General features: G+C 55.1%; 53 protein-coding genes and 1 other RNA gene (1 of these 54 only partly in view). 18 read left to right on the forward strand and 36 right to left on the reverse strand.

Translation table 11 applies throughout. From position 1 onward, the window contains the following. The 3 genes from lgt to rppH form a co-directional block, all read right to left on the reverse strand. Positions 1-517 carry the 5' portion of a prolipoprotein diacylglyceryl transferase gene (gene lgt / locus K6958_RS16615; RefSeq protein ID WP_249892142.1) on the reverse strand. Its footprint begins 359 nt before the window's first position, so 517 of the gene's 876 nt are visible here — the first part of the coding sequence; its start codon is at positions 515-517; the stop codon falls past the left edge of the window. Between the two features lie 162 nt (positions 518-679). After that, on the reverse strand, positions 680-2,926 hold the full coding sequence (ptsP, locus tag K6958_RS16620) for a phosphoenolpyruvate--protein phosphotransferase (RefSeq protein ID WP_249894718.1): 2,247 nt from the start codon (positions 2,924-2,926) through the stop codon (positions 680-682). Between the two features lie 12 nt (positions 2,927-2,938). Continuing rightward, positions 2,939-3,466, reverse strand: a complete 528-nt coding sequence (gene rppH / locus K6958_RS16625) for an RNA pyrophosphohydrolase (RefSeq protein WP_085070316.1) — start codon at positions 3,464-3,466, stop codon at positions 2,939-2,941. A 685-nt stretch (positions 3,467-4,151) separates the two neighbouring features. On the opposite strand from rppH, the gene mutH reads away from it, so the two are divergent. The 4 genes from mutH to K6958_RS16645 all read left to right on the forward strand — a co-directional run bounded on the left by mutH (position 4,152) and on the right by K6958_RS16645 (position 7,171). Further along, on the forward strand, positions 4,152-4,835 hold the full coding sequence (gene mutH / locus K6958_RS16630) for a DNA mismatch repair endonuclease MutH (RefSeq protein ID WP_249892143.1): 684 nt from the start codon (positions 4,152-4,154) through the stop codon (positions 4,833-4,835). Positions 4,836-4,902: 67 nt separating this feature from the next. Next, a complete protein-coding gene (locus tag K6958_RS16635; protein WP_249892144.1) occupies positions 4,903-5,613 on the forward strand; it encodes a TerC family protein in 711 nt (236 codons plus the stop codon). A 139-nt stretch (positions 5,614-5,752) separates the two neighbouring features. Then, complete coding sequence (locus K6958_RS16640) at positions 5,753-5,968, forward strand: YgdI/YgdR family lipoprotein (RefSeq protein WP_249892145.1); 216 nt, start codon at positions 5,753-5,755, stop codon at positions 5,966-5,968. A gap of 162 nt (positions 5,969-6,130) precedes the next feature. Then, entirely contained in the window at positions 6,131-7,171 is a 1,041-nt protein-coding gene (locus K6958_RS16645) for an NADP(H)-dependent aldo-keto reductase (RefSeq protein ID WP_249892146.1), read from the forward strand. A 75-nt stretch (positions 7,172-7,246) separates the two neighbouring features. Here K6958_RS16645 and lplT read toward each other — a convergent pair whose 3' ends face one another. The 4 genes from lplT to K6958_RS16665 form a co-directional block, all read right to left on the reverse strand. After that, complete coding sequence (gene lplT / locus K6958_RS16650) at positions 7,247-8,449, reverse strand: lysophospholipid transporter LplT (RefSeq protein WP_249892147.1); 1,203 nt, start codon at positions 8,447-8,449, stop codon at positions 7,247-7,249. Continuing rightward, on the reverse strand, positions 8,446-10,587 hold the full coding sequence (aas, locus tag K6958_RS16655) for a bifunctional acyl-ACP--phospholipid O-acyltransferase/long-chain-fatty-acid--ACP ligase (RefSeq protein ID WP_249892148.1): 2,142 nt from the start codon (positions 10,585-10,587) through the stop codon (positions 8,446-8,448). Before aas ends, lplT begins: the two co-directional genes overlap by 4 nt. A 123-nt stretch (positions 10,588-10,710) precedes the next feature. Then, the gene (locus K6958_RS16660) at positions 10,711-12,432 is read right to left on the reverse strand and encodes a penicillin-binding transpeptidase domain-containing protein (RefSeq protein WP_249892149.1); all 1,722 of its coding nucleotides are present in this window, start codon (positions 12,430-12,432) and stop codon (positions 10,711-10,713) included. Between the two features lie 183 nt (positions 12,433-12,615). Beyond that, on the reverse strand, positions 12,616-14,892 hold the full coding sequence (locus K6958_RS16665; RefSeq protein WP_249892150.1) for a molybdopterin guanine dinucleotide-containing S/N-oxide reductase: 2,277 nt from the start codon (positions 14,890-14,892) through the stop codon (positions 12,616-12,618). A gap of 184 nt (positions 14,893-15,076) precedes the next feature. Here K6958_RS16665 and galR point away from each other — a divergent pair, with 184 nt between their 5' ends. Then, positions 15,077-16,078: an HTH-type transcriptional regulator GalR gene (gene galR, locus K6958_RS16670; protein ID WP_249892151.1), complete on the forward strand. Its 1,002-nt coding sequence runs from the start codon at positions 15,077-15,079 to the stop codon at positions 16,076-16,078. A gap of 376 nt (positions 16,079-16,454) precedes the next feature. Here galR and K6958_RS16675 read toward each other — a convergent pair whose 3' ends face one another. From K6958_RS16675 to K6958_RS16705, 7 genes are all read right to left on the reverse strand, one after another. Then, a complete protein-coding gene (locus K6958_RS16675) occupies positions 16,455-16,712 on the reverse strand; it encodes a hypothetical protein (RefSeq protein ID WP_249892152.1) in 258 nt (85 codons plus the stop codon). Next, entirely contained in the window at positions 16,706-17,821 is a 1,116-nt protein-coding gene (locus K6958_RS16680) for a DUF8093 domain-containing protein (RefSeq protein ID WP_249892153.1), read from the reverse strand. Before K6958_RS16680 ends, K6958_RS16675 begins: the two co-directional genes overlap by 7 nt. A 397-nt stretch (positions 17,822-18,218) precedes the next feature. Further along, a complete protein-coding gene (locus tag K6958_RS16685; RefSeq protein WP_249892154.1) occupies positions 18,219-18,680 on the reverse strand; it encodes a GNAT family N-acetyltransferase in 462 nt (153 codons plus the stop codon). Beyond that, a complete protein-coding gene (locus K6958_RS16690; RefSeq protein WP_249892155.1) occupies positions 18,677-19,450 on the reverse strand; it encodes an FCD domain-containing protein in 774 nt (257 codons plus the stop codon). Before K6958_RS16690 ends, K6958_RS16685 begins: the two co-directional genes overlap by 4 nt. A 76-nt stretch (positions 19,451-19,526) precedes the next feature. Further along, a complete protein-coding gene (locus tag K6958_RS16695) occupies positions 19,527-19,844 on the reverse strand; it encodes a PTS sugar transporter subunit IIB (RefSeq protein ID WP_249892156.1) in 318 nt (105 codons plus the stop codon). Positions 19,845-19,854: 10 nt separating this feature from the next. Further along, positions 19,855-21,282, reverse strand: coding sequence for a glycoside hydrolase family 1 protein (locus tag K6958_RS16700; RefSeq protein WP_249892157.1), 1,428 nt, complete (start codon positions 21,280-21,282; stop codon positions 19,855-19,857). Between the two features lie 9 nt (positions 21,283-21,291). After that, positions 21,292-22,629, reverse strand: a complete 1,338-nt coding sequence (locus K6958_RS16705; protein WP_249892158.1) for a PTS sugar transporter subunit IIC — start codon at positions 22,627-22,629, stop codon at positions 21,292-21,294. A gap of 181 nt (positions 22,630-22,810) precedes the next feature. Between K6958_RS16705 and K6958_RS16710 the strand changes: the two genes are divergently transcribed. After that, positions 22,811-23,119, forward strand: coding sequence for a PTS lactose/cellobiose transporter subunit IIA (locus K6958_RS16710; protein ID WP_249892159.1), 309 nt, complete (start codon positions 22,811-22,813; stop codon positions 23,117-23,119). Between the two features lie 43 nt (positions 23,120-23,162). Here the strand turns inward: K6958_RS16710 and lysA are convergent, their stop codons facing one another. Further along, positions 23,163-24,413, reverse strand: a complete 1,251-nt coding sequence (gene lysA / locus K6958_RS16715) for a diaminopimelate decarboxylase (protein WP_249892160.1) — start codon at positions 24,411-24,413, stop codon at positions 23,163-23,165. Between the two features lie 112 nt (positions 24,414-24,525). Between lysA and K6958_RS16720 the strand changes: the two genes are divergently transcribed. Beyond that, entirely contained in the window at positions 24,526-25,446 is a 921-nt protein-coding gene (locus K6958_RS16720) for a LysR family transcriptional regulator (protein WP_249892161.1), read from the forward strand. A gap of 12 nt (positions 25,447-25,458) precedes the next feature. Here the strand turns inward: K6958_RS16720 and fliB are convergent, their stop codons facing one another. Both fliB and K6958_RS16730 read right to left on the reverse strand, forming a co-directional pair. Next, entirely contained in the window at positions 25,459-26,673 is a 1,215-nt protein-coding gene (fliB, locus tag K6958_RS16725) for a flagellin lysine-N-methylase (RefSeq protein WP_249892162.1), read from the reverse strand. Between the two features lie 167 nt (positions 26,674-26,840). Then, entirely contained in the window at positions 26,841-28,004 is a 1,164-nt protein-coding gene (locus K6958_RS16730) for an MFS transporter (protein WP_249892163.1), read from the reverse strand. Positions 28,005-28,410: 406 nt separating this feature from the next. On the opposite strand from K6958_RS16730, the gene K6958_RS16735 reads away from it, so the two are divergent. Beyond that, complete coding sequence (locus tag K6958_RS16735) at positions 28,411-29,037, forward strand: serine protease (RefSeq protein WP_249892164.1); 627 nt, start codon at positions 28,411-28,413, stop codon at positions 29,035-29,037. A gap of 36 nt (positions 29,038-29,073) precedes the next feature. Here K6958_RS16735 and K6958_RS16740 read toward each other — a convergent pair whose 3' ends face one another. The 4 genes from K6958_RS16740 to mchS3 form a co-directional block, all read right to left on the reverse strand. Beyond that, positions 29,074-29,577 carry a cupin domain-containing protein gene (locus K6958_RS16740; RefSeq protein WP_249892165.1) on the reverse strand — a complete coding sequence of 168 codons (504 nt, stop codon included), beginning with the start codon at positions 29,575-29,577 and terminating at the stop codon, positions 29,074-29,076. 58 nt (positions 29,578-29,635) lie between these two features. Next, on the reverse strand, positions 29,636-31,156 hold the full coding sequence (lysS, locus tag K6958_RS16745; protein ID WP_249892166.1) for a lysine--tRNA ligase: 1,521 nt from the start codon (positions 31,154-31,156) through the stop codon (positions 29,636-29,638). A gap of 2 nt (positions 31,157-31,158) precedes the next feature. Next, positions 31,159-32,257, reverse strand: a protein-coding gene (gene prfB / locus K6958_RS16750; protein ID WP_249892167.1) for a peptide chain release factor 2 whose coding sequence is annotated in 2 segments (ribosomal slippage) — positions 31,159-32,181 and positions 32,183-32,257 — 1,098 coding nt in all. Because the reading frame shifts where the segments join, the coding sequence is not laid out codon by codon here. Positions 32,258-32,607: 350 nt separating this feature from the next. Beyond that, the gene (gene mchS3, locus K6958_RS16755; RefSeq protein WP_249892168.1) at positions 32,608-32,991 is read right to left on the reverse strand and encodes an MchS3 family protein; all 384 of its coding nucleotides are present in this window, start codon (positions 32,989-32,991) and stop codon (positions 32,608-32,610) included. 147 nt (positions 32,992-33,138) lie between these two features. Here mchS3 and K6958_RS16760 point away from each other — a divergent pair, with 147 nt between their 5' ends. After that, complete coding sequence (locus tag K6958_RS16760; RefSeq protein WP_249892169.1) at positions 33,139-33,786, forward strand: hypothetical protein; 648 nt, start codon at positions 33,139-33,141, stop codon at positions 33,784-33,786. Beyond that, the gene (locus K6958_RS16765) at positions 33,767-33,976 is read left to right on the forward strand and encodes a hypothetical protein (RefSeq protein ID WP_249892170.1); all 210 of its coding nucleotides are present in this window, start codon (positions 33,767-33,769) and stop codon (positions 33,974-33,976) included. The genes K6958_RS16760 and K6958_RS16765 overlap by 20 nt, the downstream gene beginning before the upstream one ends. A gap of 129 nt (positions 33,977-34,105) precedes the next feature. On the opposite strand, the gene recJ is transcribed toward K6958_RS16765, so the two are convergent. The 3 genes from recJ to xerD are packed head-to-tail and all read right to left on the reverse strand — an operon-like array spanning position 34,106 to position 37,466. Continuing rightward, positions 34,106-35,836, reverse strand: a complete 1,731-nt coding sequence (gene recJ, locus K6958_RS16770) for a single-stranded-DNA-specific exonuclease RecJ (protein ID WP_249892171.1) — start codon at positions 35,834-35,836, stop codon at positions 34,106-34,108. A gap of 6 nt (positions 35,837-35,842) precedes the next feature. Continuing rightward, positions 35,843-36,547, reverse strand: coding sequence for a bifunctional protein-disulfide isomerase/oxidoreductase DsbC (gene dsbC, locus K6958_RS16775; protein ID WP_249892172.1), 705 nt, complete (start codon positions 36,545-36,547; stop codon positions 35,843-35,845). 25 nt (positions 36,548-36,572) lie between these two features. After that, positions 36,573-37,466, reverse strand: a complete 894-nt coding sequence (gene xerD / locus K6958_RS16780; protein ID WP_249894719.1) for a site-specific tyrosine recombinase XerD — start codon at positions 37,464-37,466, stop codon at positions 36,573-36,575. Positions 37,467-37,572: 106 nt separating this feature from the next. Between xerD and fldB the strand changes: the two genes are divergently transcribed. Continuing rightward, complete coding sequence (gene fldB / locus K6958_RS16785) at positions 37,573-38,091, forward strand: flavodoxin FldB (RefSeq protein ID WP_249892173.1); 519 nt, start codon at positions 37,573-37,575, stop codon at positions 38,089-38,091. A gap of 71 nt (positions 38,092-38,162) precedes the next feature. Here the strand turns inward: fldB and K6958_RS16790 are convergent, their stop codons facing one another. Then, positions 38,163-38,561 carry a protein YgfX gene (locus K6958_RS16790; RefSeq protein WP_249892174.1) on the reverse strand — a complete coding sequence of 133 codons (399 nt, stop codon included), beginning with the start codon at positions 38,559-38,561 and terminating at the stop codon, positions 38,163-38,165. Further along, entirely contained in the window at positions 38,542-38,820 is a 279-nt protein-coding gene (sdhE, locus tag K6958_RS16795) for an FAD assembly factor SdhE (protein ID WP_249892175.1), read from the reverse strand. Before sdhE ends, K6958_RS16790 begins: the two co-directional genes overlap by 20 nt. Before the next feature lie 225 nt (positions 38,821-39,045). Between sdhE and ygfZ the strand changes: the two genes are divergently transcribed. Then, positions 39,046-40,032: a tRNA-modifying protein YgfZ gene (gene ygfZ, locus K6958_RS16800; protein ID WP_249892176.1), complete on the forward strand. Its 987-nt coding sequence runs from the start codon at positions 39,046-39,048 to the stop codon at positions 40,030-40,032. Between the two features lie 54 nt (positions 40,033-40,086). Here the strand turns inward: ygfZ and trhA are convergent, their stop codons facing one another. After that, a complete protein-coding gene (trhA, locus tag K6958_RS16805; RefSeq protein ID WP_249892177.1) occupies positions 40,087-40,740 on the reverse strand; it encodes a PAQR family membrane homeostasis protein TrhA in 654 nt (217 codons plus the stop codon). A gap of 217 nt (positions 40,741-40,957) precedes the next feature. Here trhA and K6958_RS16810 point away from each other — a divergent pair, with 217 nt between their 5' ends. Both K6958_RS16810 and K6958_RS16815 read left to right on the forward strand, forming a co-directional pair. After that, a complete protein-coding gene (locus tag K6958_RS16810; protein WP_249892178.1) occupies positions 40,958-41,689 on the forward strand; it encodes a MurR/RpiR family transcriptional regulator in 732 nt (243 codons plus the stop codon). Between the two features lie 220 nt (positions 41,690-41,909). After that, positions 41,910-43,346: a 6-phospho-beta-glucosidase gene (locus K6958_RS16815; protein ID WP_249892179.1), complete on the forward strand. Its 1,437-nt coding sequence runs from the start codon at positions 41,910-41,912 to the stop codon at positions 43,344-43,346. Positions 43,347-43,419: 73 nt separating this feature from the next. Here K6958_RS16815 and gcvP read toward each other — a convergent pair whose 3' ends face one another. The 7 genes from gcvP to K6958_RS16850 all read right to left on the reverse strand — a co-directional run bounded on the left by gcvP (position 43,420) and on the right by K6958_RS16850 (position 52,760). Next, positions 43,420-46,293 carry an aminomethyl-transferring glycine dehydrogenase gene (gene gcvP, locus K6958_RS16820; RefSeq protein ID WP_249892180.1) on the reverse strand — a complete coding sequence of 958 codons (2,874 nt, stop codon included), beginning with the start codon at positions 46,291-46,293 and terminating at the stop codon, positions 43,420-43,422. A gap of 113 nt (positions 46,294-46,406) precedes the next feature. Further along, entirely contained in the window at positions 46,407-46,793 is a 387-nt protein-coding gene (gene gcvH / locus K6958_RS16825) for a glycine cleavage system protein GcvH (RefSeq protein WP_249892181.1), read from the reverse strand. Positions 46,794-46,814: 21 nt separating this feature from the next. Next, positions 46,815-47,909 (reverse strand): glycine cleavage system aminomethyltransferase GcvT, encoded by a 1,095-nt coding sequence (gene gcvT / locus K6958_RS16830; RefSeq protein ID WP_249892182.1) that lies wholly within the window; start codon positions 47,907-47,909, stop codon positions 46,815-46,817. A gap of 511 nt (positions 47,910-48,420) precedes the next feature. Continuing rightward, positions 48,421-49,620 carry an FAD-dependent 2-octaprenylphenol hydroxylase gene (gene ubiI / locus K6958_RS16835; RefSeq protein WP_249892183.1) on the reverse strand — a complete coding sequence of 400 codons (1,200 nt, stop codon included), beginning with the start codon at positions 49,618-49,620 and terminating at the stop codon, positions 48,421-48,423. A 13-nt stretch (positions 49,621-49,633) separates the two neighbouring features. Then, positions 49,634-50,812: a 2-octaprenyl-6-methoxyphenyl hydroxylase gene (gene ubiH, locus K6958_RS16840; RefSeq protein ID WP_249892184.1), complete on the reverse strand. Its 1,179-nt coding sequence runs from the start codon at positions 50,810-50,812 to the stop codon at positions 49,634-49,636. Next, complete coding sequence (pepP, locus tag K6958_RS16845) at positions 50,809-52,131, reverse strand: Xaa-Pro aminopeptidase (protein WP_249892185.1); 1,323 nt, start codon at positions 52,129-52,131, stop codon at positions 50,809-50,811. The genes ubiH and pepP overlap by 4 nt, the downstream gene beginning before the upstream one ends. 47 nt (positions 52,132-52,178) lie before the next feature. Then, positions 52,179-52,760, reverse strand: coding sequence for a YecA/YgfB family protein (locus K6958_RS16850; protein ID WP_249892187.1), 582 nt, complete (start codon positions 52,758-52,760; stop codon positions 52,179-52,181). A gap of 168 nt (positions 52,761-52,928) precedes the next feature. Here K6958_RS16850 and zapA point away from each other — a divergent pair, with 168 nt between their 5' ends. From zapA to K6958_RS16865, 3 genes are all read left to right on the forward strand, one after another. Next, complete coding sequence (zapA, locus tag K6958_RS16855; protein ID WP_085070241.1) at positions 52,929-53,258, forward strand: cell division protein ZapA; 330 nt, start codon at positions 52,929-52,931, stop codon at positions 53,256-53,258. Positions 53,259-53,298: 40 nt separating this feature from the next. After that, positions 53,299-53,482: non-coding RNA, 6S RNA (gene ssrS, locus K6958_RS16860), on the forward strand. Positions 53,483-53,577: 95 nt separating this feature from the next. Beyond that, entirely contained in the window at positions 53,578-54,168 is a 591-nt protein-coding gene (locus tag K6958_RS16865; RefSeq protein WP_249892188.1) for a 5-formyltetrahydrofolate cyclo-ligase, read from the forward strand. 46 nt (positions 54,169-54,214) lie between these two features. Here K6958_RS16865 and serA read toward each other — a convergent pair whose 3' ends face one another. Next, positions 54,215-55,453 carry a phosphoglycerate dehydrogenase gene (serA, locus tag K6958_RS16870; RefSeq protein WP_249892189.1) on the reverse strand — a complete coding sequence of 413 codons (1,239 nt, stop codon included), beginning with the start codon at positions 55,451-55,453 and terminating at the stop codon, positions 54,215-54,217. 282 nt (positions 55,454-55,735) lie between these two features. Continuing rightward, positions 55,736-56,395 (reverse strand): ribose-5-phosphate isomerase RpiA, encoded by a 660-nt coding sequence (gene rpiA, locus K6958_RS16875; protein WP_249892190.1) that lies wholly within the window; start codon positions 56,393-56,395, stop codon positions 55,736-55,738. A 189-nt stretch (positions 56,396-56,584) separates the two neighbouring features. Here rpiA and K6958_RS16880 point away from each other — a divergent pair, with 189 nt between their 5' ends. Further along, positions 56,585-57,496, forward strand: a complete 912-nt coding sequence (locus tag K6958_RS16880; RefSeq protein ID WP_249892191.1) for a LysR family transcriptional regulator ArgP — start codon at positions 56,585-56,587, stop codon at positions 57,494-57,496. The last annotated feature ends 175 nt before the right edge of the window (positions 57,497-57,671 follow it).

The following is a 57,671-nucleotide window of genomic DNA, read 5'->3' on the forward strand; positions in this document are numbered from 1 at the left end:
CATCTTCGCTGCGCGAGCCGGGGAACAACATCGCCCAGGAGAAGTCAGGCGCAACGCGGCCCCACAGTTCGCCATTAATAAAGTTGCCAAGCCGGCCAGCGCCCAGCCCGAACGGGATCAGCGGCGCGATAAAGTCAGCGACCTGGAAGAAATGACGTTTGGTACGGTGAGCAAACCACAGCATGACCACGATCACACCAATCAGCCCGCCGTGGAACGACATGCCGCCATCCCAGACTTTGAACAGGTATAGCGGGTTATCGAGGAACAGCGGCAGATTGTAAAACAGCACATAGCCAATACGACCGCCAAGGAATACGCCGAGGAAGCCCGCATACAGCAGGTTTTCCACTTCCTCTTTTTTCCAGCCGCTGCCGGGCTTGTTGGCCCGTCGTACCGCCAGCCACATAGCAAAAACAAACCCAACCAGATACATCAGGCCGTACCAGTGCAGGGAGATAGGTCCGATGGAGAAAATCACCGGATCGAATTGAGGGAAAGCCAGATAGCTATTCATCTTTCACCATTGATGTCATCCGTCCACAGACTGGACGATGGATAGTTCACTCCTTGCGCGCCACGCAATACGCGGCGCCTCTCAGCCAGGAAAAACCGGCCAGGCATGATAGCATAGCCGTTTTCTGGCGGGTTCATCGAAATGTAAACGTGGATAAATGCTCTAGCGACCGCCGCGGATCAACCCGCCTAAGCCGCGCCGTTCCATAAAGGCGGCCACCTGATGCCGTACTTCGCTCGCCGTTTGCGCCTTCAGGCTGCGCTCGGCCAGTGACAGCGCATCTTCGTGGTCGATATGTCGCAGCAGATATTTCACGCGCGGCACGTTTTTGCCGTTCATGCTCAAATGGTGATAGCCTAGCCCGATCAACAGCGCCACACACATCGGATCGCCCGCCATTTCACCGCACAGGCAAAGGTCGATATGCGCTTCGCGCGCGGCTTCAGCAATCGACTTCAACGCTTTAAGCATTGCCGGATGCAGAGAGTCATACAGATTGGCGACGCGGGTATTGTTGCGATCCACCGCCAGCAGATACTGCGTCAGATCGTTGGTGCCAACCGAAACGAAATCAACGCGCGAAGCCAGATGCGGGATCATAAACAGCATGGAGGGCACTTCGATCATAATGCCGATGCGCGGTTCAGGAATGGCGTAGCCGAGCATCTCTTCTACTTCTTTTCCGGCGCGATCGATCAAGCGGCGCGCTTCATCGATTTCATCAATGCTGGTGATCATCGGCAGCAGAATGCTGAGATTGCCGCTGGCGGCGTTGGCGCGCAGCATCGCGCGCACCTGCACCAGAAAAATCTCCGGCTGGTCAAGCGTCAGGCGGATGCCGCGCCAGCCCAGACAGGGGTTCTCTTCGCTGATGGGCATATAGGGCAGCTGTTTGTCCGCGCCGATATCCAGCGTACGCAGGGTCACCGGCTTGTTCAGAAACAGCTGTAGCATGCCCTGGTACTGCGCGACCTGCTCCTCTTCCGAAGGGAAGCCGTTTTGCAGCATAAACGGGATTTCGGTACGGTAGAGGCCTATGCCATCCACCCAGTTATCCATCGCCTGCTCATGCTCAGCGCTCAAACCGGCGTTCAGCATCACCTGAACGCGCTCGCCGCTTTTTAACCTGGCGATCTGCTCAACGTCATCCTCGGCCAGCCGGCTCAGTTCATTTTCTTCGCTGACCAGCTGCTGATATTCCTGAATCAGCACCGGCTCCGGATCGATCAGCAATTCGCCGCGATAACCATCCACGATCAGCAAGCGCTTATTAAGCAGTTCAGGCAGAATATCCGCGCCCATCACCGTTGGAATACCCATCGCCCGCACCAGGATCGCCGCATGCGAGTTGGCCGCGCCGTCGCGCACGACTACGCCTGCCAGCCGCTCTTGCGGCAGCTCCGCCAGCGTGGTCGCCGTTAGCTCATCCGCCACCAGCACAAACCGTTCCGGCCAGGTGTTGGTGCCCTGCAGCGTATCGTCAAGATGAAACAGCAGTCGCTGGCCCAGCACGCGCAGATCGCCGGCGCGCTCGCGCAAATAAGTATCCTGCAGGCTGGCGAACTGCGCGGCGAATTTCTCGATCACCTTTTTCACCGCCCATTCCGCTACCGATCCGCCGTCAATCTCGGCAAACAGATCCTGTTTAAGGCGGGCGTCGGTTAACAGGTGGGAGTAAAGATCGAAGATCGCCGCGCTCTCTTTCTGCACGCTGGCGCTGAAGCGTTTGCTAAAACGGCGAAATTCGTTGCTTGCCTCGCTCATCGCCTGCGACAACCGTTCCCGCTCGCGCCCAACATCCAGCGTCGAGGCGGCGAAAACATGCTCCAGCGAAGGCTGCGTGGTATCGACCCAGCCAGGCGCGACCGCCACGCCCGGCGCCGCTGCCAGCGCACGCACGCGTTTTTGCCGGAAGTGGCCAAACAGCTGGCTAACCTGAGACTGGGTGATCAGCGTGGCCAGTTGGGTGGCGAGCGTGACCAGGAAAGACTCTTCGCTTTCATCAAACTGACGATGCTCGCGCTGCTGCACCACCAGCACGCCCAGCAGCTGACGTCGGGTAATAATCGGCACGCCGAGAAAAGAGCGGAAACGCTCTTCTTTAACCGAAGGAATATATTTAAAACTGGGATGGCTTTGCGCATCCGCCAGGTTGATCGGTTCCGCCAGCCGACCAACCAGCCCGACGATGCCTTGATCAAATGCCAGCGTGACGATCTTACCGCGCGGCTTTTTCAGTCCGCGCGTCGCCATCAGGTAATAGCAACGACGATCGTGATCGGCGAGATAAATGGAGCAAACTTCCGTCTCCATGGCGAAACAGATTTCGTTCACCAGGATCTCAAGCGCTTCTTCAAGGCGCGGTGCGCCCGCCACTTTCTCTACAATCTCACGCAACTGAGTCAGCATCATCAGCGTGGCTTAACCTCTCTTCCGTCGATAAGCAGGCGTATTGCGCTGCGTTGCACTCTCCTGCAATGGCATGACCACAGCGGCAAACTCTTTCATCACGCGGCGGTAAACGTCGCGCTTAAAGGAGACAACCTGACGAACCGGATACCAAAAGCTGACCCAGCGCCAGCCGTCAAATTCCGGCGTGCTGCTGGTTTGCATGTTGATATCCGCGTCATTGCACATCAACTGCAGAAGAAACCACTTCTGTTTCTGGCCGATACATACCGGCTTCGTGTCCCAACGCACCAAACGTTTCGGCAACTTATAACGTAACCAGTTTCGGGTAGAGGCGAGCAGGCGCACATCTTTACGGTGCAAGCCGACTTCTTCAAAGAGTTCGCGGTACATGGCCTGTTCCGCCGTTTCGCCAGGATTGATCCCACCCTGAGGAAACTGCCAGGAATGCTGTCCGAAACGCCGGGCCCACAATACCTGTCCCTGTCTGTTACAGATTACAATACCAACATTTGGGCGGTAGCCATCATCGTCGATCACGGGACTACCTCAAACTGAAATTCAGATAGTCTGATTGTTTCATACTCCTTACAGGCGGTAAACCACTGCTTGCGGCTGTGAATAACGCATAACAGGGGGATAACTCACAGAGTTCATCATAGTTATAAACAGCGAGCAGGCAAAAAGGGCAATTTTATTCACTTTTTCTGTGGATAGCTTTGTGCAGAACATGGTAACCACGTGGGAAAAGCGGCAAAATCCATACTAATCCAGCGCCGCTCATAAATTCATAACCCCTTTATTTGAAAAGAATTACGCCCGTTATTAGCGGCTATTTGGCCGTTGATCGCACTGTTTATACCTGCAAAGATCCTTTACTGGCGAAAGATCGCACACCGCTGATTTTATCCACAGAATATGCGATAAAGTTATGCACAAAATGGTCGCACCCAGCAAAAAAGGGCGCCGTCAAGGCTGTAAATGGAAACAGTATGGGAGAAAAAGTCGAGTTATCCCATGTTTCTGTGGATAACTGGGTGTAAGATCCTGTTCATTGTCGGTGACAATGTGGGTAAAACGTCAGGGCGATTCTGCCCATCCGCTGCGCGGCCAAATAAAATCCTATGATTTATCATGCTATTATTCCCCGGTTGTTATGTACGTCAGAGCGCAACTCACCTGCCGACTGTGGGTGTTCATTTTTTGAGCAATGAATGAGAGACATATGGAGCCGCGTTTTCTCACTCCGCCGCCCCCTGATGAGGCGACATTACTGGCACGCGCGCAGGCGCTGGCAGGCTATTCGCTGGGCGAACTGGCGTTGCAGGCCGGCATCGCCACGCCTGCGGATTTACGACGTGATAAAGGCTGGGTAGGCATGCTGCTGGAGATGCATCTGGGCGCCAGCGCTGGCAGCAAACCCGAGCGTGATTTTGCCCACCTTGGCGTGGAGCTAAAAACCATCCCGGTTGATGCGCAGGGCCGCCCGCTGGAAACCACCTTTGTTTGCGTTGCGCCGCTGACCGGCAATAGCGGCGTCACCTGGGAGAATAGCCACGTACGTCATAAGCTGGCGCGGGTGTTGTGGATCCCGGTAGAAGGCGATCGCGCGCTTCCCCTGGCGACGCGACGCGTTGGCGCACCACTGCTGTGGAGCCCTACGCCGCAGGAAGAAGAGCAACTGCAGCGCGACTGGGAAGAGCTGATGGATATGATCGTTCTGGGCCAGGTGGAGCGCATCACGGCCCGTCACGGCGAAGTGTTGCAGATCCGCCCTAAAGCGGCCAACAGCAAGGCGTTAACGGAAGGCATCGGCGAGCATGGCCAGCCGATCATGACGCTGCCGCGCGGTTTTTATCTGAAGAAGAGCTTTACCGCCCCGCTGCTGGCGCGTCATTTTTTGCTTTAACCTTTTCCAGTGCGGGAGGCGATGCGTATAATCACCGTTTAACTTTCGTTTAGGATGCAATGTTACAATGTTTGACTGGATTGCAGATCCCAATGCCTGGCTGGCCCTCGGCACGCTGACCATACTGGAAATCGTGTTGGGCATCGATAATATTATTTTTCTCTCCCTGGTTGTGGCAAAACTGCCTAAACATCAACAAAATAGCGCTCGTCGCCTTGGTTTGATGGGCGCAATGCTAATGCGTTTAGGGCTGCTGGCCTCTATCGCGTGGGTCATTAAACTCACCAACCCGCTGTTTACCCTGCTGGATCACCCTTTTTCCGCACGCGATCTTATTTTGCTCGGCGGCGGCCTGTTCCTGCTGTGGAAATCGAGTATGGAGATCCACGAGAGCATTGAGGGCAATGATGAGGAGCATAAAACTAACGTTCACTCCTTTTTCGGCGCCATTGTGCAGATCATGGTACTGGATATTATTTTCAGTCTCGACTCGGTGATTACCGCAGTAGGGCTGTCCGATCACCTGTTCATTATGATGGCGGCGGTGGTGATTGCGGTTGGCGTGATGATGTTCGCGGCGAAAGGCATCGGGGAGTTTGTCGATCGTCATCCATCAGTGAAAATGCTGGCGCTCGCATTCCTGATTCTGGTCGGCTTTACGCTGATTCTGGAAAGCTTCAATATCCACGTGCCGAAAGGCTATATCTATTTCGCGATGTTCTTCTCCATGGCGGTAGAGAGCCTTAATCTGCTGCGCGGCAAGAAATCCGCTCAGTAGTTTCCCCTGGTAAATATCCGGCTGCGGCCGGATATTTCCTTTCCGACCTTTTTTTCAGATTCCTGCGATTAATCCTGGGCAGCAAATATTTTATTACTACACTGTGTAGTTGAAATTACCATCCAGGAGAACACAGGCAATGAAACGGATAACCCACGTGGCTGCTATCGGTTTGATGCTGCTGTTAAGCGGCTGCAGCAGCAATTACGTCATGTCCACTAAAGATGGTCATATGATTATGACCGACGGCAAGCCGGAAATTGATAAGGAAACGGGGCTGGTCAAATATACCGATCAGGCCGGTAATGAAATGCAGATTAATGGTGATGAGGTCTCTTCCATCATTGAGCGCTAACCAGATATAAGCGCCGACCCTGCCACAGCCCTCGGCGCTTATCGATAAATTGAACCGCAACTCTCCTCTTCCCCCTCTCGTCAGCGCCCGCTATAGTCGGAATGGTGTTGTTTGAAATGCACCGCCAAGACTCTCCCAATAATGACAAAAGGAAGCCGGCAAATGCACTATCACCGCATCCCCCACAGTACGCTGGAAGTCAGCCAGCTGGGATTGGGAACCATGACGTTTGGTGAGCAAAATAGCGAAGCCGATGCCCATGCCCAGCTTGATTTAGCCGTTAGTTGCGGCATTAATCTCATCGACACCGCGGAAATGTATCCCGTTCCGCCACGCCCGGAAACGCAGGGACTGACCGAAAGCTATATCGGCAGCTGGCTAAAGGCGCGCGGCAACCGCGACAAGATTGTGCTGGCGACCAAGGTTGCCGGGCCGTCGCGCGGCAGTGACGCCGGCATTCGTCCGGCTCAGGTGCTGGATCGCAAAAATATTCGCGTCGCGCTGGAAGCCAGCCTGAAACGCCTGAACACCGACTATATCGATCTCTATCAGGTTCACTGGCCGCAGCGTCAAACCAACTGCTTCGGTAAACTGGGCTATCAGTATACCGATGTCAGCGTGCCGGTTACGCTGCTGGAAACGCTGGAGGCGCTGGCCGAGCAGGTGCGCGCCGGTAAGATCCGTTATGTCGGCGTCTCGAACGAAACGCCGTGGGGCGTGATGCGTTATCTGCAGCTGGCGGAGAAGCATGAACTGCCGCGGATCGTTTCTATCCAGAACCCCTATAGCCTGCTTAACCGTAGTTTTGAGGTTGGCCTGGCGGAGATTAGTCAGCATGAAGGCGTGGAACTGCTGGCCTACTCCAGCCTCGCTTTCGGTACGCTGAGCGGCAAGTATCTGAACGGCGCGCGTCCGGCCGGAGCGCGTAATACCTTGTTTAGCCGCTTTACGCGCTACAGCGGCGAGCAATCGCAGCAGGCGATAGCGGAATATGTCTATTTGGCGCGCCGCCACGGCCTCGATCCGGCCCAGATGGCGCTGGCCTTTGTGCGTCAACAGCCCTTCGTCGCCAGTACCCTGCTGGGCGCGACCACGCTGGAGCAGCTGCAGAGCAATATCGATAGCTATCAGCTGACGCTTAGCAGCGAACTGCTGGAGCAGCTGGAAGCGATTCACCGGCGCTATACTTATCCCGCGCCTTAAAAAGAACGCCGCCGTCAGAAGACGGCGGCGGTTTAGCTTTCAGGCGGACCGTTCTTCCTTATCCGCCGTCCGCGGCTATGCGCGGCGTTTTTGCGCCAGCTGCCAGCCCCACAGTATGGCGATCGCCAGCGCAAACAGCGCGCCGAAGCCAATACCGGTCGCAACCGGCGGCGCGCCCAGCTTAATCGCCAGGGAATAGAGTCCCAGCATTAGCAGCATCGCGCCATTCTCGCCCAGGTTCTGCACCGCAATCGCGTTGCCTGCGCCGACCGTCTGTTTGCCGCGCTCCTGCAGCAGCGCATTAAGCGGCACCACAAAAAAGCCGCCCAGCACGCCAATGATAATCAACAGCGCGTAAGCGTTCAGCTGCGTATGCTGTAGCGCAAAAATCACCACCGCAACGCCAATCAGCACGCCCGCAGGCATACAGCGTCCGACAGTCTTCAATGTAACCAGCTTCGCCGCCGCCGCCGCGCCAAGCACAATCCCAATCGCTACCATCGCATTCAGCAGCGTCGGGGTTTTGTTGTCGGTGATGCCTAACGCCACCGGCACCCACAGCACCAGCAAAAAGCGCAACGTTACGCCTGCGCCCCAAAACAGGCTGGTGCCCACTAGCGAAAAGCGCGTTTCACCGTTGCGCCACAGCAGCCGGGTCGCCTGGAGAAAGCTGCGCGCCATTGCCCACGGATGCCAGCTTTGACCAGGCCGCGCCGCCTGCAGCTTTGGAATCAGCAGGTTGGCGGCCACCGCCAGCGCATAGGTCACGACGCAGGCGATCAGCGCCGCCAGCAGGCTCCAGTCCGCCAGCACGCCGCCCGCTACCGATCCCAGCAGGATCGCCGCAATGGTAGAGGCTTCCATCAGGCCGTTAGCTTTAACCAACTGCTCGCCATCGGTGATTTCACCGAGGATGCCGTATTTGGCCGGTGAATAGCTCGCCGCGCCGATCCCCACCAGCGCATAGCCGGCGAAAGGATCGAAGCCAAAGCAGATCACCAGCGCGCCCAGCAGCTTCAGGCCGTTCGCCAGCATCATGACGCGTCCTTTCGCGAAGCTATCCGCCAGCTGGCCGACAAACGGTGCCAGCAGGATATAGGTAGCGACAAACACCATCTGCAGCACCGGCTGGCTCCAGTCGGGATAGTGCTGATTTTTCAACACCGCCAGCGTGGCGAACAGCAGCGCGTTATCGCCGAAAGCAGAGAAAAACTGCGCAACGATCACCGCCAGCATGCCGCGCGACATTAATGAGGAGCCACCAACCGGGAGTCTCATTCTTCCACCATTTTTTTCAACGTGACGAAATCAGGTTTACCGCTGCCCAGCAGCGGCAGCTGTTGCAGGAAACGGATATCGCGCGGGATCGCCAGCTCCGCCGCGCCCAGCTCACGCGCCGCCTGCTGTAAACTATCGCGCTGCAGCTCGCGGTCGGTGGTGAACAGCACCAGCGCTTCGCCGCGGTTGCCGTCCGGCTTAATGGTGGCGGCATGCTGTTTCTCCGGTGAGGCTTTCAAAGCGATCTGCTCGACCACCTCAAGAGAGACCATTTCACCGGCAATTTTGGCAAAGCGTTTCGCCCTGCCCTGAATTTGGCAGAAACCGCCCTCATCAAAGCTGACGATATCGCCGGTGTCATACCAGCCCGGCTCCAGCACGCCCTCGCCATTGTCGGCCATCGGCGGCTCCAGCTCGCCAGGACGCTCCACGCGCAGATAGCCGTTCATGATATTCGGCCCGCGCAGCTGTAGCCTGCCGCCCTGCTCAATACCCGGCACCGACATTAAACGCGAATCCATGCCCGGCAGCAGACGGCCAACGGTATGCGGTTTGGCCGCCATCGGCACGTTAATCGCCACCACCGGCGCGCATTCGGTTACGCCATACCCTTCAAGGATACGGATGCCGAAACGATCCTGATACAGCTGACGTACCCCTTCCTGCAGTTTCTCCGCGCCGGCCACTACATAGCGCAGGCGCGCAAAATCATAAGGGTTGGCGAAGCGGGCATAGTTGCCAAGGAAGGTCGAGGTGCCAAACAGCACGGTACAGTTCCGGTCATATACCAGCTCCGGCACGATGCGATAGTGCAGCGGGCTGGGATATAAAAAGACCTGTGCGCCGGTAAAGAGCGGCGTAAACAGGCCCACCGTCAGACCAAAGGCATGGAACAACGGCAGCGACGCCATAAAGCGATCGCGCGGCGTAAAGTCCGCGACGGTACGAATCTGCTCTACATTCGCCAGCAGGCTTTTATGCGAATGAACCACCCCTTTCGGATAACCCTCCGAGCCGGAGGTGAACAGCACCATCGCCGCATCTTCCGCCCGCTGCGGCAGCATCGCGCGTCGGGGCACCAGCAGATGCGCGAAGATCCACAGCTTATCCTTGCCGCTAAGGGTCTCTTTCAGATCTTCAAGGAAGATCCATTTCACCTGCGGGATGCCCTGCGGCAGATGCCACAGGTTGCCCTTCTCCAGGAACTGCCGCGAGGTGAAAACGGTTTTTATCTGAGCGGCGGTGACCGCGCTGGCCAGGCCGTTGACCCCAGCGGTGTAGTTGAGCATCGCCGGGACGCGCGCGCGCAGCGTAGCCCCGAAAATGGCGGCGGCGGTTACCGTGGTATTCGGCAGCAGCAGGCCGACATATTCGCCCGGCTGGCTGTAGCGCTCCAGAATACGCCCTACGCCCAGCGACTTTTTCAGCAGGCTGCTGTAGCTGTCCGGCGCAAAGTTAATATCTTCGATGCAGCGCTTAAACCAACCGTAGCGGGTACGCGCGCTGAGAAAGGCTTCAAACAGCGTCTCCCGCGGGCGCACCGCCATGCGCGCCTCCATCATAATATGATGCAGATGCTCGCCAGCCAGCGCACGGCGATCGCGGGCGCGTGGCGCATCAGGCATAGGGATCAGCGTGGGCGGCAACACCGTCAGGGTGATGCGCGGGAACAGGCGGCGCTTAAAGGTGCCGCCAAGGCGACCAAACGGCGTATATTCCGCGCCTTCGATGCGCATCGGCACTACCGTCGCCTGCGATTTTGCCGCGACAAAGCCCGCCCCGCTGTAGACTTTCATTAACGAGCCGGTGATGGTTATGCGCCCTTCCGGGAAGATCACCACCGGCCGCCCTTCATTCAGCGTGCGCACCAGGTATTTAAGCGACATCGGCCGCGTGGGATCGAGCGGAACAAAATCCACGATGGGTTTAAGCAGACGCATAAACCACTTATCGCTGATGTTAGAGTAAACGGCGAATACCGGCTTTACCGGCAGGAACAGCGCCAGCAGAGCGCCATCCAGAAACGACGCGTGATTAGGCGCGATCAGCACCTTTTCTTTGCGTAGCCCGGAGAGATCGCCGCGTAGCTGCACGCGCCACAGTAGACGAAACAGAAAACGGAAAAGGTTAAACAGCATGCCAGCTCCTTAGCAGCAAAAAACTGGCTATAACCATGCAGCAAAGGCACGCTGAACTCAACGTTGACGGGTTAAAAAACCGCGCGGGGGATTGCCCAGCGCGGCTTTTATCTTTGAAATGCGTTAATGCGGCGCGCCGCTTACCAGCGCATCGGGCGCGATGTTCATATGTTTGAGGACCGGCCCCATGATGTTGCCAAAGATCGGCGCGGCGACCGAGCCGCCAAAATGATCGCCTGCGGTCGGATGGTTAATCATAACCACCAGCGCCACCTGCGGATCGCTGGCCGGGGCGATACCGGCGGTATAGTTTACGTAGCCGCCGTCATATTTACCGCTGGCGCCCATCTTCTCCGCCGTACCGGTTTTCGTGGCTAAGCGGTAGCCCGGCACAGCCGCGCGGATCCCGGTGCCGCCCGGCAGCACATCACTTTCCAGCATATGCACCACCGTTTTGACCGTTTCCGGATTGGCGACCTGTTTACCAATGACCGGCGGCGTAACTTTGGTGATGGAAAGCGGACGGTAGATGCCATAGCTGCCCAGCGTGGCATATTCACGGGCGATCTGAAGCGGCGTGACGCGTAATCCATAACCAAACGAGAAGGTAGCGCGTTCAATATCCGCCCAGCGCTGACGATGCAGCGGAAAATAGCCGACGCTTTCGCCGGTCAGCCCCAGCCCGGTGGGCTTACCAAGGCCGAAAGCGTGATAGGTATTGACCAGCGCCTCCGCCGGCATTGCCAGTGCAATATGCGATACGCCGATATCGCTCGATTTTTGCAGGATGCCGGTCATGGTCAGGCGCGGCCAGTGGCCCACGTCGCGGATCAGGTGACCGTTAACCCGATACGGGGTGGTATCCAGCACCGAGTCCGGCCTTACCAGACCGCGCTCCAGCCCTTCCATTACCACCAGCGGTTTTACCGTTGATCCTGGCTCAAAGCTGTCATTGATCGCTACGTTACGCATCTGCCCAGGCGAGACGTCCGCATAGTTGTTCGGGTTGAAGGAAGGGTAAGAAGCCATGCCCAAAATTTCCCCGGTGTCGATCTTCACCAACACCGCCGCGCCGGAATCGGCTTTATTTAGCAGCACGCCATCGCGCAGCTTGCTGTAAAGAGTGTATTGATCGAATTTATCGATACTCAGCTGCACGGTAGGCGGCAGCGATGGCGGCTGATAATCGATCATGGCGATAATATTGCCTTCGCGATCCTGACGATATTTCTCCACGCCCGGCTGCCCCTGTAACACCTTGTCGTAGCCCTTCTCCAGCCCGTTCAGTCCGGTATTATCGGCGCCGACGATGCCAATCAGCGGCGCGGCTGCCTCGCTCATTGGATAGAAGCGGCTGTCGTTATAAACCGTACTGATGCCTTTCAGATGGAGCTTGCTGATATCTTTAGCGATGCCCAGCTCGATTTTGCGCCCCAGGTAAAGGAAACGGCGATGCGGGTTGGCGGTAATTTGCTGCTGGATCTGTTCCGGGCGCTGGTTAAGCGCGTTGGCCAGATATTCCCACTTGGGATTGGTGAAATCGGGGTTTGCCTCCATGACGCGCTGTGGATCGGCAATGATGTCGCGTGAGGGGACGCTTAGCGCCAGCGTTTCGCCATTCCGGTCCAGCAGGGTGCCGCGGTTGGTTGGCAGAGTAACGGTACGCAGCGAACGCTGATCCGCCTCGTGTTCCAGCATCGGATGATTGATTAATTGCAGATCGGCGACGCGGGCCAGCAGAACAGCTAAACATCCCACCACGCCCAGACAAATAAGGCGAAACCGAAACGGGTTGAACGACGCTTTAATTTGGTCTTTTCCAAGAAATTTCTGTATGCGGGGCATGGTCCATGACCTTAATGCGGGCAAAAAAAACCTGCGCATCTGCGCAGGTTGGTGTAATCAATAAACTTGTTGATGTTCACCCATCAATACCTCTGGGACTTAAAATGTACCAAGCGGCAGCGAGGGGCGGCTATCAATGATTCGCAACAGTTACCCGCAAAATGTAACCAGCTATGTGATTTATCAGCCCTTTTGCAATGTTTGCCGTTGACGAATCTCGACCAGACAGGACATGGCGTTCGGCCCCTGCGTTAATAATGAAGTACCGATATCCAGCGTCAGAACATTGGGATTACCGGCGCGATCCCAGGGCTGCCAGGCGCCGCCAAAGCCAGGGTCGAACCAGGCACCGGTAGAGGTCACCACCACGCCCGGCGTTAGCCCCTCGTTCAGCTTAACGCCCGCCAGCATTATGCCGCGCGCATTAAATACCTCGATTTCACTACCATCGCTGATACCGCGCGCCGCGGCATCCTGCGGATGCATCCACAGGGTTTCATGACCGGCGGTTTTGTTCGCCTGGACGTTCGGCGTGGCATCAAGCTGGCTGTGCAAGCGGTCGGCGGGTTGAATGGAGATCAAATGCAGCGGAAAACGCGCTGCCTGCTCGCTGCCCAACCATTCCTGCGGCGCGCGCCATTCCGGGTGTCCGGCCATATCATTCAGCTGATAATCGGCAATAGTTTGACAAAAAAGCTCGATTTTCCCGCTACTTGTTTTTAGCGGGCTGGCCTGCGCATCGGCGCGAAAGTCGGACATAAAAACATAGTCGCGCTCGCTGGCCGGCAGCTCAACATAGCCGCGCTGCCAGAAGGCCTCAAACGCTGGCCACTCGACGCCTTTGCGCTGCTGCGCCTCGCCGCACTGCTGATAAAGATGGGCGATCCATTGCATCTCATTGCGGTTTTCAGTAAAGCGTTCGCGATAGCCGAGGCGCTCGGCCAGATCGGCAAAAATATCAAAATCGTTACGCGCCTGATGCTGCGGGGCGATGGCCTGATGCATGGCGAAAACAAAGCGATCGCGTGAGGATCCGCCAATATCGTTACGTTCCAGGGTAGTGGTGACCGGCAGTACGATATCCGCCATCTGCGCTGCCGGCGTCCAGACAATATCCTGTACGATAACCGTGTCCGGCCGCTGCCAGCCCTCCACCAGCCGGTTAAGCTGCTGATGATGATGGAAAGGGTTACCGCCCGCCCAGTGCATCAGATGAATATCGGGATAGCGATGCGTTTGGCCCTGGAAAGCGTAACTTTCCCCGGGCTGCAGCAGCATATCGCAGATACGCGCCACCGGAATCGCCAACCCGGCCGGATTGGGTCCGGTGGGCAGCTGCGGCGCAGGCGTATCAATGCGCGGGTTGCCCACGCTGTTCATCGAGCCATGTCCAAACGAGAACCCCGCCCCCGGCAGCCCCGGCTGCCCCAGCATGGCGGAAAGCGCAATCATCATCCAGTAGGGCTGTTCGCCGCGATGCGCACGCTGTACCGCATAGGAACAGGTGATAAAGCTGCGTTTACCCGTCAGCTGACGCGCCAGTTCGCTGATGCGTTCCGCCGTAATGCCGGTGATTGTACTAGCCCACTGCGGGGTTTTCGCTACGCCGTCACTTTGTCCCAGCAGATAATCGCGCAGCTGGGGATAGCCGACGCAGTGGCTGTTAAGGAAGTTATAATCCGCCGCGCCCTGGCGTTCTATTTCATATCCCAGCGCCAGCATCAGGGCGACATCGGTATTCGGGCGAATCGCTATCCAGTCGGCATTCAGAAAGGCGGGGCAATCATCGCGCAGCGGGCTGACGTTAATTACGCGCGTACCTTTGCGTGCCAGCTGTTCCAGCGCCGGTTTCAGGGTATGTTCGCCCGCCCCGCCCGATGCCACCTGCGCATTTTTCAGCGCCAGGCCGCCAAAGGCCAGCACCACTTCCGCATGTTCAATTACGCTCGGCCAGTCGGTTACGCGTCCGGTGAGCGGCATATAAGTGCCGATAACATAGGGCAGGAAGAACTGCGCTGCGCCCCAGCTGTAGTTGCCCAGCTGATCTACGCCGCCGCCGCCGTTAAAGTAGAAGCGTCGTACCAGCGTGCGCGCATGGTTTACCCGCCCTGCCGAAGACCAGCCATAGGAACCGGTGAAGATACCGTCAGCGCCGTAGCGTTCGCGCACGCGCTGATTCTCTTGCGCGACCAGATCAAGTGCGGTTTCCCAATCCACGGCGATAAAGTCTTCACGCCCACGCAGCGTACGATCGCTGTTTTCCCGCGCTTTTAGCCAGGAACGCCGCACCATCGGCTGGCGAATGCGCTTATCCGAATAGACCAGCTGCGGGATGGTTTGCAACATAGGCGAGGGATTGCTGTCAGCAAAAAAGGGTTCACAACCGGTAAGTCGGCCATTTTCGGTGACGGCGGTAAAAGCGCCCCAGTGGGCGAGATGCGGAACTTTTTTGATGGTCATGGTGCGGGTGCAAAAGCCAGCGAAAGAGACAGACGGGCATGGTAGCCTTTCCCGCCAGGAAAATAAAAGTGCAATATTCGGCGCGCTTTGCGACGGGGCTGGCATTCTGTGCGGTTGAACTTGCAGGTCTTTTCCGCAACACTCTCTTTATGTGTAAACGTTTACCCCGGAAGGTACTCTATTCATGGCAACGATAAAGGATGTCGCCAAACTGGCCGGCGTTTCTGTCGCCACCGTTTCGCGCGTAATCAACGATTCTCCTAAGGCCAGTGAGAACTCTCGTCTGGCGGTGTTTAGCGCGATGGAACAGTTGCAATATCACCCGAACGCCAACGCGCGCGCGCTGGCTCAGCAATCAACGGAAACCATTGGTTTGGTGGTCGGTGATGTTTCCGATCCGTTTTTCGGCGCTATGGTGAAGGCCGTCGATGAGATAGCCTGGCAGACCGGTAATTTTTTGCTGATTGGCAACGGTTATCATAACGAGGTGAAAGAGCGGCAGGCGATTGAGCAGTTGATGCGCCATCGTTGCGCGGCGCTGGTGGTGCATGCCAAGAAGATCGCCGATGACGAGCTGGAGAATCTGATGCAGCAGATGCCGGGTATGGTGCTACTTAACCGTTCTCTGCCCGCCTTTCAGCAGCGCTGTATCGCGCTGGACGATCGCTACGGCGCCTGGCTGGCAACCCGGCATTTGATTCAGCAGGGTCACGATCAGATTGCTTATATTTGCTCTACGCATACGATTTCCGACGCCGAGGAGCGTTTACAGGGCTATTACGATGCGCTGCGAGAGCACAGTTTGCCCTGTAACGATCGCCTTGTGGCGTTTGGCGAGCCGGATGAAGTCGGCGGCGAGCAAGCGATGACAGAGCTGTTAGGTCGCGGCAGAAATTTTACCGCCGTCGCCTGTTATAACGATTCGATGGCGGCCGGTGCATTGGCGGTGCTGAGCGATAATGGTGTTCGCGTGCCGGAGGAGATGTCGTTAATCGGCTTTGACGATGTGCTGGTGTCACGCTATGTGCGCCCGCGTTTAACCACCATTCGCTATCCGATAGTGACGATGGCGCAGCAGGCCGCCGAGCTGGCGTTAGCGTTAGCGAATAATCAGCCGCTGCCGGAGGTAACGAATACGTTTAACCCCACGCTGGTACGCAGACATTCGGTTAGTCCGCCGGGTTGAGGTTAGGCTTGTTGGGTGCCAGCGATGAGAGAGGCTACGGGCACCGGTTATATGAGACATTACGGGTGCCGGTCACGAGAAGGACGGGCAGTTCCGGCGGGACGGCATAAACCTATCCCTGGGGCCTCCGCCCGCCTACCCTGCCCGTCCCTCTCCTTCCCCTGAGATCTCACTAACGTCACTTAACCTTCTAAAAGTCAAAATCAGTAAGGCGACAGCATCGGGCACAAAAGTCAGCAAAGCGACAGCAAACAAACGCAGGAGCCAGCGACCAAAAACAGAGTACTGCAAAAATAATACAAGCACTCAATAAATCAACGTATCCTTTATAAAAAACAACGAAATCTGGCATCCTTAAAATACTTATTAATAAGCATTACTCAGTGCTTTTTTGTATATTATTCAGCAACTCAACCCCTTGTGCAGATACACAATAATAATCCATACCTTCGGGGCTTCTGGGCACTATATCAACTAAACCCGATTTAGCCAGATTATCCATAATTTTTGCAACATGGCCTCCTCCATCCAGCTTCCGCTGAGTCAGAGCACGATCAAGATTGTACCAGGTCCAATTTACATCGTTTCTGGAGGCTAACAACTTCAAAATATTCAGTTCTGTACTATTTACCATAAGGGAGCATCCGGATGATAAAGTTTATCGCCAGTTATTCTGTACTCTTCGAGAGTAGCAGTATGTGTATTGTTCCATAAATCATAGGCCTCAATGTTATCGCCTGGCCTACCCGTTTCCCATCCTAAATTACAGTAACGTTGATACTCTCTGCATTCATGAGTATAAAAATTTAAATCTACCTGCTCTACGGAAATCTTACCATCAGCAATTTTCTTTAACCTGTTGACCATAAATTCGTTACCTGGATCAAAGCGAGATATATGTTTTTCAACAATAGCTATCCCTTTGTGAGTGATTGTTACCCCCTCCGTTGTTAGATACTCAATGGGACCACCTGCCTGTTCAGGATCAAACGGTCTTGATGTATAAGTGCCTTTGGCACCTAAGGTTTCCAGTTCGTTAAGATCGGGAAACTTTAATTTCCCCATCGTTAAACCAGCGGCTATCGAAGCGCCCGCAATAAGCAAGCCTTTGGCCTGATCCGACATCATCTGATCATAACCGGCGGGCGCCTCGCCTCCCAGCTGTTCTGCGGTCTGCCTGAACCCGTCAGGGTTGCCGTTATACATTCCGCCTGCCGCCAGCAGCCGTCCGGCGGCTTTGCTGTTGATAACGCTCAGCGTCGCGGGCTGTGATATTTGCGCCTGGCGGGCAGGTAACGCTGTGGGACGCGGTTTTCCGCCCCGTTTGCTGTAGTCGCGGCGGGTAACTGACCGGTTATATTCCCGGATAATATCCCGCGCCCCGTCAAACTTAAACGCCAGCCGGTCGCGGCAAATCAGTGCGCCGCGCTCATCAATATAAAACAACGATCCCTTTGAGAAAGAATAGCCGCCGAGCATCACCACCTCGCCGCTGAAGAGCATTCTTTTCAGCTTTTCCCGCTCCCGTGGCCCGTGCGGCGGCGGCTGGTTGTTGTAACCGTTAAAGGCGCGCTCATGCATATTAATCAGCTTAAAATCCAGCCTCTGGCGATCATCAAAAACATATTTATCTTCAATTCGGGACCAGGCAAAAACAGGGCTGGTTATTTCCTCGTATCTTTCCGGCGCCAAATCGTCACGCGGCAGGTAATAAAGATCGGTTCCGGGCAGGCTGAAACTCATACATCATATCCTTATGATGACTATCGCAGCATCAACCATTACATAATTATTAGACCTGTTTCAAGCCAGAACAATCCATTATTTTAACCCGAACACACTTTCAGGATAATGGGTTGAATTATACAATTACAACAAGTAATAACGCTTGCCGTTTATATAAAAATCCAATCCAGCACGCATATTAAAATCAACCATATCGGTTGTAATAAATATTAATTTTTACCAAACCTAAGACTGGCGCGCCGATATATCCAATGCGATATTTTCCCATCACGAAAAAATTGATTGATGCCGGTCACGAGACAGTTTACGAGTGCCGGTCACAAGAAGGACGGGCAGTTCCGGCGGGACGGCATAAACCCATCCCTGCCGCAGAACGTATTACACCAGCGTAACCTTATCCCAGCGCCTTGTGATACAACCGAACCACGACATCGGGATAATCCAATGCATCGCCGATATAGCGCCAGCCAAAGCGCTCGTAATAATCTGCGCATAGCGCATACAGATAAAGATCGGCAAAACCGCGCGCGCGGCACCAGCCCTCCGCATACGCCTGCAGGGCCGCGCTAAGGCCGGAGCCGCGAGCTGACTCATCGACATACAGCGCCGCCAGCCACGGAAACAGATCCTGACGGCTAATCAAATCACAACGCCAAACGCCTACCGTCCCCACCGGACGTTCGCCATCCAGCGCTACAAACGTCTGCGGGAAATCTGCTCCCTGCATACTGCTCTCTATCACGCTGGTGAAAAACCCCCCGCTCTTCTCATCGCCAAACGCGCGCCACAACCACTCCACCAGCTGCGGCTGACAGTGCGGCACCTCAGACAAAGGAACAATATGCCAACGGCTCATACCAGTTTCCCCTGAAAAATAGGCACCGATTCAAACAAATACCCATCGAAATCCGGCGCGTCGGCATCCGACAGCTCCATCAGCGTATTCTTCACGTTCTCTAAATGCTGCCACATCCCCTGCCAGGCACCCATCACATCACGGCGGCGTAAAGCTGCCAGAATCGTCTGATGGTCGCTCAGCCACTTCAACCGGTAACTGCGCGTTTCAATATGCCTGCGCAACTGCTGCCACAGCGGATTATTTTCATGATGCCGCCAGATACTCTTTACCGTATCCATCAGCATCTGATTCTGCGTCGCGCCCGCCAGCAAAAGATGAAACAGACGATCGTTATCCTGACTGGTATCATCCAGCGCAATCGCGCGCTGCTCCTGCTCCAGCGTACGCCGCAAATTCTCGATATCGGCTTTGGTCGCCATGCGCGCGGCGAAAGCGGCTATATTACTCTCCAACAGCTGACGCGCCTGCAGCATCTCAAACGGTCCAACATCGCTGCGGAAAAATGCCTCCTCCTCGTCGCTGCTGGCGCTGGGAATGCGCATCACATACACGCCCGAACTTTGACGAATATCGACCGTCCCCTCCAGCTCCAGCATCAGCAACGCTTCGCGGACGATGGTACGGCTCACGCCCCAGGTTTCTGCAAGATTGCGCTCCGGCGGTAAACGTGAACCCACCGGATAAAGCCCGGCGACGATCTGCTGGCGCAAATGCTCGCCAATCTCCTGATACTGCTTTCTCTCTTGCGGCGCTGCGCCCTTATCCACTTCATCACCCTTAGCCCGTTGACCACACCATCCCGTAGCGCCTGATTAACCGGTAACAACTGATGGCGACACTCCGCTAGTTTATCAAAGCCAGCGCCTGATCGAGTACTTTTGCGCCATTGAGCGTGCCGTAGGCCAGCGTATCAATCACCGCGATCGGAATCTGATGGCTATCGGTCAGCTTCCTGTTCTCTTCCAGCTTAAAACGCACCTGCGGCCCCAGCAGCACCACCGCCACCTCGCCGGGATAGTTTTGCAGCTCCTCGCGCAGGTTTTGCTCCGGAATAGCGTAAATTTTATAGCTCAGGCCACGCGCCGCCGCTTCTTTCTCCATGCGCGTCACCACCATTGAGGTCGACATGCCTGCCGCGCAGGCCAGTACGATACGTTTCATTTGCGGCTCCTTATTTAGGTTGATCGTCCAGCGTCAGAGTTAACTGACGACTGACGCGCAGCTGACGAAACCAGTGCGCTGACTTTTTCATGCGCCGCTGGCGCTGATGCTCTAAATCGATTTCAATCAAACCATAACGATTCTTAAACGCATTCATCGGCGACACGTTATCGGTAAACGCCCACAGCATATACCCCTGACAGTTACTGCCCGCCTGGCGGGCCAGCAGCGCCTGATAAAGATGTTCGGCGATGAAAGCGATGCGATAATCATCCTGAATTTCTCCGTCGGCATCCCTGAAGCGCGCTTCGTTTTCAATACCCATGCCATTTTCTGCGATAAACCACGGGAAATTGCCATATTCGTCGCGCATCCGGCGGGCAATATCCGCCACGATACGCGGCTCGATCTCCCAGCCGCGCGACGGATTCATCCTGCGGCCCGGCAGCTCAAAAGGCTCATAGTAGTAAGCGGGGTGAAACGGCGTATCCGCATGCCAGGCGCGCGACGGCGCTTTTACCCGATGCGGATAGTAAAGATTCAAACCTACTTCATCGACGCGATGCGCCGCGATCAGCGCCAAATCTTCCTCGCTGTACTGCCATGCAATCTGATGCTGCGCTAACAGCTGCAGCAGCGCGGGCGGATACTCGCCCTTGATCGCCGGATCGAGAAATACCCGGTTATAAAACAGGTCATACATCTCTGCTGCTTTTCTGTCATGCGGCGCGCTGGATCGCGGCCAGGTTACCTCCGGGTTTAAAATCGTCCCGATAGTGCCCGCCCAGCCTCCGGCGCGAAACAGCGCCACCACTCGCGCAGTCGCCAGATTTTTATGGTGATTCCACTGCATCCAGGTTGCGGTGCTTTGCTGCCCGGGCCAGCGCAGCGCATCGAGGTAAACGCGGGTTTGCACCACAATCGGCTCGTTAAATACAAACCAGCGCTTAACCCGATGCGCATAGCGTGCAAATACCTGTTCCGCATAGCGAACAAACAGATCCACCACCTTCTTCGCGCCCCAGCCGCCATACTTTTCCAACAGTATCGCCGGCAGTTCGTAATGCTCCAGGCAGAGCATCGGCTCTATGCCGTTGGCCGCCATCTCATCCAGTAGGCTGTCGTAATAGCTGGCGTACTCTTCATCCACCTGCGCCGTTTCATAATCAAGCAGAAAGCGCGACCAGTTAATGGAGGTGCGATAGTGCGTCAGCCCGCAGGCCTTCATTAACGCCACATCTTCCCGATAGCGATTGATAAAATCGGTCGCCACCGCCGGGCCGTAGCCGTTATGCCAGACATGACGATCCTGCTGATACCACGCATCCAGATAAGAATCCTGACCCGCTTTCTTGCCGTGCCAGCCCTCAGTTTGCCAGGCAGACGCCGCCGCGCCCAGAATAAAATCGGGCGGAATATCAATGGTGACTTTGCTCATCCCAACTCCTTAAGGCTGCGCCAGCTCCGGCTGCTGCAGGGCTTTCGCCTCGGCGGCTTCGGCGCGGCGAGCGGCGATTTTGACAAACGGCAGATAAATCAGCACCGACACCACAATACACACCAGCTGGGTCACCACAGCGCCCATCGACCCGGCGGTAGAAAGCCAGGCGTTAACAATCGGCGGCGTGGTCCAGGGCACCATCACCACCGCTTTGCCGGCAAAGCCGGTCAGCGTGGCGAAATAGCCGATGGAGCCGGTGACCAGCGGCGTAATAATGAACGGGATCGCCAGAATCGGATTCAGCATGATCGGCATGCCGAAAATAACCGGCTCGTTGATATTAAATAGCCCCGGACCAAACGAGAGTTTGGCAATCTCGCGCATCTCTTTGCGTTTGGTCGCCAGCATCACCGCCGTCAGCAGGCCGATAGTCAATCCAGAGCCGCCGATGCTCATATAAACATCCCAAAACGGCATGGTAATAATATTGGGCGCCTCTTTTCCCTGCTCGAAGGCGCTCATATTTACCAGGATCGCTCCCAACAGCAGCGGCTCGCGGATCGGTTTAATCATCTGGTTGCCGTGGATGCCAATCACCCAGAACAGCTGGGCGACAAACATCAGCAGCAGAATGCCCCACAGGCTTTGCACCACCGACTCCAGTGGCTGCTGCACCACGCGGTAAACCGCATCATAGAGATACATGCCGCTGACCTGATGGAAAATAAAGCCGAAAGTGGCGATAGCCGACACGGTAATGATCGCCGGGATCAATGCCGAAAAAGAGGCGGACACATTTGGCGGCACGGTATCGGGCATTTTGATCTTGAGCCGATCGACATTTTCCAGCCGACAATAAATCTCTACCGACAGGATGGCGATAAACATGCCGAGGAACAGGCTTTTCGTATCGGAAAACTGCTTCGCCAGCACGTCGGTCACCAGCCGCATCTGCCCGTCGACCATCATTTCCAGCGTGGTCGGCGTAACGGCGATAAAGCAGATCACCGCCAGCAGGCCGGGAAACAACGTTTTGATGCCGTTAATTCTGCCCAGCTCAATACCAATTAAAAACACCGCGCCGATATTCAGGAAGCTCAGCGTGGCATAGTTAATACTGGTGGTAATCGGCTTGAGATCGGCAAGGAAAGAGAGCGCCTGGAAACTGGCGAGGCCGTTTTTAGCATCCAGCACCATATTGGAGATCAGTACCGAAAAGGCGCCAACGATAATAACCGGCATCAACGTAATAAAAGAAGCTTTGATCGCCATGATGTAGCGATAGCTGTTAAAGCGCGTGGCGAAGCTTCCCAGCGAGTCAATGAGTCGATCCTGTAGAGACATAAGCAAAACCCCAGGGCAAGTGAGTAAGCGTCCTGTTGTGACAACCCAACCCTTCCCTGATATGGCATACCAAAATTAGCTGAATGAGCGCTTTTTTCTGTGAGCTTTAGCGCAGTTCGGTTATTTGGTATTCCAATAAGATAATTAACTCAAATCTGGTATACCAATAATCGAGGTGAGTATGGATTTTGAACAAGTCATCATGGAGTTGCTGATTAACGCTGGCGAGGCGCGATCGCATGCTATGAGCGCCATTCAGTCAGCCCGCAGACGAGAGTGGCAGCAGGCGGATGAGGCGCTGGCCGCTTCGGCGGAGGCCTCAAAGGCGGCGCATCGTATCCAAACGCAGCTGATCGGCGCCGATGAGGGCGAAGGAAAATTACCGGTGACCTTGATCCTGGTACATGCCCAGGATCATTTGATGAATGCCATGCTATGCCGGGATCTGGCGGAAGAGATTGTGCTGCTACGCAAAGAGCTGCTGGCGTAACGCGTGGGCTGCGCCCGCCGTGGCGGCAGGAACAGCCCGTCGATTAGTGCTCCAGCGCCAGCAGCTCTTCGATGGTCTGGCGACGGCGGATCTCGCGCGCCTCGCCGCCATCAAACAGCACCTCAGGGATCAGCGGTCGGCTGTTATAATTAGAGGACATGGATGCGCCGTACGCGCCGGTATCGTGGAATACCAGATACTCGCCCGTCGTCATTGCCGGCAGCAGACGCGTTTCCACCTTACCGCCCTCCTGCTGAGTAAATACATCGCCCGATTCGCACAGCGGTCCCGCTACTACCGTTTCATGCAGTTCCCGTTGTGCGGCAGCGTTATCCGCCGCAAGCAGCGAAATATGATGATAGCTGCCATACATAGAAGGACGCATTAAATCGCTGAAGCCTGCGTCCACCAACACAAAGTGACGGCTGCCCATCTCTTTCACCGCCCGCACCTGCGCAACCAGCACGCCCGACTCGGCCACCAAAAAACGCCCCGGTTCGATCTCTAACTTCACCGCATGGCCTAAATGCGCCGCAATACGTTCGCGCGCGCTGTGCCACAGGCTGTAATAGTGTTGCGTATCGATCGCCTCTTCGCCGTAACGATACGGAATTGACAGCCCGCCGCCAGCAGAGATTGCTGAGATATCCCTATCCAGCGCGATCACATGGCTGACCATCGCATCGCATACCTGTTCCAGGTGGGCATAGTCCACGCCGGAGCCAATATGCATATGAATGCCCACCAGTTGCAGATCGTACTGCTGAATAGCCCGTAGCGCCTGCGGCAGATCGTCGTGCCAGATACCGTGCTTGCTGTTTTCGCCGCCGGTATTGGTTTTTTGGCTGTGCCCGTGTCCAAAACCTGGGTTGACCCGCAGCCAGACCGGATGGCCCGGCGAGCGCTCGCCCAGCTGAAGCAGCATATCCACCGAACCCGCATTCACCGGAATGCGCAGCTCGGCGACGCGTGCCAGCGTAGGTTTATCCAGCACATCTGCGGTAAAAACGATCTCATCGCCGCCGGCAACATAGCCTGCCGCCAGCGCGCGTTCAATTTCGCCCAGTGAAACGGAATCAACTTTCACGCCCGCGGCGCGCATCAGACGCAGGATATGAATATTCGAGCAGGCCTTTTGTGCAAAACGCACTACATCAAACTGCTGTAGCTGAGCGATGCGCTGGCGAATAATCTCCGCATCGTAGGCCCAGAACGGACCATCATAACGTTCGGTAAGCGGCAACAAATTAGCGGCGGTCAGAGCGCTGTCAGACTGATTAAGCGGGCGTGGCATGAGCAATCTCCTTTACATTTTCTCCATTACGCCACAGCGCTTTTAGTGTGAAAAATATCTGTTTCTGCAGAGTCTATGCAAATATGATATGGCTTTCGCTACCGGAGAGATCATGGCTAACATCACCCATCGGCATATTGAGATTTTTCACGCGGTGATGACCAGCGGCAACCTGACCGCCGCCGCTGAGCTGCTGCATACTTCACAGCCAACCGTTAGCCGCGAGCTGGCCCGCTTTGAAAAGCTAACCGGGCTCAGTTTGTTCGAGCGCGTACGCGGCCGATTGCAGCCCACTGTTCAGGGGCTGCGCCTGTTTGAAGAAGTTCAGCGATCCTGGTACGGTCTCGATCGCATTATCAGCGCGGCGGAAGGGTTGCGCCAGTTTCGTCAGGGCGAACTTTCCATCGCCTGTCTGCCGGTTTTTTCCCAGTCGCTGCTGCCGTCCCTTTGTCAGCCTTTCCTGCAGCGCTATCCCGATCTCAGTTTGAATATTATCCCACAGGAATCGCCATTGCTGGAGGAGTGGCTGTCAGCCCAACGCCACGATCTCGGCCTGACCGAAACCCACGTTACGCCCGCTGGCACCGAGCGCATCGAGCTATTAACGCTAAATGAGGTATGTGTTTTACCGGCCGATCACCCGTTAGCCTCACGCAGACAGCTAACGCCGCAGGATTTTGCCGGTGAAAGTTATATCAGCCTGTCGCGTAGCGACAGTTATCGGCAACTGCTGGACGCGCTGTTTCATGAACAGCACGTCCAGCGCAGGATGGTGATGGAAACCCACAGCGCGGCGTCGGTATGCGCCATGGTACGGGCAGGCGTAGGTATTTCGGTAGTGAATCCGCTGACGGCGCTTGACTATGCCGCCAGCGGCGTCGCGATCCGGCGTTTCAGCGTGGAGGTGCCCTTTACGGTGAGCCTGATTCGCCCGCTGCATCGTCCGGCCTCGGCGCTGGTTAATGCTTTTAGTCAGCATTTGCAGCACAAGGCCGGACAATTCCGGGTAAAGCTTAACGCCCTGCTTGGTTAGCCAGCCGCATCGTTAGCCTAACAGCAGCAGGCAGGATAAATCGTCTCCGCCGTTTATTTCGTTAATGGCTTTATTAAGCTTATCCGTTATTGAGGCGGAGTGACCGACATATTGATAGTAATCGGCAAAAAGATGCAGCACATCGTCCTGTTTAATTTCCTGATGCAACGATTGCACCGAAAGTGAAACCTTGAGGAAGAAGTAATCCATCACTATGCGGTAAAAATGCCGCATAATAAGAGAAAGATCTTTGCCGGGAAAGTAGTTGCTGTAGAGCTGATAAAGTAAATAATTACGCAATACGTATGGCTCTTTCAGGCAGGACGTGGCGCAAAGCTGCTGCCATTGCTGATTAATAATGGAAAATTTCTTTTTCAGCTCAGTAATATCAGAAAGTTCCTCATCTAAATAGTTTGCAATATAGATATAATCAGCGCGCAGCCCGCTATTACGTAGCGTAATATTTATATGATCTTTATAGATTGCCATAATCACACGAAGCTTCAGCAATGCCGCCTGCTCACTTTCGCCGTTATTCACTGATAGTTGGTCAGTGTGAAGCGCCGTAAGCAATTCTTCATAAAAAGATTCAGCTTCAGAAAGCCGATGGGATAAATCAAAGTTTATGCGTTGCAGATATAAAATAAACTGCGCCAGCGCGTATAAGTTGGCCTCAATATCGTTACTTTGCGCAGCGAGCAGGTTCCAGGCAAACAGGTGAATAATCTGATTGGTTTGCCCGAAGGCAATCTCATGAACTAGTTTATTATTAGCCGCCGAAGCAAGAAGATTGACTTCCTGGTGCTGTAGCATACTGTCTTCATCAAACAGCACCAGACGGGCGACTTCAGAGCAGGACATCGTCAGATTATAGCGTAACTGATCGCCCCGAATATGCTCTTGTCTGGGGTAAATCGCGCAGGTTGGAGAGAGAGCGTCACCGCCTAATTTTTGATGTACCCTACATAACTTGTCAGCTGTAAAGAAAGGACATGTACCCTCGTCATTAAACTTAATCATGGAATAACTTTTTTTTCCCTTTCGGGTTAACCTCAGGGCTTCTTTTGCTATGCTTCTTATTTCTTCATCTGAGGAATTAATATATTTATTATGGGTTTTTTTATCTATGTTAATAACCCATCCATGGCAACAATGATTTAAGCATTCCGGTCCCACACATCTAAACTTTTTATAAAAGTTCGGGGTGATAATTTTGCGTATTTTCATAGATTAACGCTCTGATATAAAACCGCTAAGGTAACATAGAGTGTTAATAACCTAATGGGGAATAAGCGCACGCTTTAGTACGTAATTAGTCATAATTTGGCAGAAATGAAAGAGAACGTGATGGATGCGCTGACGGCACGGGATTATACCGCCAGCGCGTTACTGAATTAAGCGTGTACCGGCTGCCTTTCGCCACCGGCCCGGCGGAAAGTGATCAGGCAGACAATCAGGCCGACCGCGGCTAACAGCGCAGCCGCCACCGGTACGGCGGTCAGGCCGTAGCCGCCTTCAATAACCGCTCCGCCAACCCAGGCGCCCAACGCGTTCCCTACGTTAAATGCGGAAATATTCAGGGTAGAAACCAGGTTCGGCGCATCTTTACCGTGGCGTACCACGTTGATTTGCAGGCCAGGCACGGTGGCGAAAGTGGCCATCGCCCACAGGAACAGGGTGATTTCCGCCAGCCACAGCCCGTGGCTGGTCCAGCTAAAGGCCAGTGAGAAGAGCGCAATCAGCGCAAAGCTCAGGATCAGGCTGAAGGAAACTTTCCAGTCCGCCAGCTTGCCGCCGATAATATTGCCCACCGTCAGGCCCGCGCCGATCAGGAATAGCGTCCAGCTTACGCCGCGATTGCTGATGCCGGTAACCTGTAACAGCAGCGGAGCGATGTAGCTAAACAGCGCGAACATCGCCGCCGCAAAGCAGACCGTCATCAACAGCGACAGCCAAAGCTTGCCGTTCGCCAGCGCGCTGATTTTGCTGCCGAGGTGTACCGGCTTCTCATTTTTATTGGTCGGCAGGCTGACGATCAGGGCAACAAAGGCCAGCACGCCAATCACCGCAACGCCCCAGAAGGTGGCGCGCCAGCCAAACAGCTGACCAAACCAGGTACCCAACGGCACGCCCAGCACGTTCGCCAGCGTCAGGCCGGTGAACATCAGCGCAACCGCTGATGCCTGACGATTAGGCGCTACCAGGCTGGCGGCCACCACCGAGCCGATGCCAAAGAAGGCGCCGTGACACAGCGCGGTCACGATACGCGCCAGCATCAGCAGGTTATAACTGTATGCCAGGGCGCACAGTACGTTGCCGATAATAAAAATCGACATCAGCAGAATCAGCGTGCGTTTGCGCGGCAGCCTGGCGGTCAGCAACGCCATGACCGGCGCGCCGATCGCTACGCCCAACGCATAGCCGCTAATCAGCCAGCCGGCGGAAGGGATCGACACGCGCAGATCGCCCGCCACCTCCGGCAGTAATCCCATAATAACGAACTCAGTAGTGCCGATTGCAAACGCACTCAGCGCCAACGCCAGTAATGAAACAGGCATAACATTCTCCAGAAACGATGGTTGCAGACTCCAGGCAGGCCGCCGTCGAGCAGCGGATTGGGTGACGCGTTGTGCTGCTGCATCTCTTTATTGCGCCACTGCAGGTATTAAAGCACAGCATTAATGTGACAAACACCCCGAAACTGACAAGGGTTTATTGCGCTATGCGCAATAATCCTGCGTCGATTTAGTACAAAGCGCGCTTTGCTTTAAGAATTTTCCTTTACCTTTACTTAACCATTAGCTGGGATATTTTGTTAAAGTTTGCCCTCCCCAGCTTACGGCGTTGAAAAATGCCATAACAGCCTGGGTTTTGGGGATAAACAAGGCGTTAAAGAAAGCAAGGTGGCTGCCGATATCATAATAAGGGATTAACAGCGCTTATAATTAACATCGGGGAGATACCATGCGTAAGATGCTCGCCCTGCTGGTTTTAAGTTTGACCGGCTGTTCGGTCGGTCATTATGAATACAGTAAAGAAGCCCAGCAGCGCGTTGACCTGACCGTGACCGGTATTCCTACGGTGCTGGGCCTGGGCACGTTGGGTACCACTATTCCTCTGACCGCTGACTATAGTCTGACCGCTGCCCACGTTGCGAAATTCTCCTTATACAAGGTAAAGGCCTGGCATCCCTCCTGCGATCTGGCCATCGTTTATCATAAAAATGATGCACGAGATCTACCGCCGCGCTTTCGTAACGGCTTTATGGGCGATCGGGTAAATCTGTACGGCTACAGCTTTTATACCGCGATGCCAGTCGCATCAACCGGTAAAAATCTGGTAAACAGCAGCCTGCAAAACCGCTGGAATAAACAGAGCTGCGTAGTAGTGGCAGCGGATGCCGGCGTGGTTCAGGGAATGTCCGGCGGCGCGGTATATAATGCCTCTGATGATACGCTCGCCGGCGTAATTGTCGGCTACAGCGCCGAGATTAACGATAAGCAAAGCGGCAAAACCCTGTATAAGAATGCCGCGCTGTATGTACCTTATTCGCAGTTTTCAAACTGGCTGACCACTGAAATAAAATCGTAAGCGCTATTATTACGTCAGCCCGGCGGTTAAAACACATTACTTCTGCGGCTTGTCCGGCAATCCATTATGCGGACCCAGTGGTTGCGTTGGTGGATTATGCCAACGATCTTTTCGGGTCGCCTCATAGTCAGCATTAAGCGGATAGTGAATGCGGTTTTCCTCTTTATTGGCTTCGCCTATCACCAATAATCTGGCTTCCTCTGTCCCATTATTGATAAAAGTGTGACAAATACCGGTCCCTGCGGGAAAGGCCACCGCATCGCCCGGCTGCAAGGCATGCAGTTCACCGTTGATCCAGACATGAGGATGTCCATCCAATACATAGACAAATTCCGCTTCTGCGCTTTCAGCATGCGGATAAGAAAGGCGACGCCCTGGCAACAGGCGCTCATGATGGATACCGATACGCGTTAGTCCCAGCGCCCGCCCCAGAGGCGCGCCAATACCCATATGCTCATTACTGTCACGGTAATGCGATTCGTCCGGCTCTTCCAGTTCTTGCCAGTGACGAATAAAAGCCGGTCTCTCTTTTGGCTGCATACGATCGTCTCCATAAAAGGGACGCCTGAGCGTCCCTTTTTTACTGAGCGTAACGAAATTACTTCGCGGACGGACGCAGCGCCGGGAACAGGATAACGTCACGAATGGTGTGGCTGTTGGTGAACAGCATGACCAGACGGTCGATACCGATGCCGAGACCGGCGGTCGGCGGCAGGCCGTGCTCCAGCGCGGTGACGTAATCTTCATCGTAGAACATCGCTTCATCATCGCCGGCATCTTTCGCTTCTACCTGCTGGCGGAAACGATCGGCCTGATCTTCAGCGTCGTTCAGCTCAGAGAAGCCGTTGCCTATTTCACGACCGCCGATAAAGAACTCGAAACGATCGGTGATTTCCGAGTTGGTGTCGTTGCGACGCGCCAGCGGAGAGACTTCCGCCGGATATTCGGTGATAAAGGTCGGCTGAATCAGGTGGCTTTCCGCCGTCTCTTCGAAGATTTCGGTGACGACGCGGCCCAGGCCCCAGCTTTTCTCTACTTTGATCCCTAGCGAACGGGCAATCTCTACCGCTTTATCAAAGTTTTCCAGATCGGCGAGGTTGGTTTCCGGACGATATTTCTGAATCGCTTCTTTCATTGTCAGTTTGACAAACGGCTTGCCGAAATCAAAGGTCTGCTCGCCGTAAGGCACTTCGGTAGTGCCCAGCACATCCTGCGCCAGCGTACGGAACAGACTTTCCGTCAGTTCAATCAGATCTTTGTAATCCGCGTAGGCCATATAGAGTTCCATCATGGTGAACTCAGGGTTATGACGCGGCGAGATGCCTTCATTACGGAAGTTACGGTTGATTTCGAAAACGCGATCGAAGCCGCCGACCACCAGACGTTTCAGATAAAGTTCCGGTGCGATACGCAGATACATATCGATGTCGAGCGCGTTGTGATGGGTGATAAACGGACGGGCGGAGGCGCCGCCAGGGATCACCTGCATCATCGGGGTTTCTACTTCCATAAAGTCGCGGCCAACCATGAACTGGCGGATGCCGGCCATAATCTGCGAACGAATACGGAAAGTGTTACGTGACTCTTCGTTAGCGATCAGATCAAGATAGCGCTGACGATAGCGGGTTTCCTGATCGGCGAGGCCGTGGAATTTATCCGGCAGCGGACGCAGCGCTTTAGTCAGCAAACGCAGTTCGGTGCAATGAATAGAAAGCTCGCCAGTTTTGGTTTTAAACAGTTTGCCGCGCGCGCCGAGGATATCGCCCAGGTCCCACTTTTTGAACTGTTCGTTATAGATGCCTTCCGCCAGATCGTCACGCGCAACGTAAAGCTGAATACGTCCGCCCACGTCCTGCAGCGTAACGAATGACGCTTTACCCATGATACGGCGCGTCATCATACGACCCGCCACGCTGACTTCAATATTTAGCGCTTCCAGCTCTTCGTTTTCTTTATCGTCATACTGCGCGTGCAGTTGTTCGGAAACGCTGTCGCGGCGGAAGTCGTTAGGAAATGCTACGCCCTGTTCACGCAGTGCGCTAAGTTTTTCACGGCGCGCTTTCAGTTCGTTGTTAAGTTCCAGCGCGGCATCAGCGCCCTGCGGTTGTTGTTCAGACATATTTAGAGTCCTGCTTTCAAACTTGCTTCAATGAAACGATCCAGATCGCCGTCCAGTACCGCCTGAGTGTTCCGCGTTTCTACGCCGGTGCGCAAATCTTTGATGCGTGAATCATCCAGCACGTATGAGCGGATCTGGCTGCCCCAGCCAATATCAGATTTGTTATCTTCCAGCGCCTGCTTCTCGGCATTTTTCTTTTGCATTTCCAGTTCATAAAGCTTGGCTTTCATCTGCTTCATCGCCTGGTCTTTGTTTTTATGCTGAGAACGGTCGTTCTGGCACTGGGTTACGGTGCCGGTTGGAATATGGGTGATACGCACCGCAGATTCCGTACGGTTAACGTGCTGACCGCCCGCGCCGGATGCGCGGTAGACGTCGATACGCAGGTCAGCCGGGTTGATTTCGATATCAATATCGTCATCTACTTCCGGGTAAACGAAGGCGGAGCTAAAGGAGGTATGACGACGGCCGCCGGAGTCGAACGGACTTTTACGCACCAGGCGATGCACGCCGGTTTCGGTGCGCAGCCAGCCAAAGGCGTACTCGCCAGAAATACGAATGGTTGCGGATTTGACGCCCGCGACTTCGCCGTCAGAGACTTCGATAACCTCGGTTTTGAAGCCTTTGTCCTCCGCCCAGCGCAGGTACATGCGCAGCAGCATGCTGGCCCAGTCCTGTGCTTCCGTACCGCCGGATCCCGCCTGGAGATCGATATAGCAGTCGGCGCTGTCATATTCGCCGGAGAACATGCGACGGAATTCCAGTTCGCCCAGTTTTTTATCCAGCACATCCAGTTCGGCAACGGCTTCGTTGAAGGTTTCTTCATCGTCCGCTTCAACCGCCAGTTCCAGCAGGCCGGCAACGTCTTCCAGGCCCTGAGCCATTTGGTCGAGGGTGTCGACGATGGCTTCCAGCGCAGAGCGTTCTTTACCCAGCGCCTGGGCGCGTTCTGGTTCGTTCCAGACGTCCGGCTGTTCCAGTTCGGCGTTTACTTCTTCGAGGCGTTCTTTCTTGGCATCGTAGTCAAAGATACCCCCTAAGAACGTCGCTGCGCTCAGTGAGGTCCTGGATACGATTTTTCACCGGATTGATTTCAAACATGGCTTTAGGATCTTTTAAGAAGTGACGTTAGATATAACAGGGGAGTTTAACTGAAAAGGCGCTGAGATTGTAGTTTTGTGCGGGAAGTTGCGGGTTGGCGTTGATGTTTGGATTGGTGGCGGCGGGTTGGCGTTGGCGTTTGGGTTGGTGAGGGCGCGGCGGGTTGGCGTTGATGTTGAGAGCGGCGGCGTCAGCAACAGGCTGGCCGTTCCGTAAAGTCGTCGTGCATCCATCCCTGGAGAAAAGCCTGTCGCTTCCCGGAATGCAGCGATAATCTGTTCGCCGCTTTTCTGCCTCGGCATTAACTTGCAGGGATATTTTATTCCGTTTTTATAATAAGCGCCTTGTATTTACCTTTCGCACCCTTTTTCTTTTATTTTGGCAAGTTGGGTAGCAAAATCTTCTTTGCGTAAAACATCGCCCTGAAGCACCGTAACAGGACCTTTTGCTATAGCAACTTCACCAAGCCACTTTTTATCAATAGTTGACAATCCACATACGGCATAGAGTTTACTTTCGTTTGTGGCGCTGGCTGAATTTATTATTTTTAGAAAAATATCCTCATTATTTTCGGAAGCTAAAATTTTTTCATAGAGGCGTTTACCTTCAGATTGTTGCGCGATAAAGCCATCATTCCCCCAGGAGAAGTATGTGGCTTTCGCAAGGTCTTCTTCCAGGCTCATTGCATGAGCTGAGGATGATGTAACTAATAACAAAAGCGCTACTCTGATCATCGTCGCGGCTCCATTTTCGACAATGAGTATAAAAACACACATTAACCAAATGACAATTAAATTTTGGGAAATTAATTTTTATACTTACTGGATCTGAAAAACGCGTTAATTAAGTTTGATTCGGGTTGCCTAAAGGGAATTAAGGATATGAGTAACTATAGGGAAATAGCTCAGCGGATAGTAAAAATATTGGTTTCGCCTGAATCAGTATTCGGCTTTTGGAATGGCGTGACTTCAGTACCAAAAGATGTTGGTTATCTGGCCTACGGGTTTATAGACACCGATTCACGCTCCGCCAGGGAAAACGAACGGATAAGGATGGTAACAGCGATCCGCTACGGTATTTTGAAAAATCATAATTTCATTAAAACGTTAGAGATCGTTTTCGAAGCCTTCAATCAATATGTACCGGAAGAGAAACAGAACAGCATTTACAGTAAAACGCTGTTCTCTGTGGCTGGCAGGGCTACAGCTAACACGTTGATTTCTGGACGTATCGCGCAGAATATTGCGCAGAAGAGTAGCTTCTTTATCGGTATACGTGGCAGTATTATCGGTAATGCGTTGCTGGCTGGAGGAATGGCAGAACGCTGCATTTATACCTCCCGTCGGCTTCAATCTCATGTTCCAGAGGTATATAACGCTCTACGGCCTCACAATTATGATCTCCTCTACTTTTTACTTGAACCGGCTCTCCAGCCTTTTGTAGAGGCGTTACGCGTCAGATGGACTAACGGAACGTCAGCTTTTAACCAAATCCTTGATGCGGTAGATAATGAATTCAAAAAAAGATAATGCGAAATGCGAGACGGTGATTCGCACGCTCCTGCATTACCTGGGTTCGCTGCTCGGCACTCTGGTTTTTTTATTATGCGCCTACTGGTTTTTCCATTTTGAGACCTGGAGGGAGCGTGGTATCTATATTGGCCTGACGTTGCTGGCTGTCTACATCCTGATCAAACTGGTGCCTGAGAAATACCGTTGAATCCCGTTGCGGTCAGTGCAAAGCGTAAACCTGAGTCTGGATACGCTTTAGATCGTCAGGAAAACGGTTAACGCATTGTATGCTAATTAAAAGCTGACAGCGAAAGCCTTCTCCGATGCCAGCTTACGCTTATAGCGGCCAGATATGCTCAATTAACAGCTGTACGCTGCGGTTGCCACGAAACTCATTTACATCCAGCTTATAGGCCAGCTCTACGTGGCGCACGCTGGCATCCGGCCAGAGGCGCGTATCTACGTTAAATGCGATGCCGTCCAGCAATGGACCGCCGCCTAACGGCTCAATCATCACCTTCAGATGACGCTCGCCTATCAGCCGCTGCTGCAATAGTTTGAATTTGCCGTCAAAAACTGGCTCCGGGAACGCCTGTCCCCACGGGCCGGCATCACGCAGCATCTCTGCGGTTGGCAACGTCAGCTCCTGCGCCATCAGCTCGCCATCGGACCAGATAACGCCCTGCAAGGCGTCCGCATCCAGCCAGTCGCCCACCAGCTCGCTAAATAAGGCGCTGAACTGTTCAAACTTCGCCTCTTCCAGCGACAGCCCGGCAGCCATCGCATGGCCGCCAAACTTCAGGATCAAATCGGGATGCAGCGTATCCAGCCGTTCGAGCGCATCACGTAAGTGCAGACCAGCAATGGAACGCCCGGAACCCTTCAGCGTGCCGTCGCCCGCCGGAGCAAAGGCAATGACCGGACGATGAAAACGCTCTTTCAGCCGCGAAGCCAGAATGCCGACGACGCCCTGATGCCACTCAGGATGATAGAAGGCCAGCCCCAACGGCAGCGCTTCGCTGCTGCGCTCCAGCTGATTGCAGAGCGTCAGCGCTTCAGCCTGCATCCCCTGCTCGATCTCTTTACGCGTCTGGTTTAACGCATCCAGCTCGCTGGCCAACATGCGCGCCTGCGCCAAATCTTCCGTTAGCAACAGCGCCACGCCCACCGACATATCATCCAGACGGCCCGCCGCATTCAAACGCGGCCCCAGCGCAAAGCCAAGATCGCTGGCCGCCAGCTGGCGCGCATCACGATTAGCGATCTCCAGCAAGGCGCGAATGCCCGGACGGCATTTGCCTGCGCGGATACGGCTCATCCCCTGCCAGACCAGAATTCGGTTATTGGCGTCCAGCGGCACCACGTCGGCTACCGTGCCTAACGCCACCAGATCAAGCAGCTCCGCCAGGTTAGGCACGGCCAGTCCGTTGTCGAACCAGCCCTGCTCGCGCAGATGCGCCCGCAGCGCCAGCATCAGGTAAAACGCGACGCCAACCCCGGCCAACGCCCTGGAAGGAAAGGTACTGTCGTTAAGGTTAGGGTTCACGATTGCCTCTGCCGCAGGCAGGGTCTCGCCCGGCAGATGATGGTCGGTTACCAGTACCGGAATTCCCTTTTGTTGCGCACACTCGACGCCGGCATGTGAGGAAATCCCGTTATCCACCGTCAAAATTAACTCCGCGCCGCGCGCCGCCGCCTGTTCCACCACTTCCGGGCTCAGGCCATAGCCGTCATCAAAGCGGTTAGGCACCAGATACTGCACGTTACGGCCGCCCATACTGCGCAGCGCCAGCACGGTCAGCGCGGTGCTGGTGGCACCGTCGGCATCAAAATCACCGACGATCATAATCTGCTTCCCATCGCGCAGCGCCTGATGCAGCAGGGAAACCGCCTGCTCCATGCCGCTTAATCCCTGCCAGGGATGCAGAAACTTCGCGCCGCGCTCCAGCGCGCGCCCATCGCTTACGCCACGCTGGGCATACAGACGGCGCAACAGCGGATGAAGATCCGCTGGCAGCGCCGTATCGTTTGCCGCCTTACGGCGGCGGAGTTGCGTCGGTTTATTCACTGCTGATTAATTACCGCTTTTTTGTTTATCAAGAAGCTGTTTCATCTCTTGCGGGCCCTGATAGCCAGGGATCATCATGCCATTTTCCAGCAAAATGGCCGGCGTGCCCTGGATACCGAACAGGATGCCCAGCTTATAGTGCTGGTCGAGATTGATTTTGCAGTCGATAGGGGAAATTTCGTCGCCTTTCATCGCCGCATCAAAGGCTTTATTGCGATCCGCGGCGCACCAGATAGATTTCATCTCTTTCGCCACCTGACCGTTCATCCCTTCACGCGGGAACGCCAGATAGCGTACGGTGATGCCCAGCGCATTGTAATCCTTCATCTCCTGATGCAGCTTACGGCAGTAGCCACAGGTGATATCGGTAAATACGGTAATCACATGCTGCTCTTTTGGCGCTTTGTAAACAATCATCTCTTTGCTTAGCGCATCGACTTTCTTCTGCAGCAGTTGGTTGGTGACATTAACCGGATGCGCGCCGCCGACGTCATACAGCGGACCCTGAATAAAATGTTTTCCATCTTCGGTAACGTACAGCACGCCGCTTTCAGAGAGCACTGTCTTCATGCCCGGCAGCGGCGAGGGCTGGATTTCCGTCTGCTGTAATCCCAGCTTACGTAGCGATTGCTGAATCGCAGCGTCGTCGGCCTGCGCGACGCCGGTAACCGTAGCAGCCAGCAAGGCGACGATGGCAAATGTTTTTTTCATCCTGTTCCCTTATTATTCCGCCGCATCAGGCGCGCGGATGATGCTGTTGATGTAACTGACGCAGGCGCTCGGTGGCGACATGCGTGTAAATCTGCGTGGTGGAGAGGTCGCTGTGCCCCAGCAGCATCTGTACGACACGAAGATCCGCGCCATGGTTCAGCAGATGCGTAGCAAAAGCGTGGCGCAGCACGTGCGGCGAAAGCTTTTCGCTGTCGATACCCGCCAGCACGGCGTAGTGCTTAATCCGGTGCCAGAACGTTTGGCGGGTCATTTGCTGCGCCCGATTGCTGGGAAACAGCACATCAATCGCCAGTCCGTTCAGCAGCCAGGGACGTCCATACTCCAGATACTGTTCCAGCCAGTGTATCGCCTCTTCCCCCAGCGGCACCAGCCGCTCTTTGTTGCCCTTGCCGATTACGCGTACCACGCCCTGACGCAGGCTGACGTCGCTTACCGTTAATCCCACCAGTTCCGAAACCCGGAGTCCGGTGGCGTATAACAGCTCCAGCATCGCCTTATCACGCAGCTCAATCGGCTGCTCGACGCTGGGCGCCTGAAGCAGGCGTTCGACCTGCGCTTCGGAAAGATCTTTCGGCAGACGCTGCGGCAGTTTCGGCGAAGCAAGCAGCGCGCTGGGATCGTCATCGCGCAGTTTTTCCCGATAAAGGTATTGAAACAGACGCCGCATGGCGCTCAGCAGACGGGCGGAACTGGTGGCTTTATAACCGCCCGCTATGCGATCGGCAAGAAAAGCCTGTAAATCCGTCGCCTCTGCCTGCAGCAGCGTGCGCTGATGGTGTTTTAGCCAGGCAGTTAGCGATTGCAAATCCTGCCGATAGGAGGCCAGGGTGTTTTGCGCCAGATTACGTTCGATCCACAGCGCATCCAGAAACTGTTCAATAAGATCGTTATCCTGCACTTTTGCCTCTTTGCGCAAACGTGTGATTTTGCCTTCATTATGCCTGAAAGCAGCGCCCTTCTGATACAATTGCGCCTATTGAGCTATTTATGAGTAGATGTTCCGTATGAAGATTGGCCTTTTTTACGGTTCCAGCACCTGTTACACCGAAATGGCCGCCGAGAAAATTCGTGATTTTATCGGCGAGGAGCTGGTGACGCTGCACAACCTGAAAGATGATTCTCCGACGCTCATGGAGCAGTACGATATGCTGATCCTCGGCATCCCCACCTGGGATTTCGGTGAGCTACAGGAAGACTGGGAAGCGAAATGGCAGGAGATCCCGGCGCTTAACCTGCGCGGTAAAGTGGTGGCGTTATATGGGATGGGCGATCAGCTAGGCTACGGCGAGTGGTTTCTTGATGCGCTGGGCATGTTGCATGATTTGCTGATGCCGATGGGCGTGCAGTTTGTCGGCTACTGGCCAATTGAAGGCTATGAATTTACCAGCCCGAAACCCCTTACCTCCGACGGCAAACAGTTTGTTGGCCTGGCGCTGGATGACGTCAATCAGTTTGAAGAAAGCGATGAGCGCATCGCGCAGTGGTGTGAACAGATCCTGACGGAAACCGCGTCGCTACTGTGATGCGGGTAATTTCCTCCCAGTGCTCCCGATTATTCCATCATTCCGGGCGCCGGTTGCCTGGGATGATCCGGTCAACGCTGGCCCTTTAACAAACGGCGTAGGGCGCGCCAGCTCGCCTCGTTCATGCTATCGCGCATCAGCCACAGCGAAAGGCGTTTCCCCTGCTGCGTACGCAGCGAAAGCAGTATGCCAAACGGCAGGACAAAGGGCGGGCGCGTTACTCTGGCCTTTTGCTGCCGCCAATGCCAATAGCGGCTTTCATCAGCGGTTAACTGCCCGTGCAATGACCGCTGTAGCCGCAGGCGATACCGTAGCTCAATGAGCAATAGCAGCAACAACCCGCCAATCGCCGGGATCAGCGGCGGCGGCCAGGGCAATAGCAGCAGCCCGGCGATAAGAGCGATATAAAGCGCAAAGGTAACGCGCCGGGCTAAGGCTGAAGGATGAAGCTCAGATTGCCACCGCGCCACGTTCCGGGCCACGCTGCTGGTTACGTGTCTGGATCAGCTGCACCATGCGTTTTAGCTCTGCGTCTGCCGGCTCCCCGTGGTTCATTAGCCAGTTAAACAGATCAGGATCGTCGCTTTTCAGCAGACGAATAAACAGCGCCTTATCGTCATCGCTTAACGCATCATATTCATATTTAAAGAAAGGCATGATGGCGATGTCCAGCTCCAGCATGCCGCGGCGGCATGCCCAGTGAATACGGGATTTATCGTTGATATCCATGTGTTCCGTCATCGGTTAGCGTAAATATGTTGGCTAGTGTAGCGCTTTTTTTCCGGCCTGTTACAGGCAAATTCCTTCCCTGCGCGGAGTGCCGCATAGCGCTATCACAAGTTGCAGGGTTATCACGCGATTTGTGCGTCCGTTTCGGGAAACTGGTTGCAAAGCCCTTTTGCTCTTTTAATATGAAGTCACTCTTGGTATTCACTGACTCTTCAGGATTTCGCTATGCCTGACTTTACTTTTCCACCGCGCCAGCCTGTCGCTTCATCCCGGCTGCCGCTGACTTTAGTTTCACTGGAAGACTGGGCGCTGGTTTCCGTGCAGGGCGCGGACAGCACCTCCTATTTACAAGGCCAGGTAACGCTGGATGTCGCCGCTCTGCCGGCTGAAAAGCACTTGCCCTGCGCGCACTGCGATGCCAAAGGCAAAATGTGGAGCAACCTGCGCCTGTTCCATCGCGGCGAAGGCTACGCCTATCTGGTACGACGCGGCCTGCGCGATATGCAGATTGCCGAACTGAAAAAATACGCCGTGTTTTCTAAAGTAACCATCGCTGCCGATGACAATGTGGTGCTACTGGGCGTGGCGGGCTTTCAGGCCAGAGCAGCGCTGACCAACCGTTTTGCCGCCCTGCCGGATGCGCAAACGCCGGTGGTGCAGGATGGAGACTCTACGCTGCTGTGGTTTGCTACTCCTGCCGAGCGTTTTCTGCTGGTAACCAACGTCGAGAAAGCCAGCGAGCTGAAACAGGCGCTGGTAGGCGAGGCGCAGCTGAACGATAGCCAGCAGTGGCTGGCATTGGATATTGAAGCAGGCCTGCCGGTGCTGGATGAAAAAACCAGCGCACAGCTGATCCCGCAGGCGACCAATTTGCAGGCGTTGGAGGCGATCAGCTTCAAGAAAGGCTGCTATACCGGACAGGAAATGGTGGCGCGCGCCAAATTCCGCGGCGCCAACAAGCGCGCCCTTTACTGGCTGGCGGGAAAAGCAGGTCGCGTTCCCGCAGCGGGCGATGCGCTGGAGCTGAAAATGGGTGAAAACTGGCGACGCACCGGCACCATTCTGGCGGCTGTCCAGCTGGAATCGGGGGATGTCTGGGTTCAGGCGGTATTGAATAACGATCTGGAAGCGGAAAGCGTGCTGCGCGTGCAGGGTGATGAAGGCGGCCAGCTGGCTATTCAGCCGCTGCCCTATTCGCTGGCAGAAGCCTGATTAAAACAAAAAGTTAAAGGCGGCCGCACAGCCGCCTTTTTTATCTTTAAAAGGTTATAATACATAAAGATAGATCGCTAAAAAGTGGCAGATGCTGCCGCCCAACACAAAGCCATGCCAGATGGCATGATTGTAGGGGATGCGTTTCGCCACATAAAAAATCACCCCCAGCGTATAGATAATGCCCCCCGCCGCCAACAGCCAAACGCCGCCGGGCGCCAGCTTAATCGCCAGCTGATAAATCACGATAACAGAGAGCCAGCCCATCAGCAGATAGGTCACCAGCGACAGCACCTTAAAGCGATGAATAAATACCAGCTTAAAAACAATCCCGGCCAGCGCCAGGCTCCAGATAACCACCATCAAACCGTGCGCCAGCGGCGACTTCAGCCCTACCAGCAGAAACGGCGTATAGGTGCCGGCAATCAACAGATAGATAGCGCAGTGATCCAGCTTTTTTAACCAAAACTTCGCGCGCGGATGCGGTACCGCGTGATACAGGGTAGAGGCCAGGAACAGCAAGATCATACTGCCGCCGTACAGACTGTAGCTAGTGATGGCGAGCGCCCCGGCATTCGCCTCCATCGCCTGGCTTAGCAGCAGCACCAGCCCAACGATGCCAAAAACAGAGCCAATGCCGTGACTGATACTGTTAGCAATTTCTTCCGCCAGGGAATATCCCGGCGCTAATCCGTTTTTATTCGCCATGTTTCCCTCCTGATGTCCGGTTAATGTTTTGTGCATAAAAGGGAATCGTTATCGACTCGCCTGTTAAACCTGGTCCGTTCACAGACTAGCTAACAACCATTTCAGTGTACACGTGTAAGCTTAAATAAATTTATGTCAATCTGTAACCCGACGCGCGCGTCGGCGCGCAGAGCAAAATCTGGTAAGGTATGCCGCGGGAACCACTGGCGGATACAGCATGTTTACTCACAGCATAATTTCAACGCTCAATGACACAGAGATGATGGTATACAACACCGTAATTAAAAGCGGCGACAAGGTGATGTATATGACTATTCGTGAACTGGCCGATGCCGCTGGCGTCTCTACCACGTCGGTATTGCGCTTCTGTCGTAAAATGCAGTGTGACGGGTATTCCGAGTTTCGTATTCGTTTTAAATTATATCTGGAGCAGGAACAGCAGCGGCCGGTTAATTATGGCGTCAATGAAATTGTCAGCTTTTTTAAAAGCATTAATAACGATGAATTCGAGAATTTAATTATCCAGGCGGTAGAGCATATTTTAGCGGCGCAACGCATTATTTTTGTTGGCGCGGGCACATCCGGCACGCTGGGAAAATATGGCGCACGCTTTTTCTCTAACGTCGGTAAATTTAGCAACTATATCGATGACCCTTATTATCCGGTCAGCAGCGATATGTATAAGGATGCTGTCGCGATTATTCTTTCTGTTTCGGGTGAAACCGAGGAAATTCTGCGACTTGCCAGCCAGTTCAGCCTGCACCGCTGTAAAATTATTACCATTACCAATAGCGAAACCAGCTCACTGGCTAAACTGGCGGATTTTAATATCTCCTGCCATATGCCGTTAATTCGCATGAACGGCGGATTTGATATTACCAGCCAGGTGCCTACGATGTATATTATCGAGACGATTGGCCGTAAACTCGCCAGTCGCCAGGCGAAATAAAACAGCCTGTTTTTCTCAGGTAACAAATCACGTTTGTCACGTTTCGTTATAACGTGACATTCTTCCACGCTTTGCTACACTCCGGTCAACGTTTGCTATCGAACCGTTATATTTTCCCGCGCCCTCAATGACGGCTGCACGCTTATTTCCTGCCGCCGCTTAATATCATCGGGCGCTGCGTAAACCAGACCGTATTTTACTGCAACAGTAAGGGATCTTTATGACACAGCAGCAATTTCCGCAGGATTTTCTCTGGGGCGGCGCCGTTGCCGCGCATCAGGTTGAGGGTGGCTGGGATCAGGGCGGCAAAGGCATCAGCATTTGCGATGTGCTTTCCGGCGGTTCGCACGGCGTCGATCGCGTGATGACCGATGGCGTACAGCCCGGCTATAGCTACCCGAACCATGAGGCGGTTGATTTCTACCATCGCTATAAAGAAGATGTGGCGCTGTTTGCCGAGATGGGCTTTAAGTGCTTCCGCACCTCGATTGCCTGGACGCGTATTTTCCCTAACGGCGATGAACTGGAACCGAACGAAGCGGGCCTACAGTTTTATGACGATCTGTTCGATGAATTGCTAAAACATGGCATCGAACCGGTTATCACCCTGTCTCACTTTGAGATGCCGTGGCATCTGGTAAAACAGTACGGTGGCTGGCTGAACCGTAAAGTGGTCGATTTCTTTGTGCGTTTTAGCGAAGTGGTATTACGCCGCTATCAGCATAAAGTGAAATACTGGATGACCTTTAACGAGATCAATAACCAGCGCACCTGGAACTATCCGCTGTTCGGCTACTGCTGTTCCGGCGTGGTGTTTACCGATCATGAAAAACCTGAGCAGGCAATGTATCAGGTGATGCACCACCAATTTGTCGCCAGCGCCAAATTGGTGGAGCTGGGTCACCGCATCAATCCTGACTTTCAGATTGGCTGCATGATCGCCATGGTGCCGATTTATCCCTTCTCCTGCCATCCGGATGATGTGATGTTTGCTCAGGAAGCGATGCACCGTCGCTATGTCTTCAGCGATGTGCAGATGCGCGGCTACTATCCCGCTTATACGCTGAACGAATGGGCGCGCAAAGGCTATCACATTGAAATGGAAGCGGAAGATGAAGCGACCCTGCGCAACGGTTGCTGTGACTATATCGGCTTCAGCTATTACATGAGCAACGCGGTGCAGGCGAATACCAAAGGCGAAGGCGACTCCATTACCGGTTTCGAAGGCAGCGTGCCGAACCCGCACGTCAAAGCGTCTGACTGGGGCTGGCAGATTGACCCAGTCGGCCTGCGTTACTCGCTGAATATCCTGTATGAGCGTTATCAAAAGCCGCTGTTTATCGTGGAAAACGGCTTTGGCGCTATCGATAAGCCGAATGCCGACGGCTTTATTGAGGATGATTACCGTATCGATTATCTGAGCGCGCACATTGAGCAGATGAAAAAAGCGGTGCTGGAAGATGGCGTCGATCTGATGGGCTATACCCCGTGGGGCTGCATTGACTGCGTCTCGTTCACTACCGGTCAGTACAATAAGCGTTACGGTTTTATCCATGTGGATAAAAATGATGACGGCACCGGCACCATGGCGCGCTCGAAGAAAAAAAGCTTTGCCTGGTATCAGCAAGTGATCGCCAGCAACGGCGAGCAGCTTTAAGCCTGCGCTTTAGCGTTACCTGTATAAAAGCAAGGCCGGAATCTATCCGGCCTTTTTTATTACGGCAACAGGCTTACTGGTAGTCGCTGATGGGTACGCAGGAGCAGAACAGATTACGATCGCCAAATACGTCGTCCAGGCGCTTCACTGTCGGCCAGTATTTATTGGCGCAGCCTGCCGGGAACACCGCCAGATCACGACTGTAAGGATGCGTCCACTCGCCCACCAGCTCCTGTTGGGTATGCGGCGCATTCACCAGCGGGTTATCCTCCAGCGGCCACTCGCCGTCCGCCACGCGATCGATCTCCATACGAATCGCCAACATCGCATCGATAAAGCGATCCAGCTCAGCTTTCCCTTCCGATTCGGTCGGCTCTACCATCAGCGTTCCGGCAACAGGGAATGACATGGTGGGCGCATGGAAACCGTAATCAATCAGGCGCTTGGCGATGTCCAGCTCGCTGATGCCGGTCTGCTCTTTTAGCGGACGAATATCTAAAATACATTCATGCGCTACCCGGTTATCGCGCCCGGTATACAGCACCGGATAAGCGGACTGCAGGCGGCTGGCGATATAGTTGGCGTTCAGAATGGCCACCGAACTGGCCTGCTTCAGCCCCTCGGCGCCCATCATACGAATATACATCCAGCTAATCGGCAGAATCGAGGCGCTGCCAAACGGCGCGGCGGAGACCGCGCCCTGCTGCGTGAGCAAATCATCAATTTGCACCACGCTATGACCCGGCACAAACGGCGCCAGATGCGCTTTCACGCCGATAGGCCCCATCCCCGGGCCGCCGCCGCCGTGTGGAATACAAAAAGTTTTATGCAGGTTCAGGTGAGAAACATCCGCGCCAATATAGCCCGGCGTGGTGATCCCGACCTGCGCGTTCATGTTGGCGCCGTCAAGGTAGACCTGCCCGCCATGCTGATGAACAATCTGGCAAACTTCACGGATCGTCTCTTCGTATACGCCATGCGTGGAAGGATAGGTCACCATAATGCAGGAGAGCGCGCTACCCGCCTGCTCTGCTTTCTGCCGTAAATCATGCAGGTCGATATTGCCCTGTTTATCACAGGCAACCACCACCACCGACATGCCCGCCATCTGCGCCGAGGCCGGGTTGGTGCCGTGCGCTGAACTGGGGATCAAACAGATATGACGTTCACCTTCGTTGCGGCTTTCATGATAGCGGCGAATCGCCAACAGACCGGCATACTCGCCCTGCGCGCCGGAGTTAGGCTGCATGCACAACGCATCGTAGCCGGTGAGCTGCACCAGCCACTGCGAGAGCTGACTAATCATCTGCAAATAACCTGCCGCCTGCTCTGCCGGACAGAACGGATGCAGCTCGGCAAATTCCGGCCAGGTGATGGGGATCATTTCCGCAGCGGCGTTAAGCTTCATGGTGCAGGAGCCGAGCGGGATCATCGCCTGATTCAGCGCCAGATCCTTTTTCTCCAGACTGTGCATATAACGCATCATCTCGGTTTCGCTGTGATAACGATTGAACACCGGATGGGTCAGAATTGGCTGTTGACGCTGCAGCGCCGACGGAATGGAGCGGCTGTCAGCGGCAACGGCGGCGTCCAGTTCATCAATATCCAGCCCGTGATCGTCGCCCAGCAGAATGGCGAACAGCGTGGCGACCTCTTCGCGGCCGGTGGTTTCATCCAGCGTGATGCCTACCGCCTGATGAATATCGGTACGCAGGTTAACGCCAAAGCTGAGCGCGCGCGCCAGCACTGCCGCCTTGTCCGCCACCTCAACGGTCAGGGTATCAAACCAGCTGTGATGACGCAGCGTCAGGCCGCCTTTTTGCAGCCCGGCCGCCAGGATATCCGTCAGCCGATGGATGCGGCTGGCAATACGCTTCAGCCCTTGCGGACCGTGGAACACCGCATAAAAGCCGGCGATATTGGCCAGCAGTACCTGCGAAGTACAGATGTTGGAGTTCGCCTTTTCACGCCGGATATGCTGCTCACGGGTTTGCATCGCCATACGCAACGCGGTGTTGCCGGCGGTATCGCGCGATACGCCGATAATACGTCCCGGCATCGAGCGCTTAAATTCATCGCGGGCGGCAAAGAAGGCGGCATGCGGACCGCCGTAGCCCATCGGCACGCCAAAGCGCTGAGCGGAACCAAAAACGATATCTGCGCCCTGCTTGCCCGGCGCTTCCAGCAGCACCAGCGCCATAAAGTCGGCCGCCACGCTGACCACGATCTTGCGGGCTTTCAGTTCGCTAATTAGCGCGCCGTAATCATGGGCTTCGCCGGTAGTGCCGGTCTGCTGCAATAGCACGCCAAACAGTGCGTCATGATCGCGCGCGCGCTCTGCTTTATCCACCAGGATCTCAAAGCCGAATGTCTCCGCGCGCGTTTTCACTACGTCCAGCGTTTGCGGGTGAATATCGTCGGCAATAAAGAATTTGTTGGCATTTTTAAGCTTGCTGACGCGCTTTGCCATCGCCATCGCTTCGGCGGCGGCGGTGGCTTCATCCAACAGCGAGGCGGAGGCGATATCCATGCCGGTCAAATCCAACGTCAGCTGTTGGAAGTTCAGTAACGCCTCGAGACGTCCCTGCGAAACTTCCGGCTGATAAGGCGTATAGGCGGTATACCAGCCCGGATTTTCCAGCAGGTTACGCAAAATAACCGGCGGCGTCAGTACCGGCGTATAGCCCATGCCGATATAGGATTTGCAGCGCTGATTACGGCTGGCGATCGCTTTTAGCTCCGCCAGCGCCTGATGTTCCGTCACCGCATCGCCAATGGCCGGCGGGCCAGGCAGCTGAATGTCGGCTGGAACGATACTGGCGATAAGCTCTTTGAGCGAACTGGCGCCAATGGCCTGCAGCATGCTTTCCTGCTGTGAGAGAGAGGGACCGATATGGCGTTCGATAAAGGCGCCAGTATGTTCAAGCTGGCTGAGTGTCTGAGTCATGAATCGTCAATCCTGAGGGGCGGCTATCGCTATCAACACAAGCGGCCAGCCGCAGCCGACCGCTAATACCTGGAGGTCAGCGCATCACCGTGGCGCTGACAGCCTGCTGGAGGTTATTCATCAATGGAGGCCAGATAGCCTTCCGCATCCATCAGCTGCTCCAGTTCAGATTCATCGCTGGCTTTAAGGCGAAACAGCCAGCCGGAAGCGTACGGCTCGCTGTTAACCAGCTCCGGCGAGGCTTCCAGCGCATCGTTAACCGCCACGACTTCGCCGCTTAACGGCGCGTAAATATCAGAAGCGGCTTTGACCGACTCCGCCACGGCGCAGTCATCGCCGGCGGCAAAGCTGCTGCCCACGTCCGGCAGATCGATAAAGACCATATCGCCCAGTAGTTCCTGCGCATGTTCGGTAATGCCAACGGTATAAGTGCCGTCCGCTTCCTTACGTACCCACTCATGACTTTCACGATATTTTAATTCATTTGGCACATTGCTCATCGCTGCATTCTCCTGCACTGGTTACTGAGCGACCGGTTTACCGGCGCGAACAAAAATCGGTTTAGTGACGTTGACCGGCATTTCCCGATTACGAATCTGTACAATGGCCTGCTCGCCAATCCCCGCCGGAACGCGGGCCAGCGCGATACTGCAGCCTAAAGTGGGGGAAAAAGAGCCGCTGGTGATAATGCCCTGCTGCTGGTTGCCCTGCGCATCGGTAAACATCACCGGCAGATCGTTACGCAGCACGCCTTTTTCCGTCATGATCAGGCCGACCAGTTTTTCGGTGCCCTTTTCACGCTGATGCTCCAGCGCTTCGCGTCCGATAAACTGCCGATCGGCAGGCTCCCAACTGATGGTCCAGCCCATGTTCGCCGCCAGCGGCGAGACGCCTTCATCCATATCCTGACCGTAGAGATTCATCCCGGCCTCCAGACGCAGCGTGTCGCGTGCGCCCAGCCCGGCAGGCTTCACGCCCGCCAGCAGCAGCCGCTGCCAAAACTCGGCGGCCTGCTCGCCCGGCAGCGCGATTTCATAACCGCTTTCACCGGTATAGCCGGTAGTGGCAATAAAAAATCCGTCTGACTCCACGCCAAAGAAGGGCTTCATGTCACTGACGACCTGACGCTGCGCATCGCTAAACAGCGTTTGCGCTTTCTGTTGCGCATTCGGTCCCTGCACCGCAATCAGCGCCAGATCGTCGCGAACCTGTATCGTGACGCTAAACGGCTGCGCATGCTCGCTGATCCACGCCAGGTCTTTTTCGCGCGTGGCGGAATTGACCACCAGCCGGAACCAGTCATTGCTCATAAAGTAAACAATCAAATCATCAATCACGCCACCCGATGCGTTCAGCATGGCGCTGTACAGAGCCTTTCCTGGCTGCGTCAGACGGGCGACATCATTAGCCAGCAACCTGCGCAGAAATTCCCGGGTGCGCTCACCGTGCAGATCGACAATGGTCATATGAGAGACATCAAACATGCCGGCATCGGTACGCACGGCATGATGTTCATCCATCTGCGAGCCATAGTGCAGCGGCATCATCCAGCCGTGGAAATCCACCATACGGGCGCCGCACGCCTGATGCTGTTGGTACAACGGAGTCTGCTTCATAACATTCCTGTGCGTTAACGGGTTAACTGGACGCTAAATGAGGCTAAAACGTCCGACGCAAACGTTCTCTCTGCCCTGACGTTATCACCGAATGGCCTGATTAACCATAAGCTAAACAAGGGCGAATCACGTGTGTCCCTGGCCGGAACCGAATGAATTGTGCAGAATTTTTCACTGAAAAAATGCGTGGCAAGGCACATAACCAACAACAAAAGCGTAACAAAGCCGTTTAAAAACCAGACAGCCGCTTAATGACGCTAAAAAAAGCCGTTGATAAGCACGCCATGAAATTAGAAAAACTAATGCGAATACGCAGGTAAAATTAGAATAATTCAAACGAGCAGACTAAAAGCGTGCAGCTGCCTCAAACTGGTGCAAGAGGGGAAAAAAGGCCCGAAGCCATGGATAAACAGCCCTTAACGGCACAAAAAAAGGGCCGAACGGCCCTGAGGTAAGCATGCGCTGTACATTTAACGAAAGATCGCCTGAACGCCCCTGTTACAAGCTGCGCTTAGCGCAGCCATTCCGGCAGATCCTGCAGACCCATGGCCTGCTTCAGCAACCGCGGCTTAACGCCGGGTAGCCGATCCGCCAGCCGCAGCCCCACATCGCGCAGCAGCTTTTTCGCCGGATGATTACCGGCAAACAGATCACGGAAGCCCTGCATATTCGCCAGCATGACCGCCGCGCTGTGTTTACGGCTGCGCTCATAGCGGCGCAGGTAAAGATGCTGACCAATATCTTTGCCCTGCTGTTGCAGACGGCGGATTTCGCCAATCAACTCAGCGGCATCCATAAAGCCCAGGTTAACGCCCTGCCCGGCCAGCGGATGGATGGTATGCGCCGCATCGCCCACCAGCGCCAACCGATGCGCAGCAAACTGACGGGCATAACGCGCCGTTAGCGGGAAGGTTTGACGCTCGCTTTCCAGCTCGCACAGGCCAAGACGCATATCAAAAGCGACCGACAGCTGCTGATTAAACAGCGCAGCGGGCATCTCGCGCAGCCGGGTGGCTTCCTGCGGCGGCAGCGACCAGACAATCGAGCAAAGATGCGCATCGTTCAGCGGCAGAAAGGCCAGAATCCCTTCGCCGTGAAAAACTTGCCGCGCCACCGCCTGATGAGGCTGCTCGGTACGGATGTTCGCCACCAGCGCGTGATGCTGGTAATCCCAAAAGGTTAAGGGAATATCCGCCTTTTCACGCAGCCATGAGTGCGCACCATCTGCGCCGATCAGCAGGCGGGCACTCATCATGCTGCCATCCTGCAGAGTGATAAAGGCTTCGTTATCGCCGAAAGCCACCTGCTGCAGCTGCGCCGGCGCCAGCAGCGTAATATCGCTTAGCTGCTGCGCCCGCTGCCATAAAGCCTGGTGAATTGCCTGATTTTCAATGATATAGCCCAAATGACTGACGCCCTGCGGCTCATCGAACTCAATACGGCCAAAGCTATCGCGATCCCACACTTCCATGCCGTGATACGCGCTGGCGCGTTGCGCCAAAATCGCCGACCAGACATCAAGATGTTGCAGCAGTCGTTCACTGGCGGCATTAATCGCCGACACGCGCAATCCGTGCGGTTCGCTGGGGTTAAAGGCGTCCGGCACCGATTTTTCCAGCACCGCGATACGCAGACCACAGCCCTGTAATCCGCAGGCTACCGCCAGCCCTACCATACCGCCACCGGCGATCACCACATCATAAGTTTGCATTAAAATCCTCTTTTCAGCGCGTTACCCAGCCAAGCGTACGCTCCGCCAGGCGGTTGCGCAGCCAGGGTAAATTATCCATTGTCATCAGACCAAGGTTACGCCCTATTGCCAGCGGCAGATAGCGATTAGCAAACAGCCGCACCAGTCCATCGGTCACGCCGATGGTGGCGGCACGATCCGGCTCCCGCCGCTGATGGTAACGCTGTAGTACGGCAAAGCTGCCGGGATCTTCCTGCTGGCGTTGCGCCACCGCCAGCGTTTCAGCCAGCGACATCACGTCACGAATGCCGAGGTTAAACCCCTGACCAGCAATCGGATGTAAGGTTTGCGCCGCATTGCCCACCAGCGCCAGGCGATGCGCAACCGTTCGACTGGCGCTTTGCAGCGCCAGCGGGTAGCTGGTGCGCTGTCCCACCTGCGTAAAGCGCCCCAGTCGCCAGCCAAATGCCTGCTGCAGCTCTGCCAAGAACTCGGCGTCGCTCCAGCTATCGATACGGGATTTAGCCATCGGCGGATGGCACCAGACCAGCGAGCTGCGACCATGCGACATCGGCAGTAACGCCAGCGGACCATGCTCGGTAAAGCGCTCAAATGCGCGCCCCTGTGGGGCTATCTGCGTGGTCACGTTGGCGATAACGGCGATTTGTTGGTAATCCTCCCGCTGCCACTGAACGCCGCAGGCGGCAGCCGCGCGGGAATGGGAACCATCCGCCGCCACCAGCAAGCTTCCCTGTAGTTGCTCCCCGCTGCCCAGCGTGACGCTGACATGATCCTGATGCTGCTCAATGCGGCTTACCTGCTCCGGACAACGCAGCGTCACGCCAGGCGCCTGACGTAAGCGCTGATATAAGCGGTTTCCCACTTCATGCAGCTCCACCACATTGCCCAGCGCCTTAACCTCATAGTCAGCGGCATCAATGTTAACAAATCCGGCGTGCCCGCGATCGCTCACGTGGACATGAGTAATCGGCGTAGCGCAGTCGGCGAGCGCAGGCCAGAGATTAATCGCCGCCAGCTGCTGACAGGTGCCCGCCGCCAGCGCAATCGCCCGGCCATCATAGCCCGGATGCGCGCGTTCGCCTGGCGCAATCGCCTCGATTAACGTAACCGGCAGCGAACCCTGCGTCAGATGTGAGAGCGCCAGCGCCAGCGTTGCGCCGGTCATGCCGCCTCCGGCGATGATCACGCTCATCCCTGCTGCGCTGCCGCCATCAGCGCTTCGATAGCGTCAACGTCTTTGACCACGCTATCGGTAAGATTTTCATTTCCCTGTTCGGTAATCACGATGTCATCCTCAATGCGAATGCCGATTCCGCGATACTCTGCCGGCACGTCCGCGTCCGGCGCGATATACAGCCCCGGCTCGACGGTAAGCACCATGCCCGGCTCGAGCAGGCGTCCGCGGTCTGGGGTACCGTAATGGCCAACATCATGCACATCCAGTCCCAGCCAGTGGCTCAGGCCATGCATGAAGAACTGTCGATGGGCGTTTTCAGCAATCAGCAGCTCTATATCGCCCTGCATTATGCCCAGTTCTACCAGCCCGCTCACCATCACCCGCACCACTTCTTCGTTCACTTCGCGAATGCTGATGCCGGGACGAAACAGTGCGAGCGCTTTGTACAGCGAAGCCAGTACGATGTTATAAATTGCCCGTTGCGGCGCGCTGAATTTTCCGTTAACCGGGAAGGTGCGTGTAATATCGCCTGCATAGCCGTGCAGCTCGCAGCCGGCGTCGATCAGCACCAGATCGCCATCGCGCAGTTCGCTCTCATTTTCGGTGTAGTGCAGGATACAGGCGTTTTCGCCGCCGCCAACGATGGTGTTATAGGAAGGATGCCGCGCGCCGTGACGGGTAAATTCATAATGAATTTCGCCCGCCAGCTGATATTCAAACATGCCTGGGCGGCAGACCTGCATGGCGCGCGTATGTGCCTGGGCGCTGATTTTTCCGGCGCGGCGTAATATTTCCAGCTCTTCCGGGCCTTTAAACAGACGCATCTCATGCACCCAGGGGCGCCAGTCAATTAGCGTATTCGGCGCCTGTAAATTCTGACGAAAGCCGCGACGCAGCGTGTCCAGCGCGCTGAACAGGATACGATCGGCAAACTCATATTCACCCTGCGCATGGTAAACCACATCCAGCCCGTTCAGCAGCTGATGAAGCTGTTCCTTCAGGTCATCCCAGGGCAGCGCGCGATCGACGCCCAGCTTTTCCGGCGCGGCCTCCTGACCTAAACGCCGACCGAACCAGATTTCCGCCTGCTTATCACGTATGCGGTTGAACAGCACGCTATGGTTATGGGTTTCGTCGCTTTTAATCAGCAGCAGCAGCGCTTCAGGCTCGTTGAAGCCGGTGAAATACCAGAAGTCGCTGTGCTGGCGAAAGGGATATTCGCTATCCGCGCTGCGCGTAACTTCCGGCGCCGCAAAAATTAACGCCGCGCTGCCCGCAGCCATACGCGACAACAGCGCCTGGCGCCGCTGCAAAAAAGTATCCAGCGTAATCATCCGTATCTTCTCCCTGAGTTAGGCCGCCGCGCGGCGCTGACAAATAATCAGTGCAGCGTCACCTTGTTGACTTCCGGCGCGCCCGGCGGCATCGGCGGGTTAAAGGTTTCATGGCACAGCAAGGCGGCTACGCGTACATACTCGATAACCTCTTCCATTGATTGAGCCAGCTCTTCCTGATCGTCTTCTTCATCATAGCCAAGCTGCGCGATGGTGCGCAGATCGTCGATCGCCTCGCCCGCTTCGCCTTTGACTTTATCCAGTTTAGGCTGCGTTACGCCCAGCCCTAACAGAAAATGGTTCACCCATCCCGCTAACGCATCGGCACGTTCAAAGACGCTGCTTTCGTCTTCATCCGGCAGCATCAGCTGGAACATAAAGCCCTCTTCTTCCAGCGTATCCTGGATATGCGCATGCAGTTCCTGCAGCGGCTGCGAGAGCGATTGTGAAAAGGCCAGCCCTTCGTTTGTGAGATCGTGTACCAGCGCTTTCCAGCTGTGATCTTTGTTGCCACCACAGACAATGCCGCTGATCAAGCCGTGCATTTCAGCCGGCGTCATTCCTACCCCCTGTTGGGTCAGGAGGGATGCCAGCGCCTGATAGCCCGGCTGTGTGTTATCTGTAGACATATGCATTATCATCGTTGGCGGAGTAAGTTCGTGTTATGCTACCACCAGGTGCCTTGAGGTTTCCAGAAAGGGCTTGTTTCTTCACGCAAGGGTAGATATAGTGGCGCCCCTTCTGAGCCGGAGCAGGTTCAGAACGATGCGGGCGCAGTAATCAGTCAGGAAGGTGGCATGTCTGCACAACCGGTAGATATTCAGATTTTTGGACGTTCGTTACGCGTGAATTGTCCGCCTGAACAGCAAGATGCGCTGAACGCGGCGGCAGAAGATCTCAATCAGCGGTTGCAAGATCTGAAAGTTCGCACTAGAGTCACAAATACAGAGCAGCTGGTGTTCATCGCTGCGTTGAACATTTGCCATGAGCTGGCGCAGGAAAAGGGGAAAACCCGTGACTACGCTGCTAATATGGAACAACGCATACGCATGCTGCAGCAGACCATTGAACAGGCATTGCTTGAGCAAGGTCGCATAACTGAACGCCAGGGTGCGAAGTTCGAATAACACTTTACGGCCTGCTGTGATACAGTGGCGGTGAAGTACAATTTCTCTGAGATGTTTGCAAGTGGGCCAGTCCCCTGAGCCGATATTTCAAAACCACAGAGTGTGGCGCTCCGCAGCCTGTGTGCATGCCCGGTCCGTCCGGGAAGCCTAATGGTTACGACGACACATTCACCTTGAACCAAGGGTTCAAGGGTTACAGCCTACGGCGGCATCTCGGAGATTCCTTTCTTTTCCTCAGCGGTAACGTATCGCTTTGGAGATAAACCCTTAGCCGGCTTTGTGCTATATTCGCACCATTCCCGCTGGCTCAGGTATCCCCATGTCTTTATCACTCGAACGGCAAGCCATACGTACCCACGTACGCCATTTACGGCGTGGATTGAGCGCTGAACAGCAAACGCTGGCGGCAAATAGCGTGGCTGAGCGTGCCTTAAACGTCGCATCGATCGATCGGGCGCAGCATATCGCCTTGTTTCTTTCAGTTGATGGCGAACTCAATACCCGTCCCTTGATTGCCCGTCTGTGGCAGCAGCATAAACAGGTTTATCTTCCGGTGCTGCACCCGTTTTCGGCGGGGAATCTGCTATTTATCCGCTATACGCCGGAAACGTTGTTAACCCCTAATCGCTTACGTATTCCGGAGCCGCCGCTGGATGCCCGACAGATTATTCCACTCGACCAACTGGATGTGATGTTTGTGCCGCTGGTGGCGTTTGATAAGCAGGGACAGCGCCTGGGGATGGGCGGCGGGTTTTACGATCGCACTTTACAGCACTGGCGCAGCCATCGCTTTCTTCCCATTGGCCTGGCGCACGACTGCCAGCAGGTCGATACGCTGCCGACCGAAAGCTGGGATATTCCGCTGCCAGCGATGTTAACCCCTTCCCGCCTGTGGCAGTGGGAAAAGTAAAACGCCGCCTTACAAGGGCGGCGTGATGGGTGATAAAAGCGCGTAATCAGTAAAGCAGGCGGGCGCGCATCGTTCCCGGAATCGCCTTCATCAGCGTCAATGCCTTATGGGCGACATCCAGTTCCGCATCAATATCGATCACCACATAGCCCATCATCGGCGTAGTTTGCAGATACTGCGCGGAGATATTGATGCCCTGCTCGGCAAATATCTGGTTAATGGCGGTTAGTACGCCCGGTCGGTTTTCATGGATATGCAGCAGGCGGCTCACGTGCGCGCCGTGCGTCGGCAGCGAAACTTCCGGGAAGTTAACGGCAGAGAGCGTAGAGCCGTTATCGGAATATTTTGCCAGCTTCCCGGCCACTTCGATGCCGATATTTTCCTGCGCTTCCTGCGTCGAGCCGCCGATATGCGGCGTCAGGATGACGTTATCGAATTCGCACAGCGGCGAGTTAAACGGGTCGCTATTGGTCGCCGGCTCTTCCGGGAAAACATCAATAGCCGCGCCGGAGAGATGTTTATTCGCCAGCACCTGGCAGAGCGCCGGAATATCCACTACCGTTCCGCGTGAAGCGTTAATCAGCAGCGATCCCGGCTTCATCAGCGCCAGCTCTTCCGCGCCCATCATATTTTGGGTCGACGGAGTTTCCGGCACATGCAGGCTGACCACGTCGCTCATATTCAGCAGATCGGACAGATGCGCTACCTGCGTCGCGTTGCCCAGCGGCAGCTTGTTTTCAATATCATAGAAAAAGACATGCATGCCCAGGCTTTCCGCCAGCACGCCCAGCTGCATGCCGATATGGCCATAACCGATGATGCCCAGTTTTTTACCGCGCGCCTCATACGAGCCGGCAGCCTGCTTGTTCCAGATGCCACGATGGGCTTTGGCATTCGCTTCAGGGATGCCACGCATCAGCAGCAGCATTTCGCCGATAACCAACTCCGCCACCGAACGCGTATTAGAGAACGGCGCATTGAAGACCGGCACGCCGCGCTTTGCCGCCGCGTCTAAATTCACCTGGTTAGTGCCGATACAGAAACAGCCTACGGCCACCAGCTTTTCAGCCGCGGCAAAGATCTCTTCAGTCAGCTGAGTACGGGAACGAATACCGATAAAGTGCGCATCGCGGATGGAGGCTTTCAACGCTTCGCTATCAAGCGCGCCTTTGTGATATTCAATATTGGTGTAACCTGCCGCACGTAAATTATCCAGCGCGCTTTGGTGAACGCCTTCCACCAGCAGAAACTTAATCTTGTCTTTCTCCAGCGATACTTTTGCCATTTCCCGACCCTATTTTGCAGACTTCAGAAGAGGCTGTAATAAGCCAGCCTTCTGTCAAAATATCAAAATTTACGCGCGCGGCAATACAAACGATTGCCTGGTGCTTAGCATGGGCAAATGTGGATGGGGCTGGAGACAACAGATTATGATGGGAAGCGCCTTACCGACAGAATGATAACGTTGCGGCTTACCATTATGTGACATAAGTCACCAAATTAAGCCTTCTGCAGAAAAGATGTTTTTTAACAAGAAATAACCGGCGCGGCGCGCGCGCCAGCCAGATCATTTGGTGATAGTTTTTACGCCGTCAGGGCCGCCAATCAGCGCAATGTCAGCCCTGCGGGCGGCAAAAAGACCTACCGTTACCACGCCAGGCAACGCATTAATGGCGCGTTCCAGCTCAGCCGGGTTAACGATACTCAGATTATGCACGTCGAGAATAATGTTGCCGTTATCGGTGACCACATGCTGACGATACTCCGGCAGGCCGCCCAGCTTCACCAGCTCGCGCGCGATATAAGAGCGCGCCATCGGAATCACTTCCACCGGCAGCGGAAAGCCGCCGAGAACATCTACCTGCTTGGAGGCGTCAGCGATACAAATAAACTTATCCGCTACCGCCGCAATGATTTTCTCGCGCGTCAGCGCCGCGCCGCCGCCCTTGATCATTTGCATTTGCGGGTTGATCTCATCGGCGCCGTCAACGTACACCGCCAGAGAATCTACCTCGTTAAGATCGAATACCGGAATACCCAAACTTTTTAACTTCAGCGTAGAGGCATCCGAGCTGGAAACAGCGCCCTCGATTTGATGCTTAATCGAGCCGAGCGCATCGATAAAGTGGGCGGCGGTCGATCCGGTGCCGACGCCGACAATCGTCCCTGGCGTGACATAATCCAGCGCGGCCCAGCCTACTGCTTTTTTCAGTTCATCCTGCGTCATGGTATGTTTAAAACCTATGCTAATGGTGTGCGCGTAGTATAAAACAAGCTCTGGCTAAAATGCGTATTGGATGCGCGGCGTTTTGTCGCTTTGCAAAGCAGTGCACAAACTGCTGTCGCTATCCGCCACGGCAAGATCCTAATTTTATGGCATAGTGTCCCGGCATTCCTGAAGGAGAACAGAATAACAATGAAAAGACCCGACTATCGAACGCTTCAGGCTCTGGACGCTGTGATTCGCGAGCGTGGCTTTGAGCGCGCGGCGCAAAAGCTCTGCATTACCCAGTCGGCGGTCTCGCAGCGTATTAAGCAGTTGGAAAATATGTTCGGCCAACCGTTGCTGGTGCGCACTATTCCGCCCCGCCCGACCGAGCAAGGACAAAAGCTGCTGGCCCTGCTGCATCAGGTAGAGCTACTGGAGGATGAGTGGCTGGGCGATGAAAACGGCGGCACCACGCCCCTGCTGCTGTCGCTGGCGGTAAACGCCGACAGTTTGGCGACCTGGCTGCTGCCCGCGCTAAAAGAGGTGTTGACCGATTCGCCGGTACGCCTGAATTTACAGGTGGAAGATGAAACCCGCACCCAGGAGCGCTTACGTCGCGGTGAGGTAGTGGGCGCCGTGAGTATTCAGCCGCAGCCGCTGCCCAGCTGTTTGGTAGATCGGCTTGGCGCGCTGGATTACCTGTTTGTTGGCTCGCCTGAGTTTGCCGCACGCTATTTTCCTAACGGCGTAACGCGTTCGGCGCTGCTGAAAGCGCCAGCGGTGGCGTTTGATCATCTTGATGATATGCATCAGGCTTTTTTACAGCAGAACTTCGACCTGTCGCCCGGTAGCGTTCCCTGCCATATCGTTAACTCGTCTGAGGCGTTTGTGCAGCTGGCGCGCCAGGGTTCGACCTGCTGTATGATCCCGCATCTGCAAATCGAAAGAGAGCTGACCAGCGGCGAGCTTATCGATCTGACGCCCGGTCTTTACCAACGCCGGATGCTTTACTGGCACCGCTTTGCGCCGGAAAGCCGCCTGATGCGCAAAGTTACCGATGCGCTGCTGGCGCACGGTCATCGCGTGCTGCGTCAGGAAGAGGAAGCGCTTAGCGGTTAGGGCACGGTGAAAGTCATGTTTGCCTGCGCATTAACAACGTGCCTGCGTTGTTGCAGATGCTTTAACACCCAAAGCCTAAGGCGCGGGGAGTGCAGGCAGAAGAGTAAAGCATCCCGCGCCATGGACGGCGCGGGCCGAGCTGTCAGGGATGACGTTTTTTGCGTCTTTACGATCG

Origin of the sequence: Mixta hanseatica (genome assembly GCF_023517775.1) — a bacterium.
Classification (GTDB): domain Bacteria; phylum Pseudomonadota; class Gammaproteobacteria; order Enterobacterales; family Enterobacteriaceae; genus Mixta; species Mixta hanseatica.

Bases quoted from the DNA above. Each gene is read 5' to 3' on its own strand.
- K6958_RS16665 (WP_249892150.1), bottom strand. From the start codon at position 14,892: ATGACCATCAAAAAAGTTCCGCATCTCGCCCACTGGGGCGCTTTTACC.
- K6958_RS16810 (WP_249892178.1), top strand. From the start codon at position 40,958: ATGTTTACTCACAGCATAATTTCAACGCTCAATGACACAGAGATGATG.
- ptsP (WP_249894718.1), bottom strand. From the start codon at position 2,926: ATGCTGACTCAGTTGCGTGAGATTGTAGAGAAAGTGGCGGGCGCACCG.
- serA (WP_249892189.1), bottom strand. From the start codon at position 55,453: ATGGCAAAAGTATCGCTGGAGAAAGACAAGATTAAGTTTCTGCTGGTG.
- K6958_RS16880 (WP_249892191.1), top strand. From the start codon at position 56,585: ATGAAAAGACCCGACTATCGAACGCTTCAGGCTCTGGACGCTGTGATT.
- K6958_RS16705 (WP_249892158.1), bottom strand. From the start codon at position 22,629: ATGTCTCTACAGGATCGACTCATTGACTCGCTGGGAAGCTTCGCCACG.
- K6958_RS16760 (WP_249892169.1), top strand. From the start codon at position 33,139: ATGAGTAACTATAGGGAAATAGCTCAGCGGATAGTAAAAATATTGGTT.
- zapA (WP_085070241.1), top strand. From the start codon at position 52,929: ATGTCTGCACAACCGGTAGATATTCAGATTTTTGGACGTTCGTTACGC.
- fliB (WP_249892162.1), bottom strand. From the start codon at position 26,673: ATGAAAATACGCAAAATTATCACCCCGAACTTTTATAAAAAGTTTAGA.
- rpiA (WP_249892190.1), bottom strand. From the start codon at position 56,395: ATGACGCAGGATGAACTGAAAAAAGCAGTAGGCTGGGCCGCGCTGGAT.
- trhA (WP_249892177.1), bottom strand. From the start codon at position 40,740: ATGGCGAATAAAAACGGATTAGCGCCGGGATATTCCCTGGCGGAAGAA.
- K6958_RS16735 (WP_249892164.1), top strand. From the start codon at position 28,411: ATGCGTAAGATGCTCGCCCTGCTGGTTTTAAGTTTGACCGGCTGTTCG.
- sdhE (WP_249892175.1), bottom strand. From the start codon at position 38,820: ATGGATATCAACGATAAATCCCGTATTCACTGGGCATGCCGCCGCGGC.
- ubiH (WP_249892184.1), bottom strand. From the start codon at position 50,812: ATGAGCGTGATCATCGCCGGAGGCGGCATGACCGGCGCAACGCTGGCG.
- K6958_RS16680 (WP_249892153.1), bottom strand. From the start codon at position 17,821: ATGAGTTTCAGCCTGCCCGGAACCGATCTTTATTACCTGCCGCGTGAC.
- K6958_RS16660 (WP_249892149.1), bottom strand. From the start codon at position 12,432: ATGCCCCGCATACAGAAATTTCTTGGAAAAGACCAAATTAAAGCGTCG.
- K6958_RS16730 (WP_249892163.1), bottom strand. From the start codon at position 28,004: ATGCCTGTTTCATTACTGGCGTTGGCGCTGAGTGCGTTTGCAATCGGC.
- K6958_RS16765 (WP_249892170.1), top strand. From the start codon at position 33,767: ATGAATTCAAAAAAAGATAATGCGAAATGCGAGACGGTGATTCGCACG.
- K6958_RS16710 (WP_249892159.1), top strand. From the start codon at position 22,811: ATGGATTTTGAACAAGTCATCATGGAGTTGCTGATTAACGCTGGCGAG.
- K6958_RS16635 (WP_249892144.1), top strand. From the start codon at position 4,903: ATGTTTGACTGGATTGCAGATCCCAATGCCTGGCTGGCCCTCGGCACG.
- fldB (WP_249892173.1), top strand. From the start codon at position 37,573: ATGAAGATTGGCCTTTTTTACGGTTCCAGCACCTGTTACACCGAAATG.
- lysA (WP_249892160.1), bottom strand. From the start codon at position 24,413: ATGCCACGCCCGCTTAATCAGTCTGACAGCGCTCTGACCGCCGCTAAT.
- K6958_RS16850 (WP_249892187.1), bottom strand. From the start codon at position 52,760: ATGTCTACAGATAACACACAGCCGGGCTATCAGGCGCTGGCATCCCTC.
- mchS3 (WP_249892168.1), bottom strand. From the start codon at position 32,991: ATGATCAGAGTAGCGCTTTTGTTATTAGTTACATCATCCTCAGCTCAT.
- ygfZ (WP_249892176.1), top strand. From the start codon at position 39,046: ATGCCTGACTTTACTTTTCCACCGCGCCAGCCTGTCGCTTCATCCCGG.
- gcvP (WP_249892180.1), bottom strand. From the start codon at position 46,293: ATGACTCAGACACTCAGCCAGCTTGAACATACTGGCGCCTTTATCGAA.
- ubiI (WP_249892183.1), bottom strand. From the start codon at position 49,620: ATGCAAACTTATGATGTGGTGATCGCCGGTGGCGGTATGGTAGGGCTG.
- pepP (WP_249892185.1), bottom strand. From the start codon at position 52,131: ATGATTACGCTGGATACTTTTTTGCAGCGGCGCCAGGCGCTGTTGTCG.
- K6958_RS16815 (WP_249892179.1), top strand. From the start codon at position 41,910: ATGACACAGCAGCAATTTCCGCAGGATTTTCTCTGGGGCGGCGCCGTT.
- lplT (WP_249892147.1), bottom strand. From the start codon at position 8,449: ATGAGACTCCCGGTTGGTGGCTCCTCATTAATGTCGCGCGGCATGCTG.
- dsbC (WP_249892172.1), bottom strand. From the start codon at position 36,547: ATGAAAAAAACATTTGCCATCGTCGCCTTGCTGGCTGCTACGGTTACC.
- K6958_RS16675 (WP_249892152.1), bottom strand. From the start codon at position 16,712: ATGGTAAATAGTACAGAACTGAATATTTTGAAGTTGTTAGCCTCCAGA.
- K6958_RS16645 (WP_249892146.1), top strand. From the start codon at position 6,131: ATGCACTATCACCGCATCCCCCACAGTACGCTGGAAGTCAGCCAGCTG.
- mutH (WP_249892143.1), top strand. From the start codon at position 4,152: ATGGAGCCGCGTTTTCTCACTCCGCCGCCCCCTGATGAGGCGACATTA.
- galR (WP_249892151.1), top strand. From the start codon at position 15,077: ATGGCAACGATAAAGGATGTCGCCAAACTGGCCGGCGTTTCTGTCGCC.
- K6958_RS16685 (WP_249892154.1), bottom strand. From the start codon at position 18,680: ATGAGCCGTTGGCATATTGTTCCTTTGTCTGAGGTGCCGCACTGTCAG.
- K6958_RS16740 (WP_249892165.1), bottom strand. From the start codon at position 29,577: ATGCAGCCAAAAGAGAGACCGGCTTTTATTCGTCACTGGCAAGAACTG.
- K6958_RS16640 (WP_249892145.1), top strand. From the start codon at position 5,753: ATGAAACGGATAACCCACGTGGCTGCTATCGGTTTGATGCTGCTGTTA.
- gcvT (WP_249892182.1), bottom strand. From the start codon at position 47,909: ATGAAGCAGACTCCGTTGTACCAACAGCATCAGGCGTGCGGCGCCCGT.
- K6958_RS16720 (WP_249892161.1), top strand. From the start codon at position 24,526: ATGGCTAACATCACCCATCGGCATATTGAGATTTTTCACGCGGTGATG.
- K6958_RS16700 (WP_249892157.1), bottom strand. From the start codon at position 21,282: ATGAGCAAAGTCACCATTGATATTCCGCCCGATTTTATTCTGGGCGCG.
- gcvH (WP_249892181.1), bottom strand. From the start codon at position 46,793: ATGAGCAATGTGCCAAATGAATTAAAATATCGTGAAAGTCATGAGTGG.
- lysS (WP_249892166.1), bottom strand. From the start codon at position 31,156: ATGTCTGAACAACAACCGCAGGGCGCTGATGCCGCGCTGGAACTTAAC.
- K6958_RS16695 (WP_249892156.1), bottom strand. From the start codon at position 19,844: ATGAAACGTATCGTACTGGCCTGCGCGGCAGGCATGTCGACCTCAATG.
- aas (WP_249892148.1), bottom strand. From the start codon at position 10,587: ATGCTGTTTAACCTTTTCCGTTTTCTGTTTCGTCTACTGTGGCGCGTG.
- K6958_RS16865 (WP_249892188.1), top strand. From the start codon at position 53,578: ATGTCTTTATCACTCGAACGGCAAGCCATACGTACCCACGTACGCCAT.